The sequence below is a fragment of the Micromonospora globispora genome (assembly GCF_003857015.1).
Classification (GTDB): domain Bacteria; phylum Actinomycetota; class Actinomycetes; order Mycobacteriales; family Micromonosporaceae; genus Micromonospora; species Micromonospora globispora.
Genome location: NZ_QGGF01000076.1, coordinates 1 through 56,684 on the forward strand (window position 1 = coordinate 1; position 56,684 = coordinate 56,684).

Sequence of the window (56,684 nt, forward strand, 5' to 3'; positions counted from 1 at the left end):
GCCGACGCCGTGCTCGACCACGCCCACCTGAAGCTGGCAGCCGCTTCGGCGGTACCGCCGACCGCCGTCCCAACACTCCGAAGGGAAGCAGATGAGTCACGGCCTGACCTACCCGGAGGCGATCGTCATCGGCGCCCTGCAGGGGGTGACTGAGCTGTTCCCGGTGTCCAGTCTCGGGCACAGCGTGATCCTGCCGGCGCTGATCGGCGGCCGCTGGGCCCGCGACCTGGACGTATCGGCGCCGGAGTCGCCGTACCTGGCGTTCGTCGTCGGGCTGCACGTGGCCACGGCGCTGGCCCTGCTGGTCTTCTTCTGGCGGGACTGGGTACGCATCATCCGCGGTTTCGTCTCGTCGGTGCGGCACCGCCGGGTCGCCGGCCCGGACGAGCGGCTGGCCTGGATGGTCATCCTGGCGACGATCCCGGTGGGGCTGGCCGGGCTGTTGCTGGAGCACACGTTCCGTACCGTCCTCGGCCGGCCGGCGCCGGCCGCGGTGTTCCTGATGCTCAACGGGTTGCTGCTGTTCGGCGCCGAACGGCTGCGCCGACGGGCCGCGACGGCGGAGCCGATCGGCGCGCGGGCCGGGGACCCGGTGCCGGTGCTGGTCGGCCCGGACGGTAAGGGGACGGTGTTCGCCTCGTCGGCCGCGGGCGGACCCGCCGGTACGCAGTCCGCCGTCGACCTGGCCTCCGATCGCCGCCTGGCGGCCGGCAGCATGGGCGGGGCCGTGCTTATCGGCAGCGCCCAGATCCTCGCCCTGCTGCCCGGGATCAGCCGCTCCGGCGCCACCATGGCGGCCGGCCTGCTACGCGGGTTCACCCACGAGGACGCCGCCCGGTTCTCCTTCCTGCTGGCCACCCCGGTGATCCTGGCCGCCGGGGTGCTCAAGCTGCCCGACCTGTTCGGGGACCTCGGTGCCGGCATCCGCGGCCAGGTGCTCATCGGCAGCCTCGCGGCGGGGCTGTCCGCCTACGCCGCGGTGAAGTTCCTGACCCGGTACTTCGAGACCCGCACGCTCACCCCGTTCGCCATCTACTGCCTGGTCGCGGGGTTCGTCAGTCTGATCTGGCTGGCCGTGGCCTGACGACGACCCTCCCCAGCGAAGCCAACCCGGAGTTCCCAGCCGCCCTCGGCATCGACGAGAACGACAGACTCTGCGCCAACTCCCAACGACCGCCGCCACCCGCGTTCCACGAACATTCAAAAGCCCATTACGCCGAGGCCATTCGGCGGGCCGGCCGGGCGGGCTAGCTTCGCGCCGTCATGCAAACCGGACGGAGCTGAGGTGTTTCATGTTCGTACGTCGCGTCCTGGCGAGCCTGGCGGTGGTGCCCGCACTCGTCACGCTTTCCGCACCAACTGCCGCTTCCGCGGCGACGGCCGACAATCCCGGTGTCGTGCTGCCGCAGAAGACCCACTTCGACCTGCAGGCCCACCGAGGTGGCATCGGCATGACGACCGAGGAATCGCTGGAGGGGTTCGCCAAGGCGATGCGCCTCGGGGTCAGCACGCTGGAGCTGGACACGCACGTCACCAAGGATGAGAAGGTCGTGGTCAACCACGACCGGCAGATCAGCGCCCAGAAGTGCCGCGACACCGGATCGGTCACGCCCGGGGATCCGATGTACCCGTACGTCGGCAAGTACATCAAGGACCTCACCCTGGCCCAGATCAAGACCCTGGACTGCGGATATCAGCAGCTGCCTGGTTTCCCCGAGCAGGAGCAGATCAAGGGCTTCCGGATGGTCGAACTCAAGGATGTGCTGGACCTCGTCAAGAGCTACCACGCCAACCAGATCAAGCTGAACATCGAGACCAAGGTCGAGGCGGGCGCGCCGGACCAGACCGCGCCGCGTGAGCTGTTTGTCCGCCGGGTCTACGAGGAGATTCACGCGTCCGGGATCGAGGAGCAGGTCACCATCCAGTCCTTCGACTGGGGCGCGCTGAAGGAGATGCACCGGCTCGCGCCGACCTGGCCGCTGGTCGCGCTGACCAACTACGACTTCCTCCAGGTCGGCAAGCCCGGCGCCTCGCCATGGCTCGGCGGCCTCGACGCCGACGACTTCGGCGGCGACTTCGTGAAGGCCGCCGCCACCATCCCCGGCGTCACGGCCCTGTCTCCCGTCTACGGCTTCCCGCAGAACGGAAAGTTCGGCGACCCCGGATTCCACTTCTACGTCGACGAGACGATGGTGACGGAGGCGCACGCCCGCGGCATGAAGGTCATCCCCTGGACCTGCGACGACCCCGCGACCGTCCAGGCACTGATGGACATGGACATCGACGGCATCATCACCAACTACCCCAACCGCGTCCGGCAGATCATGTCCGACCGCGGCATGCGCCTGCCCAAGCCATACGAGCCGCGCTGACCACTCGCGATGGCCTCCGGGCGCGGTGGGTCTCCGCCGTCACCGGAGGCCTCGCTACGTGCTCAGGAATGATCTGGGCACCGCTGCGCGACTGACTTCTGGTGCTATCGGAGGGAGCTCCCGTCACATCACCGGAGTGATCCTCCCCGCCGATCCGAGTAGCCGGGCGGCGCGGACCCTGCGGGTGAGTAGCGACCGGGGCGCAACCTGGCGCCCGGCCCTGGCGCTGTCCGGTCTTCCGGCCGCCTACTCGGATCTGGTTCAGCTCGACGCCAACACGGTCGGCGTGCTCTGCGAGACGGGCAACTTCGGGACGTACGAGACGATCACGTTCCGGGGACTCCACCAGGCTCGGGGCGGTTCACAGCGACCCGCCACCTTCCCCCATCGTGCTGACGCTGGCCGGTTGCCTGACCGCCCTGACGCCCGCCTGGGCGTCGTTCACGGCGCCTCGGGGAAGAGGCGCCGGGCGTTGGCTGTGGCCACGGAACGCCAGGTGGTCCCTGCTACGGGAGACTCGGCCGCGTCGACCGCCGCGATGTGGGCATCGGCTACCAGGGGCGGGGTCCAGTGACGTAGTACAGGCCACGCAGTTGCTGCACCGCGTCAGGGCCGGGTGACGTGTCCGAAGGCAGGAACAGCCGCATGAACTCGTTGAGACGGTCGGCCAGGACGGGACCGCGCCACTCCGCGGATCATTTCACCGAGCGCCTGATCGGCGGCCGGCCGGGCCGAAACCGGCCGACTCCGCCAGTCGTGGTAACCCGAGGTCGACACTCCGAACACCCGGCACGCCACCGCCACCGCGATCCCGCCGGCGGCGAGATCAGCGACGACCGGGTAGATCCTTTTGGGAGGACGTTCTCCCGCGCGCGAAATACGCCGCGGCCGGAACCAGGATCTCGTTCTCCACCTCCAGCCGCCGCTTCTCCCTACGCAGCGCCGCGAGCTCTTTGCGTTCCTCGCTGGTCAAGCCCTCGCGCTTACCGTCGTCGGTATCGGCCTGGGCCAGCCAGTTCCGCAGGCACGACTCGGCGATTCCCAAATCCTTCGCGATCTCCCGGATGGGCTTGTCCCTCAGCCGCCGGGCCAACTCGACTGCGCGCTGACGAACTCCGGCGGGTGTGGTGCGGGCATCCGAACTCCTCCCTCGGCGACCAGTGTCGCCTCAGCTCAGGTGTCCGGGAAAGCGGGGAAAGCTCACCAGGTCGACGTGGTCACCCTCGCCGCCCGCGAGATCGGTGTGGCGAATCGATGCCGGTCGCCTCCCGTTCCATGAACGTTCAGCCAGCTGCCCCTCCCTGCGTTGTGTGCCGTCCCTAAGTTGCTTGAGGCGACGAAAGGAGGGCTCATGGACGCACCTCTCGCAATCCGGGCTCGCGGGATCACCAAGTGTTTTGGCGATGTGGTCGCACTCGACGACATCGATCTGGATGTGGCGCAGGGGCAGATCCACGGCTTGGTCGGGCCCAACGGCGCCGGCAAGACCACATTGCTCGGCCTCCTGCTGGGCCTGGCCGTCGCCGACAGCGGCCGCCTCGAGATCCTGGGTACGCCGGTCGGGCGGGCGCTCGCCGCCCCCGACGGTGTCGCCGGCTTCGTGGACGGGCCCGGCCTCTACCCCTCGCTCACCGCCAGGCAGAACCTCGCCGCGCTGGCCGCTCTCCGCGGCTGCGACGCGCGGACAACGGGGATCGGCGACGTGCTCGACCAGGTCGGGCTCACCGATGTCGCTGACGACCGGGCGAGCGGCTTCTCCCTCGGCATGCGTCAGCGGCTCGGGCTCGCCGCCGCCCTGCTCACCAAGCCCCGGCTGCTCGTGCTCGACGAACCTTCCAACGGCCTCGACCCGGCCGGCAAAAAACACGTACACAGTGTCCTCACCCGGCTCGCGACCGATGGGGCCAGCGTCGTGCTCTCAAGCCACCGCATGGACGACCTCGAGGCACTGTGCTCCGAGGTCACCATCGTCGCCACCGGACGGGTCGTCTTCTCCGGCCCGCTGACCAAGCTGGCCGCCGAGAACCGTGAACTCGACTACCGGCTGCTCACCTCCGACCCGCAGGCCGCCCGCCGGTTGGCTGGCGACACGGCCGGCATCCGCGTCGTCGACGGCGCCGGGGCACGGCACGACGCTGAGGTGCTCGTCCTGCGCGCGTTGGTGCCCGCCCTGGACGAGCTGGTGGTGCGGCTCGTGCACGCGGGCGTTGCGGTGCGCGAGCTCGCACCCGTGGTGTCGCCGCTCGAGGCCGCGTTCCTAGCCCTGACGGAGCAGCAGGAGGCCAGCCGATGACCGCGACCATCGCCCACGCTGCCGGTGCCCGCCGGGCCTCGGTGGCGCGCGGCTACCGCTTCGAGCTGGTCAAGCTGGTCTCGCAATGGCGGATCCGCTTGCTGGTCCTCGCCTGCTGGATCGCGCCGGCGCTCTTCGTCGCCGCGGTGAGCCAGCAGAGCTCGCTGCCCGTCGACACCCTCTTCGGTCGCTGGATGCACGCCACGGGGTGGGCCGGACCGCTGGTGGTGCTCGGTTTCGCGGGCACCTGGGCGCTGCCGCTGCTGACCTCAGTGGTCGCCGGCGACGTGTTCGCCTCCGAGGACCGGCTCGGCACATGGCGCCACCTGCTCGTGGCGGTTCGGTCGCCTCGACGGATCTTCGCAGCGAAGGCACTGGCCAGCCTCACCGTCATCCTGCTGCTCGTGGTCGGGCTGGCCTGTTCCAGCGCGGCCGGCGGGGTCGTGGCGGTCGGCAACCACCCGCTGGTCGGCCTCGACGGCCACCTGCTGACCCCGGCGGACGCCGCCGGGAAGGTCCTGCTCGCCTGGGTCTGCGTACTCGCCCCGACCCTGGCCCTCGCCGCGATCGGACTACTCGGGTCCGTCGCGCTGGGGCGGTCCCCGATGGGACTGCTGCTGCCCGCGCTCGTCGCGCTCGCGATGCAGCTCGCCCAGATGCTGCCGCTCCCCGTCGCCGTCCGCCTGGCCCTGCCCAGCTACGCCTTCATCGCCTGGAACGGTCTGTTCACCAGCCCGGCACAGCTCGGCCCGCTCCTGATCGGCATCGTGGTCAGCCTGGTGTGGGCCGTGACCGCGACGGCGCTGGCTTACCTGCTTTTCCTGCGACGCGACTTTACCAACCCAACCCACGATGGCTCGGGGCGCCGCGCGGTCACCGCTGCGGTCCTGCCGCTCGTCGGGCTGGTCGCCGTGACGGCCGCGGTCGTCGCCGCGGCGACCCCGGCCTCGGGCTCCGGGATCGAGCAGGACAAGGTGCAGCGCGCGGTGGCCACGGCATTCGCCCACCTCTACCGCATCCAGACCAGGCAGCTCAACCGCCCCGACGTCACCGAAGCGCAGCTGAAGGCCACGGCGACGTGCAACAAGGGCGGTGGCAAGGTCGCCGCCGAGGGGCCGGGCAACGACTGGCGTTGCATCGTCTCCTGGCATCTCCCCGACGTCGAGGCCGCAGGGACGGCCATCTATCAGCTGGACGTCACCGCAGATGGGCGGTTCGTGGCCGACGGCGACGGACCGAAGGAAGTGAACGGCTACTTCCTGGTGCGGACCCCGGCCGGGGACGCACCGAACCCGCTATGGCAGTTCGACGGCATCGTCGAACTGCTCCCCACCACGAAGGGATAAGTCAATGCAGGTAACACGCCGCCGTCGGCGTGTCGGGAAGGACCCCTCCGGCCTTCTCGGTCGACGCATCGGCCGCCGGATGCCCCTCGTAACGGCAGGCGCCACCGCTGTCGTCGTCGCCGCCGGCACCGGCATCGCTTTCGCCCAGACGCACCAGTTCGGCACCGACCAGGTCGGCCAGACCACCGACCAGGGCCTGGTCGTGTCCGACGACCAGTACATCAACCCGATCGGCGAGCGCCTCGTCATCAACAACGGCAAGATCATGTCGTCTTCGGTCAGCCCGGACGGCACTCACGTCGCGGCGGCGGTCGCCGACGGTGGGATGGCGCTGGCCATCGTCGACCTGAAGACCTGGAAGGTGCAGCAGCTCGTCGGCAACAACGCGGCGGCGAACCTGCGAATCAGCGGCAACGACGTGGGCCAGGAAGGCCCCACGTACTCGCCCGACGGTTCGCAGCTGTGGCTGGGCCAGGCCGACGGCTACCGTAGGTTCACCGTGAACCCGGACGGCACCCTCGCCAACCCGACGTTCATCCGCATCCCGCAGGACGGGCCGAAGCGCGCGCTGGCGGATGAGGCAGTGTTCTCGCCCGACGGCTCCACCGTGTACTCCGCCGTCAACGGCCAGAACCGGGTGATCGCCATCGACGCGGCGACCGGGGCCATCCAGCAGAGCTGGGCCGTGGGCAACGGCCCGCGTGACATGATCAAGGTCGGCAGCAAGCTCTACGTCAGCAACGAGGGCGGGCGGAAGGCGTTGCCCGGCGACACCACGATCAACTCCTACAACACTCAGGTACCGGCCGACCCGGTGACCGCTGCCACCACCACCGGCACGGTCAGCGTCATCGACCTAGCGAACCCGGCCGCTGCCATCGCGAGCATCGACGTCGGTCTGCACCCGACCGCCCTGTACGCCAAGAACGGGGCGCTGTTCGTCACCAACACCGCCACCAACGACGTGTCGGTCATCGACACCGCGAGCGACAAGGTGGTCCAGACCATCGCCACTCAGCCGTGGCCGGAGGCGACGGTGGGCTACGAGCCCGACGCGGTGACGCTCACCGACGACGGTCGCCTACTGGTGACGCTCGGCCGCGCCAACGCGGTCGCCGTCTACCGGTACACGACCCCGCTGGAGCCGGTCAGCTACGTCGGCCTGCTCCCGACGGACTACTTCCCCGCGGAGATCACCACCGTCGGCAACGACGTGCTGGTCTCCAACACCCGGGGTATCGACGCCCGCCGCCCCACCAACAGCGCCGCGCACGGCACCCACGACACGACGTCGAGCCTGCAGCGGTTCACGCTGCCCAGCGACGATGTCATCAAGTCCGAGACCGGCAAGATCTTCAGCCAGAACGGCTGGCACGGCGGCTCGGTCACGCTGACTGAGGGCGACGGCGACGCGAAGCCGGTGCCGGTCCCGCTGCGGCTCGGCGACCCCTCGACGATCAACCACGTCTTCCTGATCGTCAAGGAGAACCGGACCTACGACCAGGTCTTCGGGGACGTCCCGCGTGGCAACGGCGACCCGTCGCTGGCGCAGTTCGGCGAGAACGTGACGCCGAACCAGCACGCGATGGCTCAGCAGTTCGGGCTGTACGACAACACCTACGACGTCGGCACGAACTCGGCCGAGGGTCACAACTGGCTGATGCAGGCCGACAACCCGGAGTACACCGAGTCCTCGGCCGGTGAGTACATCCGCAGCTACGACACGGAGGACGACGCTCTCGGCCACCAGCGGACCGGCTTCCTCTGGACCGGTGCGCAGGCGGCCGGGAAGACCGTGCGGAACTTCGGCGAGTTCCACCAGTTCCTGACCAAGCCGGCCGGCGCGAGCTGGCAGAACCTGTACTGCGACACCAAGAACATGACGGCGACCGGGCAGGACACCGCCTACCCCATGGTCTCCTCCTCGCCGATCCCGTCGCTCAACAACGTGTCGGTGCCCGGCTTCCCGAAGTTCGACACCGGTGTCCCGGACGTCTACCGGTCCGAGATCTGGAAGCGTGACTTCGAGAAGAACGGGCCGGCGAACCTGAACATGTTCTGGCTCTCCAGCGACCACACCGGTGGTCCGCCGAACGGGGCCGCTCAGGTCGCGGACAACGACCTCGCGGCCGGCAAGATCGTCGACACGATCTCGCACAGCCCCTACTGGAAGGACTCGGCGATCTTCATTGTCGAGGACGACTCCCAGGCCGGCCTCGACCACGTCGACGGCCACCGTGCCCCGATCCAGATCATCAGCCCCTGGGCCCGGCACGGCGTCGTCGACAGCCACTACTACACGCAGATCACGATGATCCGGACCATCGAGCAGATCCTCGGGATCCACCCGATGAACCAGAAGGACAGCGCGGCCAGCCCGATGCGTGGGGCGTTCACCCAGAGCGCGGACTTCACGCCGTTCACCGCGCTGCCCAACCGGACCTCGCTGACCATGGGCCTGAAGACCCCGCCTGTCTGCGGCCTGGACACCCCCGCGCCGCAGAACCCGAACGCCACGGCCGCACCGTCGGGGAAGGTGCCGGCGGACAAGCAGCAGGTGGCGGCGCAGTGGGACGAGTGGAAGTCGCACCAGCGGCTGACCGGGCCTGACGCCAAACCCGACTTCGCGAACCCCGCGCAGATGAACCACTTCACGTGGTACGAGACGCACGAGTGGACGAAGCCGTACCCGGGCGAGGACAAGATCTTCGCGCCAGAGGACGTGCCGGGCGCCTACATCCCGTCCTCGGAGTCCGACGGCTGACGTAGGCTGATCGCGTCAAGGGACCCCTGGCCGGCGTCACCGCCGGCCAGGGGTCCCTTCTGTCCCCTGTGTTGAGGATGGGCAGCGCCTGCTCGTAACCTCGCCGCCCCGACCCCCAGCATCCTTCGCACCCGGCCTCGCGGTCGCCATCGGGGTACTGGTCCCGGTTCCACCGGCCTATCGATGGTGTTGATGGAAGGATGGAAGACGTGGGAACTGCGAAAACTGCTACGCCTGCCATCTCGCCGCTTGCCGGCGAGCCGATCAAGCGTGCCGATGCCGAGCGGCTCGCGGGAGTGCTGAAGGCATTCGCCGACCCGGCCCGGCTGCGACTGCTCAGTCTGATCCAGTCCGCTCCGGAGGGCGAGGCGTCCGTCAGTGACCTCACCGCGCCGCTCGGGCTCTCCCAGCCCACCGTGAGCCATCACCTTCGGATCCTCACCGAGGCCGGCCTGCTCGAACGCGAGAAGCGCGGCGTCTGGGCGTACTACCGCCTGGTGCCGTCCGCGATCGCGGCGATCGCCGACCTGTTGACGCCGCCCCGCAAGCGGGCCACGAAGAGGGCCCGCTGAACGGCACCGTCGAGGAAGGCGCCGTCGCAGAGGGCTAGCAGGATGATCCGATGCGCATCACCCCTCGCCTCGTGGCGTCCTTCCGCGTGCCGGCGAACGCTCCGCGCGTACCCGGTGACGCCAGCGAAGGTACGCGCTGGGCCACCCCCCGGAGACGGCTCTGGCGCTGGCCAGCGCCGCGGGGCACCCTGGCCCTCGTGGGAGTGGGCGCGGCCGAAGGGGGCCGACCGGCAGCCGTGGCTTCCGCTCCTGACGGCCGGCAGAGTGGCCGGCGACGCGGCGGCCGATGGGTGGCTATTCGCCGAGCAGGTGACCAAACATCGCCGCCTGTGCGGCGGGTGCACCCTCGCCGCCGCGGTCACCGTGGCGGCCGTGCCGTTCACCCTGCCCGAGGCACGCCGGGCCATCCGAGCGCTACGCAGGCGCGGCTGAGCCCTCGCCTACCGCAGCACACGTGGCCGCCGCCCGGCCCAAGCGGTCCCGGCCGCGACCCCCATCGGCGCGAAGCGTCTCGACGGTCGCAACAGCGGCGATCCGCAGCCGTGGCGGACCGGTTACCCGGCGACCGGGTACGGCGACGCTGGGGGCTTGGCGGCGTCCACCGGGGATGTGAGGCAGCACGCGGGATGGTCATTCCATCTCGCCGGTGGTGGGGTCTTTGGTGGCCGTGCCCGAGCGGTCCCGAGGAACCGTTGTGCGCCACAGTGCGTGCCGGCGTTCGGCCTCGGACTTCGCCGTGGCGAGCGAGTCGGCGACGGTAGCCTCCCATCGCCGTGCGACAACCGCCGCCCAGCCGACACCCAGCACCCAGCCGTCGCTGCCCATCTCGCCGGTGTACTCCAGCCGGGTGTGGCCGTCGTCGACGGCGGTGAGGGAGAAGCGTTCACGAACGTGCGGCACGGGGCCGCGCACGAGGCGGAAGTCGACGGTGTCGGGGCGGGTGAAGGTAACCGTCTCGACCGTCTGGGTGACCAGACCACGTCCAACCGGCGTATGGTGGGCGGCCAGGACCATCCCGTCACCGCGTTCCAGCACCTGAATCTTCTCCCGCTGCGCCCTCGTGGGCCGGCCGAGGTAGGGCTGGGCGATCACGTCGAAGACCAGCTCACGGGGCGCGGCGATGTCGAGCACCTTCGGCCCGAGCGCGCGTGTCCGCCGGCCGATGCCCAGATCCAGGGTGAGCCGGCCGGTGACCAGCCCCAGGTACCCCACCACGCCCACTGCCGCCGATGTCACGGCCGCGATGGTCAAGCCGAGCCGTGCTGCCATGATCGTCTCCAATCTCCTGTCCGGTGTCCGGATTCGCCGTTCGGGGTCAACGCGGCTTCGTGGCTGTTAGCAGCGCGTAGCCGAGGACACGATCGGCGACGGCGGCGCGGGCGGTGGCCAGCACCGCCGGGGCGCGGTCGAAGTCGACGCCGAGGGCCTCGGCCCGTGCTCGTGCGGTCATCCGCATGACGGTGAGGCGGGCCTCGATCTGGTCGATCATGGCCGCGATCGTGGTGTCGTGGCGTTCGATGCGGGTGACCCGCAGCCCGGCGGTCGTCAGCAGGGCGTGGTACTCGTCGACGGGGCGGGCGTCACCGATACAGGCGATCGACGCGCCCAGCCCGGTCAACTCGGGCGGGAGCCGGTCGGCCTCGACGGTGACGTCGGTGATGCCGAGCCGGCCGCCGGGGCGCAACACCCGGGCGAGCTCGGCGGCGGCGGTGGGCTTGTCGGGGAAGGTGCAGAATGCGCACTCGCACACGACCACGTCGAAGGATCCGGCGTCGACGGGTAGCCGCTCGGCGTCACCCACCTGGAACCGGATGCGGTCGGCGAGGCCGGCGGCCTGTGCCGCGCCGGTGGCGAGGGCGACGTTGGCGTCGGACAGTTCCACGCCGGTGACGTCAACCTCGTACTCGGTCGCGAGCGTCAGAGCGGTGGTCCCCCGGCCACTGGCCACATCCAGCACCCGCGCGCCGGCACGCAGGTCCAGCCGGTCGGCCAGCCGGCGGGTGAGGGCGAGGCCACCGGGGTGGTAGGAGTCGCCGAGCAGCAGGGCCACCACGTCAGAACCGTACGTCGCGGCGCAGCACGCCTTGGCCCGGGCGGCCGAGGACGGCTGGATCGGCACGCTCATCGGATCCCTCGGCCGACGTTGGTGCGGTCCGGCGCGATGGGGCGCCCGCCGTCCGGGCGCTGCCCCGCCCCGCTCCCGGCGATCTTCGAACCGTAGGGCGAATCGGTGAGGATCGGCTGCAGCGGCCGGGCGTTGGGCACGACGTCGGCGACCGGTATGCCGGACATCTGTTCGCGGACCTGTTCGCGGTAGCCGACGGAGTTGTAGGCGCAGAACGGAATCAACCTGCCGTCCGGGGTGATCTCCTCGACGCAGCACTTCATCAACTGTTTGACGTTGAGGGTGTACGGGTCCTGAAAGTCCTGGATGACGATCATGAAGGCGCGGTCCGTGAGGTTCGCGATCGCCTCGGGCAGGTTGATGCCGCAGGCGTCGGCGCAGTCCAGCGCCGCGGCGGTCTGGGCGAGGCGGTCGCGCGTGGTGTCGGTGCCCATGAACGCCGACGCCGACCACAGCTTTTCGAGGGCCTCCCGTACGGCGTAGTCCGGCACGACGCGGTTGGAGACGTAGTCGAGGTAGTCCTCGACGTTGAGCAACCTGGGGATCGGCACCACCGCGAAGTCCGGGGTGCCGGGGACGCCTTCGGTGAGCAGGTAGGTGATCGACCGGCAGGTCGGGAAGCAGCACGGCACCGGGAAGAAGTCCTTGGCCTGGAACCAGTCGGGCAGCTGCTGCGCGATGAGGTGGATGATGTCGGAGTTGGTCAGCCGGTTCAGCGGGTCGAAGGCGACGTGCCGGCCGGAGTGGGTGACCGGCTGGAACGACACGCTGCGCACCGCCGGGTGGGCCAGGCCGTGGCTGATGATGGCGCCGAGTTCGTGTTCGTTGAGGCCACGTTCGACCGCAGCGACGAGGGTGACGGTCAGGCCGACCTCGGCGCAGTTGTCGAGGGCCTTCTGCCTGATGGCGCGCAGGTCCCGGCCGCGGATTTCGCGGTGGGTGCGTTCGTCGAACCCGTCGAACTGGAGGTAGATGTTCACCGCCCGGCCGGGCCGGTTGCGCTCACCCAACGCGGCGACGAACCGCTTGTCGCCGGCCAGTCGGATACCGTTGGAGTTGAGGTTGACTGCCCTGATCGGGCGGGCCTGGGCGGCGTCGATGAACTGCAGGATCTGCTTGTGGATGGTGGGTTCCCCGCCGGAGAACATCACCACCTCGGCCTCGCCTTCGCTTTCCACGAACACGTCGAGCATGCGTTCGCACTGCTCCAGTGTGATGGAGTAGCCGTCGGGTTGGTGGCCGGAGTCGGCGAAGCAGATGGGGCAGTCCAGGTTGCAGCCGGTGTTGACCTCGATGATGCCCAGGCAGGCGTGCTGTTTGTGTTCCGGGCACAGCCCGCAGTCCGACGGGCAGCCGTCGATCACCTCGGTCTGAAAGGTCAAGGGGATCGTGCCGGGCTTGTTGAACCGGGCCGAGTCCAGGTACATCTGCGCGTCGCCGTACACCAGCGCCTCGAACTGGCCGTGCTCCCGGCAGCGTTTACGCAGGTATACCTTGTCGTCGCGGATGTTGACCTGGCCGTCGACGACGACCTTGCATACCGGGCAGATCGACTTGGTGTACTCGACGAACACCTCGTCACGGTCCCGCTTCACCGGCGGTGATACGGCGGGAACGGGGGCAGGTTCGACAGCGGTCATGAGTGCTCCTCGCGGCAGCGTTGTTCTGCTTGCCCTGATCAGCCTCGCTCGGGCTAACCACATCCTTCCGTGAACACGCTTACGTAACCGGGACTCCGCGGAGCCGGTCGCGTCCGGCATTGCGAAAAGCGACGCGCCGACGCGCGAAAGCGCCCATCCGCCTCCAAGCCACGGCGTGGTTCCCGTTTCGGCCTTCCCGCCATCCCTGGACGCTGGACGGGTGATCACGACTCCCGCCCCGCGTCGCATGGCTCATGGCAGGGTGCGCAGGACATCTTCGATCGCCCGGTGGATGGCCCGGGTAGGCGTAGATCATGTGGCGGAACCGGTCCACCCGGCCCTGGCCGTGCACCGCGACGGCCGCCGGCAAGAACCTCTCGGCCGGCCGGGCCGGCGAGGTGGCGTCGACGAGCAGGTCGCCTGGGCGGTGGGATCCACGCCGACGGTGTCCACGCCCCCGACCGCGCACAAGGCGGCCGCCCTTGCCGACGAACCGGTCCACCGCGACCTGGTCGTTCCAGTCGTCGGTGGCCGCGTCCCGGATCCGCGCCGCGACCACCGGCCACTCAGAGCACACTTCGGCGTGCTCACCATCCCGGCGGCCCGCCAGGCCTCGGCCAGCAAATCCCCGGCACGGATCATCATCTTGGTCGCACACAGGCCACAGGCCGCCCACCAGCTCACCAGCTCACCAGCGACCCGGCCAGCCTGGGCAGGATCACGACGCCTGCACGGCGGGGCGGACCCGGTGAGGAGCGGACGGGACTGGGGAGTGACACGGCCGTCGCCGGCATGGGAGGCTACCGGCGAGTAACGTCGTCGACGAAAGGCAGCGACATGACGGACGTGGCGGATCCCAGCTGGCAGAAGCCGTCGGCGCTCGACCCGGCCGTCGTGCGCCGCGCCTGGCGGGTGACCGAGCCCCTGCATGCGATGATCTACTTCGTGCCCGAGGCGCACGAGCGGTACGCCGCCCTCGGCCTCGCGGAGCCGGCCGGCTACTTCGCCTCCCGGGCGGCTGCCCTGGGGCCGGTCGGCCCCGGCCCGGTCGTCGCCAGCTTCTTCAACTTCAACCCGGACCTCGTCGCCCGGGTGCTGCCGGCCGCCTGGGAGCGGGCGACGCCGGCGGCCGTGCTGGCCGCCCGGCTGGAGGCCGCCGGTACGGCCCTGACCCGCGCGCTCGGCGACGCGGTGCACGGCCCGGAGATGGTCGAGGCCGCTGAGCTGGCCCGTCGCGCCGCCGAGTCCGCCACCGCCTACCCTGAGGGGCGGCCACTGTTCGCCGCCCACGCCGCGCTGCCCTGGCCGGAGCAGCCGCACCTGATCCTCTGGCAGGCCCAGACGGTCCTGCGGGAGTTCCGCGGCGACGGGCACATGGCCGCTCTGGTGCTCGCCGGCCTGACCGGGTTGGAGGCACTGGTGCTGCACGCCGCGTCCGGCGAGGTGCCGGTCCGCTTCCTGCGCCGCACCCGCGGCTGGAACGGCGAGCAGTGGGCTGACGCGGTCGAGCGGCTGCGCGGGCGCGGGTTGATCGAGGGCGACGAGCCGGCCCTGAGCGACAGCGGACGGGCGCAGCGCGCGTGGATCGAGGCGGCCACCGACCGGCTCGCCACGCCCGCGTACGCGGTGCTCGGCGCCGACGGGTGCGCCCGCCTCGCCGAGCTGACCCGGCCGATGAGCCGGGCAGTGGTCGACGCCGGACTGCTCAACGTCGACAACGCCGTGCCGTCGCGTGCCGACCGGGTGGCGTCCCGCTCGACGTGAGCCCGGCTCAGTTCTTCTCTGCTCCGCGCTGCTCGCCCGGGTCTTTCCGAGTGGCGATGCGCCGCTGCATGGTTGGCCGCGGAACGGTTAGGCGACGGCAAGGTTTCAGGGCCCGCAGTCGGGCACTGTCTATTGTCGGCCGGTCTCGTCAGCCGTTCCGCGGTCAGTGTCCGCGGACACGAACGGGCTGCGCATGCGGGCCATCGTGGCTGCGCTTACGTCTACGGCCCGCCCGCAGTCGCGGTCGGTATCCCCGTCCCCCTCTGAACCGAAGGGATTCAGAGCGGGCGGCATCATATCTGGCAAAACGGCTCCAAGATGTACAGAGCAGCGCACAACGGATTCGCTAGCAGCTGCAAGCCGGGAAGGAGGAGGGCGGTTGGGACGGACCACTGGCCATCGCTCACCCGCTTCGACAGCCTACCGCTCTCCCGCCCAATTGCACGCGGTGAGGCGTGACCGGGGCAATAGGCCCTCGCGCCAACCCGGGACTGCCGCCGTTGCCGGCCAGGCGGCGAACAACGTTGCGGCGTTTTGATCGGCTGACTCGATCGCAAGCCCCCTGGGCGTGAGGTGGACTGCCTTGAGCGTCGACCATGCCCGCTGCAACGCGCTGGTTACCGATGCGACGCTGGTTTCCAGAAGGTGCGCGACGCCGGACAGGAGGCACGAAATGACCGAAGACGACCTTCGGGTCGCGGTGGTGGCGAACGTCGCGAACAGGCGGACCTGCTCGCCACGCTGCGCCCCGATCAGTGGGATGCGCTCACGTTGGGTGACGGCTGGAGGACTGGGGTCAGACGTGACCGACGGGCACAATGCGACGGTGTCAGATCTTGCTGAGCCGATCGGCTACGCCCATCCCGGTGACGCCGGCGCGGACCTGGTGGCCGCCGGCGCTGACCTTCAACGGTGAACGCGTCATCGCCGCTCAAGCATTGGTGCTGCCGCGCTCCGGCGGCCCCGAAACATCCGGGGCAGCGCCGGATAGTGACGTACGGTCAAGCGGCCACGCGTCGGGGCGTCAGCGGACGATGACAAGGTTGGCCATGTCGACCACCGGCCGGTAGCCGAGGGCGGCGTAGATCTTGTTCGAGGTCGGGTTCGCCTGGTCGGTGAACAGGCACACCCGGGCACCCTCGGCCTGGATCCGCCGGGAAACCTCGGCGACCGCGTTGCTGGCCCAACCGCGCCCGCGCTGGGCCGGCGGCGTGTACACCGGGCCCACGCGCACGACCCCGAACGACGGCGGGTTGGCAGCGGTGAGGTGCACCCGCTCCCCTGCCTCGTCGACCCAGAACCACACCCGTCCGGTCTGGAGTCGGCGCACCACGTCCGCGCGGTCGGGCACTTCGTGCGCACTGGCACCGCGCTGGCGGCCGGCCTGTTCGTCGGCGTCGCCCATGAACGCCCCGAACCACTCCGTCACCAGGCCCACGTCGTCCTCGGTCGCGACCTGCAACCCGCCGGGCACCGGCGCCGGCCACACCAGCTCGCCGAGCTCATGCAGGCGCGTGTGCTGGGCGACCTCGACCTGGCCCCCGCCGAGCCGGGCCAGCTCAGCGGCGCACGTTTCAACGGCAGGAAGGGCACCGTTGACCGCCGGCACATCCTCCCCGCGCTCGTGCAACGCGGACGCCAAGGCCATGGCCGCCTCGTCGGGCATCGGCAGCAGGAACGGCGGGTACGGCGCGAACGGCGCCAGTCCGCATACCGGCGCCGACCAGAGCACCGGATGCGTCCCTCACCACCAACCACCAGTTACGGTCGGGCTGCGCGATCCCATCGGCCTGCTGCAACGACAACCGGTGCGCGACCGTGGTCACGACGGTGCAGACGACCGGATCGGCGGCCAGGTAGACACCGGCTGCGGCAAGGAACTCGCCCGGATCGGTGCAGAACTGCAGCCGCGGTCCGGCCGGCGGGCTTGCGCTCATCCGCACAAGCTAGCGCGGTGTCCATTAACGTTCGCCGGGTTGGTTTGCGTTAGGGAAGTGTCGTACGGGTGGTGTTGGCTACGATTCGTGCCTCGCCGTCGGGATCCTGCCGCGCCGCGGGTCGTGCACCGCACGGCTCGTCTCGGGTTGCGGGTGACGCCGGGGCAGCGGCGCCGGTGTTTCGGGTTGCTGCGCTCGGCTGGTGACGTGTGGGCGTGTGTGGTGGAGGTCAACGCGTGGCGGCGGCGCCGCCACGACCCACCGCTGGCCGGCTATCAGCAGTTGTGCCGGGAGTTGGCGGCGTCTGGGCCGGGCACCGCATGCACCTCGCCGACAGCAAAGCCCGCCGCCGCGCCGTCGCCCGCCGCGCACCGAAACCTGGTCAGCGGGGTTCCCGGCGGTGGCGGCAGTACCGCCGCCGGGCGCGGCTGGTGGAGGGCCGGCATCGGCGCAGAGTCCGTCAGGCCCAGCATGAAGCCGCCCGCCAGGTCGTGTCCTGGGCGGTAGAGCAGCGGGTCGGTGTGCTGCACGTCGGTGACCCGCGAGGGGTGCTGGACAGTGATGCGGGGCGGCGGCACAACCTGCGTCTACGGCAGTGGCAGATCGGCCGGCTCCTGCAGGTCCTCACCGACAAGGCCACCCTGGCCGGCATCACCGTCCATCTGGTCGACGAGCGCGGCACCTCGTCCACCTGCCCCGCCTGCCGCGCACGCGTTCCGAAACCTCGTGGCCGGACCTTGTCCTGCCCGCGCTGTCGATTCTCCGGGCACCGTGACCTGGTCGCGGCCGCCAGCATCGCCACCCGTGTTCCGGGCGGCGGACCCACCACCCCGACAGCCGTCGTGCTGCCGCAGGTGGTCACGCACCGTCGAGCCGGTCGACACCTCCCCGGTGCCGGCCAGTCCCGACGTGACCCCCGCCGCCCACAACAGGCGGCGCGAGGATCAGTTGGCCCGCGGAGGCCCGCCCCACCACCTGGTGGGGAGTCGCTCGCCCACCCGGCGAGGATCCACAACGCGCACCGGGAACCCGGTGAACGTTAGTGGACACCGCGCTACCCACCGCGCCCCCACAGCGGCAGCTGATATTTCCACCGTCGCGGACCTGCAGGGGCCGCGCAGCAGCCGGAATGCTGGGCGAAACCACGAGACGCACATGCACGTCCGCGGCGTACCGCCCCGCCGACCGGCGCGAGTATCGATAACATCCCCGGATGCTTGATCAACGGTGCGACGAGCTGGAAGCCGCAGCGCGAAGTTCCGACCCTGTCGCGTTCCAGATGGGCATCCCCCTGGTGTGGGAGGCGGCACAGGGCGCTGATCCGGGCGAGTTGGACCGGGCTCTGGGGCGGATCCTGGCCCTATTCGAGGATGCGCCGCTGGGCATCGGTGGCCAGTGGCCGTGCTGGCAGGGGCCTTCGTGGAGGATGGCGCCGATCCGGACGGCCTGGTTGCCCCGGTCGTCGCCGGCCTCGGGCGGTCGCTGGACGTATCGGCGCAGTTCGCGGCGGCATGGCGGTCGATCGTCGGTGATCGTGCGGAATTGCCGGAGCCGGTCAACGAGCAGACGGCATTCGACGCCGCCATCACCGCGTTGACCAATCGGCGGCGTCGCCTCCCCTGGCGGCGGCGACCGACAGGGCTGTCGGAGTACGACGCCTTTGTCCTGGCCGAAGGCTGGTTCTCGTCGGCCCAGTGGGCATTGGCGGCCACGACTCTGCTGCAGATCGCCCAGGTCCGGACAGGGTTTCCGTCGCGCGGGCAACTGGCCGAGGCGGTTGGCCGGGTGGCACCGCTTCGGCCCGATCTGCAGTGCCTCGATGGACTGTTGGAAGTGCTTGACGACGAGCAACTGGTGGTGCTGCACCGGCCCAGCGGGCGAGGGTTCGAGGTGACGATCAGCGGGGTCGGGGACAACTTCCAGTTGCACACCCTGCTGGCCGCCACCCTCAGCGGTGACCCGGCCGCCGGGTTACTGGAAGGTGTTGCGCCGGATCCGTCCTGGGTCGCGGCGGCCACCGACGGACCGCTCCAATCGGACGGGGGCCGGATCAGGGGTCAGTTCAACCTGGTCGACGCCTATGGCGAGTGGATCTGGAACGAGGGCAGGCCGGCGGACATCCCGGTGCTGGACGGGCGTCGCGTGGTGGTGCTCGATCCGCCGCCGTACCTGTGGACGTGGAACATCGGCCGGACGTATCCGATGCTGCACCCTGAGGTGCGGTTGGATCGGGTGCTGCCGGTCGATGAGGCGGCCGGGTGGCTGTCCCGCGTCGCCGCCCCGTCGAAGATGAAGAATCGGCCTGGGCACGTGCACATCCAGCGGGGGGCAGGCGACGAGCGGTAGCAGTAGCCGAGGTGATCCTCCGAGGTGGCAAGGCCGCCACACGGGGACAATGGCTGGTCAGGCCCTTGCCGTCAACCCTTCGCGAGCGTAGGAAGAACAGCACGCCGCCCAGCGCTCCTTTCACCACCGTCGGTTTCGTGCATCGTGAACCGTCCACCCCGTCCCCCGGCAAGGAGATGCGTGTGACCATCCCCAAACGGCTCCGTCTCGCCCTGTCCGTGCTGGTGACCATGGGTGCCGTACTGCTCGGTCCGGCCGCCGCGGCGGAACCGCCCTCGGTGCCGCCGCAGCCGTCCGCGTACGGCGCCTGCGACCCGATCGACCCGACGGCGTGCCTGTTGCCGTTCCCGAACGACTACTTCACCGTGCCCGATCCGGCCAGCCCGACGGGCAGACGGGTGCAGTTCGAGGCCTCCTCGATGCCGACCAACGTGCGCGGCGTTCCGATCGACCAGACGGAATGGAACCGGCAGGACGGGTTCAGCCCGGGCGAGCCGATCCTGGTGCACGTTCCGGGATTGGATGCCAGGGCCACGGGCATCGCGCCGGTGACCGACATCGGCCGCTCGCTGGCGCCGGACGCGCCGATCGTGCTGGTCAACACCGCCACCGGCGAGCGCACACCGTACTGGGCCGAGCTGGACGCGCACGCCACCGGTCAGCCCGACCGGCAGCTGCTCATCATCCGGCCGGCGGTGGCGCTGAACGAGGGCACCCGGTACGTCGTCGGCCTGCGCGGCATGCGGAACAGCAACGGGGCGGTCATCCCGGCGCCGGCCGCGTTCACGGCGTACGTCACCGGCGCGGGCGTCGACGCCTTCGACCCCCGCGTCCCGCAGATGAAGCGGATCCTCGCCGACCTCACCACCGCCGGGGTCAAGCGCGGCGACCTCTACCTGGCCTGGGACTTCACGGTGGCCAGCCGGCAGGGTCTGACCGGCCGGATGCTGGCGGTCCGGGACGACGCGTTCGCCGGCCTCGGCGCGGCGGCACCGTCGTTCACCGTCACCCAGGTCACCAACTACACTCCGGAGCAGGACTCGCGGATCGCCCGGCAGGTGAGCGGCACCATCGGCGTACCGTCCTATCTCACCGGCAGCGGCGGGCCCGGTTCGCGGCTGCACTACGGCCCGGCCGACGGCGACGGGAGAGCGGGCACGTCGTACGCCATGCCCACGCCGTCCGGGGCGACGCTGCAGGCCGACTTCGTGTGCAACATCCCGCGCAGCGCCTCCGCCACCAGCCCGGCACACCTCTCGCTCTACGGCCACGGCCTGCTCGGCAGGCCGACCGAGATCAACGCCGGCAACGTCAAGACCATGTCGGCCACCCACGACTTCACCTTCTGCGCCACCAGCTGGATCGGCATGGCCAACGCCGACGTCCCGTACGTGGCCGGCGCCTTCACCAACCTCAGCGCCTTCCCCGCGGTGGTGGACCGGCTGCAGCAGAGCTTCCTGAACTTCCTCTTCCTCGGCCGAACGATGATCCACCCGGACGGGTTCGTCGCCGACCCGGCGTTCCAGGACGCCACCGGGCAGCCGTTGATCAACGTGCCGGGTGGGCTGCACTACGACGGCAACAGCCAGGGCGGCATCAACGGTGGTGCGCTCACCGCCGTCGCCCAGGACTGGACCCGGTCGGTGCTCGGCGTGCCGGCGATGAACTACTCCACGCTGCTGCAGCGCAGCGTCGACTTCGCGCCGTTCCAGTCGATCATGGACGGGTACTACCCGGACAAGGTCGACCAGCAGCTGATCCTCGCTCTGCTCCAGATGCTGTGGGACCGGTCCGAGGCCAACGGGTACGCCCAGCACATGACCGACAACCCGTTGCCGGGCACCCCGTCGCACCAGGTGCTGATGCACGTGGCCTTCGGCGACCACCAGGTCTCCCCCGCCGCCGCCGAGGTCGAAGCGCGCACCATCGGCGCCCGCCTGCACACCCCGGCCCTCGCCGATGGGTGGTCACTCGACGTGGAGCCGTACTGGGGCATCGCACCGATCCCGGCGTACCCGTATGCCGGTTCCGCGATCGTGATCTGGAACAGCGGTCAGGCGTACGCGCCACCGCCCACGAACCTCGCCCCGGCCGGCCCCGAGTACGGCGCCGACCCGCACGAGTTCCCGCGCGCCCAGCTCGGCGCGCAGGAGCAGAAGGCGAGGTTCCTGCTCACCGGCGAGATCATCGACGTCTGCGCGGGAGGGCCCTGCCCGTGATGCCGTGACCGGTCGTGCGATCCACGCAGACAGCCGCGGGGCCGTCGAGCCACGCCCGACGGCCCCGACGGATGTCTCAGTGGATCGCGACCGGCGTCGGAGGCTGCTGCTCCTGCTGGTTGTCGGCCAGGTGCGACGGCTGGCGCCGCCGCGGCAGCAACGCGGCCGGGATGAACGTGGCCAGCACGAGCGCGAACGCGACCCAGAAGGTGGTGGCGAAGGAGCTGGCCGCGAAGTCGAGGCCGCGTTCGATGAGCGACGGGGGCACCGGGAACTGCTGGGTGAGCGCCGGCTGCTGCTGCACGGCGATGGCCAGCCCAGCCTCGGTGACCGGCTCGCCGCTGGGAGCCGTCACACCGGGGATCGGCTGGGAACCGTTGAGCTCGTTGGTGAGGATCACCGACATCACCGCCGCACCGATGGAGCCACCGATCTGCTGGAGGATGTTGACCAGCGTGGAACCGCGGGCCACGTCCTGGGCGTGCAGGGTCCTCAGCGCCGAGGTCATCATCGGCATCATCGTCCCGCCCATGCCGAGGCCCATGACGAACAGGGAGCCGCAGAGCAGCCAGTACGAGGTGTGCGGGTCGACCTGGGTGAACGTGAAGAACCCGGCCGCGATGAGCACCAGCGCGAACGGCACCGTACGGCCCACCGGCACCCGGTCGGCCAGCATGCCGGCGATCGGCATGGTCATCATCGCGCCGATGCCCTGTGGCGCCATGAGCAGGCCGGCGGTCAGCGTCGACTCGCCGCGGATCTGCAGGAAGTAGCTCGGGAACAGCAGGCCGGCACCCATGAAGGCGATGATGAACACGAACAGGGTCACCGCCGCGATGGTGAGGTTGCGGTTCGCGAACAGCCGCAGATCGAGCAGGGGGTGCCGGGGCTTGAACGAGTAGGCGACGAAGGCGACCACGAGCGCCGCGCCGATCAGCATCGGCAGCCACACCTCGGTGTCGGCGAACGTGCCGGCTTCGGGCAGCGAGGATACGCCGTAGAGGAACAGCGCGAGCCCCGGCGAGAGCATCAGCATGCCGAGGAAGTCGAACGACTCCGACGGCTCGGGGTTGTCCTTCGGCAGTGCGAGCAGCGCGTAGACCAGCGCGATGGCGCCGATCGGCAGGTTGATCAGGAAGATCCAGTGCCAGCTCGCCGTGTCGATCAGCCAGCCGCCGAGGATCGGGCCGCCGATCGGACCGAGCAGCATCGGGATACCGAGGACGGCCATCAACCGGCCGATCCGGTGCGGCCCGGCCGCCCGGGTCATGATCGTCATGCCCAACGGCATGAGCATGCCGCCACCGAGGCCCTGAAGCACGCGGTAGCCGATCAGCTCGGTGATCGTGTCGGCGGTGGCGCACAGCCCGGATCCGATCGTGAACAGCGCCAGCGCGATCATGTAGAGGCGCTTCGTGCCGAACCGGTCGGCGGCCCACCCGCTGAGCGGGATCACCGTGGCCAGCGCGAGGGTGTAGCCGGTCATCGTCCACGCCACTCGGGCGTACGACGCGTCGAACTCGCTCTGGAACGTCGGGATCGCGACGCTGACGACCGTCACGTCGAGGATCGACATGATGGCACCGAGAACGACAACTCCCGCCACCTTGAGGACCGCGGCGTCGAGCTTGTCCGATGCCGCGGCAGGTTGGTTGATCACAAACGGTCTCCCTGTGCTCGATCGGGTTTGAGGGGGTGGCGGCAGCGCGCCTGCCGGCGCGTGGGGTCGCGTGCGGGGCGGACGTCCGGAGGCAGACTAACCAGCAGCACCGACAGTTGGCGCTCGGATTACCGACACCGGCCGCGGCGGGCGGCACCGACCGTTGGCAGCCCGCCGTCAGCATGACGTGCCTTCCGGGGCGGCGGGCGTGCTGGGTCGGCCGGCCGCACCCGTTCGAGGAGGCGTCCGCCACTGGTCCCGGAACGGCGATCAGCCGGGCCGGGGGCGGATGGTTGGTGGCCGACGTCGCGGAAGGCAAGGTCGGGGACAGCGCCGTGGCGGATCAACCAGCCACCATGCTGAGCCTTGTACGCAGCGTCAGATACGGACTGTACGGGAGGCGGGACGTACCTGATGATGGCCTGATGACGAGCGTGAATGTTGACGATGGGCGCGGTCCGTCCCTACGGCTGGCGGCGACCGGCGCGTTGGTGTTCGCCCTGCTGTTCGTGGTTCATCACGTGCTGCAGGGAACCGGGCCGGCCAGTTCGTCGGCGGCCAATGTCGCCTCGTACAACGTCGCCCACCGCGGTGCCCTGCTGGCCAGTGAGGTCGCGCTCGGGCTCGGTCTGCTGGCGTTCATCGCCTTCCTCGCCCCGTTCGTGGTGGTCATCTGGCGGGCCGGGCAGGAGACAGTGGCGGTCGCCGTGCTGGTCGCTGGCACCATCTTTCTCGTCCTGGGGTTCATGTCGACCGCGGCGGAGACGGCGCTGGTCGCCGTCGCCGACAGCAACGAGCCCGGCGCGGTCGAGGCGCTGAATCAGCTGCAGGGCCGCACGCCGGTCGTATGGTCCGTGGCCGCCCTGGCCGCGGCGGTCTCCGTAGCGGTTCTGCGCAGCGGGCTGTTGTGGCGGTGGCTGCGGATCAGCGGGCTGGTCCTTGCGGGAGTCTTCCTGTTGGCGTCGATCTCCAACCTTGTCGGACGCGACGTCGAGGGCGGCTACTCGCTCATCGGGGTGGGCCTGTTCGTCGCCTGGATGCTGGCCCTGTCGGCCGGCCTGTGGCGCGCCGGGTCCAACCCCACACCGAGCCGTGTGTAGCCCGCCGGGGCGTCCCCCCCGGCCACCCGCACGCGTCCGCTCCTGCCGCTTGCCGCTCGGCAGAGCACGACGGGGCGTAACCGCGACTGCTCAGCTCCGGCGTGGCCGGGCGGGCACAATGCAACGATGTCGGATCTTTCTCAGCCGCTCCGCTACCGCCTCGTCACCGGACCCGATGACGCTGCATTCTGCGCCCGCGTCAGCGGCCTTCTCGACCAGGGCTATCAGCTGTATGGATCGCCGGCACTGACCTTCAACGGCGAGCGCGTCATCGCCGCCCAAGCGCTGGTGCTGGCCGGCTCCGCCGGAACCGAGGCGCCCGAGAGCAGCACACGCTAGACGGCCCTTGGCTGTTGCGGCCTGTCGCCCGCTGCCGGTCCGGCCTCAGAGGTTGAGCGGCCCTGGGCTGGTGGCCAACTCCTGGAACCGCTCGCGCGGGTTGGGCACCAGCCGCCGGGCCGACAGGTCGAGCAGCCCGCCCACCCCGGTCAGCGTCGCGACCTGGGTGCCGTCGGCGCGGGTGTAGTCCTGGACGATCTGGAAGGTCTTGCCCTCGCCCCAGCGGAACTCGCAGGACACGTCCACCTCGTCCCCACCCCGCAGCTCGCGCAGGTATTTCAGGGTGACCTCCAAGGCGACAGGTCCCACCCCGCTGGCGATGAGCCGGTCCTGCGAGATGCCGGCGGCGCGCAGGCACTCCCACCGGGCGTGCTCGCCGTATTGCAGGTAGACGGCCTGGTTCAGGTGGCCCTGGGTGTCGAGCTCGTAGCCGCGGACGGCGACGCGCACCCGGAACGGATCTCCCATGTGGTGGAGCCTAACGGTGGGTACGACACCGGCCGGCGGGTGGTGGACCGGCCCCTGACGGCACATGCCGCAGGTCAGGCGGGGGGTCGGGCGGGCCGGACGACCGGTGGCGTGTGAAGATGCGGCGCATGCGTGCGGTGATCTACGACGAGTTCGGTGCCCGACCCGAGGTGCGAGAGGTGCCGGATCCGGTGCCGCCGTCCGGGGGCGCGGTCATCCGGGTCGAGGCGACCGGCTTGTGCCGCAGCGACTGGCACGGTTGGCAGGGACACGATCCGGACATCCGCCCGCCACACGTCCCCGGCCACGAGTTCGCCGGCGTGGTCACGGCGGTCGGTGCCGGCGTAACCGGCTGGCGACCCGGCGACCGGGTCACCGCCCCGTTCGTCTGCGCCTGTGGGCGGTGCCCAGCCTGCCTGTCCGGCGACCAGCAGGTCTGCGAGCGGCAGACGCAGCCCGGCTTCACCCACTGGGGCTCGTTCGCCGAGTACGTGGCGGTGCAGAACGCCGACGTCAACCTGGTCCGGCTCCCCGATCACCTGGACTATCCCGCCGCGGCGGCACTCGGATGCCGCTTCGCCACGGCCTTCCGGGCCGTGGTCAGCCAGGGTCGGGTCGCCGCCGGCGAGTGGGTGGCGGTGCACGGCTGCGGCGGAGTGGGGCTGTCCGCGGTGATGATCGCGGCGGCGTGCGGCGCCCAGGTGGTGGCGGTCGACGTGGCCCCCGGGGCGCTGGAGCTGGCCAGAAGCTGCGGGGCCACGGTCTGTCTGGACGGCAGTAGGCTCACCGGACCCGGCGCGGTGGCCGCGGCGGTTCGGGAGGCGACCGGCGGCGGTGCCCACCTGTCGCTCGACGCGCTGGGCAGTCACGCCACCTGCACCGCCTCCATCGAGAGCCTGCGCCGGCGCGGACGGCACGTGCAGGTCGGACTCCTCCCCGCCGCCCAGGGCCGCCCGGCCCTGCCGATGGAGCTCGTGATCGCGTACGAGCTGGAACTCCTGGGCAGTCACGGCATGCCGGCGCACGCGTATCCCGAGCTGCTCCGGCTGGTCACCGCCGGTGTACTGCGCCCCGCCGATTTGATCACCCGCACGATCGGCCTCGACGAAGTACCCGACGCGTTGGCCGCGATGGATCAGCCTGCTCGCGGCGGGATGTGCCTCATCCGCGCCAGGTGAGCTCGCGAGTACAGACCCGGTGACGTTCAGGTGACGGAGGGGCCGCAGGGCGAGACCTTGCGCAAGCTTGGACACCAACTTTCGTCGGTCTGTAGAAAAGTCTGGTCGCCAGCGGCAGAAGCTATGGACACATGAACATATGTTTTGTAGCGTCAGCCGCATGACGACAGGGTTTCGTCGATGTGACGCGGCAGGCATACGCGGGTTCGGTGGCCTGACCGCAATCGAGACGCCAGCGCACAACAACGGCTGACAGCCGGTCGACACCTGACCTGACCCGACCCACCCTGACTCCCCGACCCTTCGCCCGTCACCGGGCGACGGGCGGGTCACGACTGCCCAGAAACCGGACCGTCCACACAGGAGGAACAAGCCAGTACGTCCCCGACCTGCCCCGGTCAGTCCTCAGTAGAAGGAGAGGCAGATGAAGAGACGATTCGCGCTCGCCGTAGCGGGCCTCACGATCACCGGCCTTGTCGCCACGCCCACCGTCTCGATGGCCGAGCCCGGCACGACCGCCGCGCCGCCCGATACGAACTTCCAGAAGGTCACCCTCAACGACAACCCGGGCGAGCCGATGGACCTCGCCGTGCTGCCGGACAGCCGGGTGCTGCACGTGACCCGCGCCGGTGAGGTCTGGCTGCACGACCCCGCCACCGGCCGTAACACGATCGCCGCCACCCTGGACGTCTACCGGCACGACGAAGAGGGCCTGCAGAACGTCGCGATCGATCCCAACTTCGGCAAGGCCGGCAACAACTGGGTCTACCTGTACTACTCGCCGCCGATGAACACCCCGGTCGACGACCCGTCGACCCCGAACGTCAACGAGGGCGACGCGCCGGGCTGGGGCACCGCTGACGACTTCGCGCCGTTCAAGGGGGTCATCCGGCTCTCCCGGTTCCGGCTCGTCAAGGACAAGCTGGACCTCGCCACCGAACAGCAGATCCTCGACGTACCGGTCGACCGGGGCATCTGCTGCCACGTCGGAGGTGACATCGCCTTCGACGCCAAGGGCAACCTGTACCTGTCCACAGGCGACGACACCAACCCGTTCGAATCCGGCGGATACACGCCCCTCGACGAGCGTCCCGGCCGCAACCCGGCCTACGACGCGCAGCGCAGCTCGGCCAACACCAACGACCTGCGCGGCAAGATCCTGCGCATCAAGGTCCGCGATGACGGGTCGTACACCATCCCGGCCGGCAACCTCTTCCCGAAGGACACGCCGCAGACCCGGCCCGAGATCTACCTGATGGGGCTGCGTAACCCGTTCCGGATCGAGTTCAACCGCCCGGCCGACGAGCTGTACATCGCCGACTACTCGCCGGACGCGGGCCAGGCGGATCCGCTGCGCGGGCCGGCCGGACACGGCAAGTGGGCCGCGGTCCGGAAGGCCGGCAACTACGGATGGCCCTACTGCGCCACCGCCCAGCTGCCGTACGTGGACTACGACTTCGCCACCGGCCAGTCCGGCGCACCGTTCAACTGCGCCGCGCCGGTCAACGAGTCGCCGCACAACACGGGGCTGCGGGAGCTGCCACCGGTGCAGCAGCCGGACGTGTGGTACACGTACGGCCCCTCGGCGCAGTTCCCCGAGCTGGGCACCGGCGGGATCGGACCGATGGCCGGGCCGGCGTACCAGTTCGCCTCCCCGACGACCCGGGGGCGTACCCCGGTGGCGTGGCCCGCGTACTACGACGGGATGCCGCTGTTCTACGAGTGGACCCGGGACTACGTGAAGGGCTTCCACCTCGACTCCAGCGGCGACCTGGCCGGGATCGAGCCCGTGCTCCCCTCGGTCACCTTCGACAACCCGATGGACCTGGAGTTCGGCCCGGACGGCGCGCTCTACGTCCTCGAGTACGGCGACGGCTTCTTCAGCGAGAACCCGGACGCGCAGCTCGCCCGGATCGACTACACCGGCTGGACCGGCAACCACACCCCGGTTCCGCAGGCCTCGGCCACGCCCACCAACGGCATCGCGCCGCTGACCGTCACGTTCTCCAGCGACGGCACCACGGACTACGACGGCGACCGGCTGTCGTACGCGTGGGACTTCGACAACGACGGCAAGGTCGACTCGCGCACGGCGAACCCGACCTTCACCTACCGGGAGAACGGCCTCTATTACGCCACGCTCAAGGTGAGCGACCCGGGCGGCCTGTCGGCGTCCGCGTCGGTCCGGATCGTGGTCGGCAACGCCGCGCCGGTGGTGGAGCTGGTCAAGCCGGTCGACGGCCAGCCCTTCGCCTTCGGCGACACCGTGCAGTTCGAGGTGAAGGTGACCGACGACCAGCCGGTGGACTGCTCCCGGGTCAGCGTCACGTACGTCCTCGGCCACGACACGCACGGGCACCCGCAGACCACGGCCAACGGCTGCACCGGCTCGATCCAGACGACGGTGCCGTCCGGCCACGACCCGGCGACCGACGACCTGAGCGCCGTGTTCGTCGCGTCCTACACCGATCCCGGTGGTGACGGGCTGCCCTCCCTGACCGGAACGGACCAGGTCGTCCTGGTCCCCAGCGCGTAGACCCCAGAGAAGGAGTCATCATGTGTTACGGATTCGACGGAGAGGCCGCGCTGCGGCGGTCCGTCCTTGACCGACGGAGCCTGCTGCGCGGTTCGGTGGCGGCGCTCGCCGGCGTCGGGCTCGCCTCGGCGGGGATCGGCGCCACGGCGGCGTCGGCCACCACCCGGACCACCGGGCTGCAGCACGTACCCCCGGGCCTGATCAGCATCCAGCTCTGGACGGTACGCGACGCGCTGTGGGGCGCGCCGGGGTACGACGCCACCCTCACCCGCCTCGCCCAGATCGGCTACCCGCGCGTGGAGTTGGCGCTCGGCTACTTCGGGCGTACCGCTGCCCAGCTGCGCCAGTTCCTGGACGGCATCGGCATCAGGGCCAGCTCCAGCCACGACGGGATCAGCGCGGACGCGACCGCCCTGGAACAGAAGATCCAGAACGCGCTCACCCTGGGCCAGTCCTTCATGGTGGTGCCGTACCTGTACTCAGAGCGCGAGGACGACTGGAAGCGCTGGGCGGAACAGATGAACGTCGAGGCCGCGGCGGCGGCCGCCGCCGGCCTGCGGTATGGCTACCACAACCACGCCCACGAGTTCACCATCGACCTCGGCGGTGGCAAGCGCCCCTGGGACGTGCTGACCGCGGAGCTCGACCCGAAGCTCGTACACCTGGAGGTCGACCTCTACTGGGCCGTCACCGGCGGCATCAACTCCGGCGACGGCGTGGCCGACCCCGAGGGCTTCGCGCTGGACGTCATCCGCACCGCGCCGCAGCGGGTCCTGCAGTACCACGTCAAGGACCGGCACGAGTCCAACGGCGACATGGCCGACCTGGGCACGGGGATGATCGACTTCGCTCGGATCTTCCAGGAGCACTCGGCCCTCGAGTACATCGTCGAGAACGACACCCCCGATGTGACACCGCAGCAGACCGCCGAGGTCGGCTACCGCTACCTGCGCAAGCTGCGGTTCTGAACGACCCCGGAAAGAGTTTACGGCCGCCAGGGCCGGCGTCTGGCTCATGGGAGATGTGCCAGAATCACCGGCCCTGGTGGCCGTCACCCACCAGGTCGAGGCCGACTCACCCGGACCGAAAAACGGCCGGCTACAGGAGCCGGCCGAGCGGAGTGCGCTCGATGATCAGCCAGCCGAGCCAGAAGCAGGCCGGAACGGCCAGCGCCCCCACCAGCGGGGCTTTGGCCTCGGCCGGCAGGGGTAGCGGGCGGGCCGCGATCGCCAAGGTCAGCAGGACGGGTCCCTGCACGACGAATGCGGCGTACGCGGCGCGGCCGCAGGCCGCCGACAGCGGCCCCCCGTCCACCAGGCGGCGCTGTGCCGTGCCGAGCGCCCACACCGATCCGGCGACCACCAGGCATGCCTCCACGGAGGCCAGCAGCAGCGCCTGCCAGTGCCAGCCGCCGAGGAACGGGGTGGCGGCCTCGGCGAGACTCGACACACCCAGCGCGACAGCCAGCACCGGTACCGCGCCCAGCGTGCCCGCCACCGCGAGCCCGCAGGCGTGCCGCACGCTCTCCGGCACGTTGCCGATCCACCCGTGCCGGGCCCCGACGACGCCCAACCCGAACATCCCCAGGCATTGCGGCCACTGCCACAGGTGCAGGTCGAGGATCTGGGTGCTCCGGGCGGGGTACCACAGCCGGACCACGAACGAGGCGACCGCAACGGCGACGGCGAGCGCGACCAGCTGACGACCGCCGAACGGTCCGGGGTGGGGTCGAGGGTGCCGACCCAGCCGGGTGGCGACCCAGCGCCAGGTCGCGTACGCGAGGGAGAAGTACAGCAGCACCTCGGCGAACCACAGCGGGCCGGAATCCAGGAAGGGCTTCCGGTGCGTGAAGGCCCACCAGTACGAGACGCGGAAGCCGGCCGAGCGGTAGGCGGCCCACATGAACAGGGGCCAGAGCAGTCCCAGGAAAACCAGGAACGGCACACCGAGCCGCAGGATCCGCTCGCCCGCAAACCGTGCCGGCCCCTTGCGGGTGATGGCGGCGGGCGAGAACAGTCCGGCCAGGAAGAAGAAGGTGCCGACGACGAAGAGCGCCGACGGGCCGATCAGGACGGCCAGCACCAACTCTGATCGGCGGTCGAACGTGACCTCGTTGACCTCGTCGTAGGGCCAGCCGCCGATCGCCGAATAGCCGACCAGGGCATGACCGGCGATGATCCACGCCACCATGGCGGCCTTGAGGTTGTCTATCGCAGGCAGGCGTTGCAATCGCCGGCCCTGGACGACCGTGGACATATGCAAATTCTCTCCGGCACGGGCCCGCACATCGATGGGGTCCACGGCCCAAAAGACTGCCCGTATGACCGCTGCACAAGCGGGGACGTCGCGGCGCGGTCCTGCGAAGGGTGCTCAGCGAGTTCCTCCAGCGGGATGAACCCGGCGAGCACGGCCACCACGACACCCACGATGATGGTGATGCGGTGCGGGGTACCGAACCGCGGATGCACCCGGCTCAACCAGCGCGGCAGCAGCCCGTCACGACTCATGGCGAATGCGGGTTCGATGCTCTCGGCAGGCGCCGCAGGTCAGGCGGGCTCCACGCCCACCGGGATGCCGTTGAGCACGACGTTGCCGGAGAGCGGGTCGACGGCCGTCTCGTCGGTGAGCACGTTGCTGTTGACGCCGGCGTGCGCGCGCGCCACCGACTGCCGGGTGCCCGGCACGTCGTGACCCCACCCGTGCGGCAGGCTGACCACGCCCGGCATGGTGTCGGCGGTCAGCTCCACGGCGACGACGACCGACCCGACCCGCGAGGAGACGCGCGCGGTGTCCCCGGCGGCCAGCCCGAGCTTCGCCGCGTCGTCCGGATGCACCTGCAGGGTGCAGCGGTCCCGGCCCTTCACCAGCGCCGGCACGTTGTGCATCCAACTGTTGTTCGACCGCAGGTGCCGGCGGCCGACGAGGACGAAGCCCTCCGGCGGCGCGTCGCGGGCCTCGTGCAGCCGGACCACGTCGGCCGCGATCGGCGGCGGGCACAGCTCGATCGTCCCGCTCGGCGTGTGCAGCACCTCGGGCAGCCGCGGCCGCAGCGGCCCCAGGTCGATGCCGTGCGGATGGTCGAGCAGCCGGGTCAGGGACAGCCCGTCCGGTCGCTGTCCGAACAGGTCGCCGTACGCGCCGAGCCGCAGCCGCGCGTCGAGGAGACGTTCAGCCGGCCGGTGCCCGGCGAGCAGCGCCCTCAACTCGGCCGCCGGCCGGCCCAGTCCCTCAGCCGCCTCGGCGAGGACCTGGCCGAGCAGGCGCTCGTGCAGCACCGCCGGGTCGGCGCCGGCGCTCTGCCCGGCGGCGATCAGCGTGAGCCGGGCGAGGATGTCGCACTCGTCGAGACCGTCGGGATCCAGCGGGAGCGCGGGCGGCGAGTAGCTCGCCACGTTGCGCACGGCCAGGGTGAGGAACGCGAAGTCGTAGTGTCCGGTGCGGGCGGGGTCGGGCGGCGGCAGCACCACGTCGGCGTGCCGGGTGGTCTCGTTCAGGTACGGGTCGACGCTGACCATGAAGTCGAGCGAGGCGAGCGCCCGATCCAGCCGCTCGCTGTTCGCGGTGGACAAGACCGGGTTTCCGGCGACGGTGATCAGCGCCCGGACCTGGCCCTCCCCCGGCGTGGAGATCTCGTCGGCCAGCGTGGCGACCGGCAGCTCGCCCTTGACCTCCGGCAGGCCGCGCACCCGGCTGGCCCAGCGTCCGGTGCGGAACCCCTTGCCGGGGCCGGCGGCACGCGCTCGCTGGTGGGCGGCGAGGGGGAACATCGCCCCGCCCGGGCGGTCGAGGTTGCCGGTCAGCACGTTGACCACGTCGACCAGCCAGCTCGTCAGCGTGCCGAACGCGACCGTACTGGTGCCGATGCGCCCGTACACCGCGGCCGTGGGGGCGGCCGCCAGCTCGCGGGCGAGCTGGCGGATGCGCGGCGCGGGCACCGCGCACCGCTCGGCGACCCGCTCGGGAGCGAACGCCACGGCCAGCTCCCGGACGCCGTCGAGGCCGGTGACGTGCTCCGCCAGCCGGCCGAGCCGGACGAGGTCCTCGTCGAAGAGGGTGTGCACGACGGCGAAGAGCAGCAGCGCGTCGGTGCCGGGCCGGATGGGCAGGTGCTCGTCGGCGGCGGCGGCCGTGCGGGTGCGCCGGGGGTCGACGACCAGGAACCGGCCGCCGCGCGCCTGCAGAGCCCGCAGCCGGCCCGGGAAGTCGGGCGCGGTGCAGAGGCTGCCGTTGGACTCGAAGGGGTTGGCGCCGAGCAGCACGAGCAGGTCGGTGCGGTCGAGGTCGGGCACCGGGATGGCGTTCGGGTCGCCGTAGAGGTAGCCCGAGGAGACGTGCTTGGGCATCTGGTCGACGGTGCTGGCGGAGAAGACGTTGCGGGTGCCGAGCGCCCGCACCAGGGGACCCACGTGGAGTCCGCCGGCCATCGTGTGCACGTTGGGGTTGCCGAGGTAGACGGCGACCGCGTCGCGGCCGCCGACCCGGGCGGCCGCCAGCCCGGCCTCGACGGCGGCGAACGCCTCGTCCCAGCCGACCTCGCGCAGCGTGCCGTCGACGCGCAGCAGCGGCCGGCGCAGGCGATCCGGGTCGGCGAGAAGCTGCGGGAACGCGGCCCCCTTTGGGCAGACGAAACCGTGGCTGAAGACGTGCTCGCCGTCGCCGCGGGCGTGCGTCACCCGGTCGTCGGCGATGGTCAGTGTCAGTCCACAGGTCGCCTCGCACAGTGGACAGGTGCGGTACGCCGTGCGCGTTGCGGTCGTCCCCGGCATCGCGGGCCCCTTCCCATGGGATACCGACTGGTCGGTATGTTGGCACGCCGCCGAGCGGCTGTCACCCCCTGGCGAACGGCTCCGGCGGTGTGCGGGCACACCGCCGGTGCCGGCTCAGGCCGCCACGACCGCCGCCGGCACCTCGTCGGGCGCGCCCAGCCGGACGGCGTCGGCCGCCACGTCGTCGGGCTGCTCGTGCGCGGCCCGCTCGGCCCGGACCCGCGCCACGTAGTGCGCCACCTCCCGGTCGACCCGCGCGTCGTCCCAGCCAAGGACCGGTGCCATCAGCGTCGCCGCCGGCCGGGCGGCCGTCAGGCCCCCGTCGAAGCTCTCGATCGAGATGTGGGTGCGCCGGGTCAGCACGTCCTCCAGGTGCAGCGCTCCCTCGGCGGACGCGGCGTAGACGACCTCCACCCGCAGGTAGTCCTCCGCACCGTCGAGCGGCTCGCCGAGCGTGGGGTCCTCCCGCAGCAGCGCCAGCACCTCGTCGACGGCGGCACCGTAGCGGCGCAGCAGGTGCGCCACGCGCGCGACGTGCAGGCCGTACTGCTGCGCCAGCCGCCGGCGCTGGTTCCACCGGGCGACGGAGCCCTCCGCGCCCAGCAGTGGCACGACGTCGGTGCACGAGGCGGGAACTGCGCCGCCGAGGCCGCGCACGGCCTCGTCGACGGCGTCGCGCGCCATCACCCGGTACGTCGTGTACTTGCCGCCGGCCACCATCACGAGTCCGGGCACCGGGCTGACCACGGTGTGCTCGCGCGACAGCTTGGCGGTCGCATTGGGCTCCCCGGACAGCAGCGGGCGCAGGCCGGCGTACACACCCTCGACGTCGTCGCGGCTCAGCGGGGTGGCCAGCACCTGGTTGACGTGCTCCAGCAGGTAGTCGATGTCCCGGCTGGTCGCCGCGGGATGCGCCTTGTCCAGGTCCCAGTCGGTGTCGGTGGTGCCGATCAGCCAGTGTCGGCCCCACGGGATCACGAACAGCACGCTGGTCTCGGTACGCAGGATCAGGCCGGTGCGCGACCGGATCCGGTCGCGCGGCACCACCAGGTGGATGCCCTTCGAGGCGCGCACCTGGACCTGGCCACGCTCGCCCACGAGAGCCTGGGTGTCGGCGGTCCACACCCCCGTGGCGTTGATGACCTGCCGGGCGCGCACCTCGAACACCCGGTCGGTCTCCAGGTCGTGCACCCGTGCTCCGGTGACCCGGGAACCCTCGCGCAGGAAACCCACCACGCGGGCCCGCGACAGCGGGTGCGCCCCGTGCGCGGCGGCGGTGCGGACGAGGAAGGTCACCAGCCGGGCGTCGTCGACCTGAGCGTCGTAGTACTGCAGGGCGCCCACCAGCGCCTCGGGTCGCAACGACGGGCATGCGCGCAACGCCCCGCGGCGGCTCAGGTGCCGGTGGGCCGGCACCCCGCGCCCGTGGCCGCCGGACAGGCTCATCGTGTCGTAGAGCAGCACGCCGGCGCCGGCGTACAGCCGTTCCCAGCCCCGGTGGCGCAGCGGGTAGAGGAACGGCACCGGCCGCACCAGGTGCGGGGCGAGCCGCTGCAGCAGCAGGCCCCGCTCGCGCAGAGCCTCGCGGACCAGCCCGAAGTCGAGCATCTCCAGGTAGCGCAGGCCGCCGTGGATCAATTTGCTGGACCGGCTCGACGTGCCGCTGGCCCAGTCGCGGGCCTCGATGAGCCCGACGGACAGGCCGCGGGTGACCGCGTCGAGGGCGCAGCCGGCGCCGGTGACGCCACCGCCGATCACCAGGACGTCCAGTTCCTGGCCGCTGCCGAGGGCGGCCAGGGACCGCTCGCGGGCGGCCGGTGACAGTGTCGCGGAATGCATCCGTCTTCTCTCTCCTGCATCGGGGTGGAGGGTGATCGGCGGCGGGCGCCGGCCGCCCGGATCCTTGCGGGGGGCGGCGTCAGCCGACGTCGACCCAGTCGAGGGTGCGCTGGACCGCCTTCTTCCACCGGGCGTAGCCGTTCTCGCGCTGCTCCGGCGACCAGGCCGGCTGCCAGCGCCGGCTCTCCTTCCAGTTCTCGCGCAGCTCATCGGTGTTCTTCCAGAACCCGACGGCGAGGCCGGCGGCGTACGCGGCACCGAGCGCGGTGGTCTCCGCGACCACCGGTCGGCTGACCGGCACGCCGAGGATGTCCGCCTGCAGCTGCATGCACAGGTCGTTGACGGTGACGCCGCCGTCGACCTTGAGGCACTCCAGGTGCACCCCGGAGTCCTGCTCCATGGCCTCGGCCACGTCGCGGCTCTGGTAGCAGATGGACTCGAGGGTGGCCCGGGCGAGGTGGGCGTCGGTGATGAACCGGGAGAGACCGACGATCGCGCCGCGGGCGTCGGAGCGCCAGTACGGGGCGAACAGGCCGGAGAACGCGGGCACGAAATAGACCCCGCCGTTGTCCTCCACCTGACGGGCCAGGATCTCGCTCTGCGCCGCGCTACTGATGACCTTGAACTGATCGCGCAGCCACTGCACGGCCGAACCGGTGACCGCGATCGAGCCTTCGAGCGCGTATACCGGCGCCTCGTCGCCGAACTGGTAGCCCACCGTGGTGAGCAGCCCGGCCCTCGACCGTACGATCTCCGTGCCGGTGTTGAGGAGCATGAAGTTGCCCGTGCCGTAGGTGTTCTTCGCCTCGCCCGGGGCGAAGCAGACCTGCCCCACCGTGGCGGCCTGCTGGTCGCCCAGGTCGCCGGTCAACGGGACCGGGCCGGTGAAGGGGCCGTGCGGCACGGTGCTGCCGTACGAGCGCGGGTCCGACGACGGCCGGATCCGCGGCAGCATGGCCCGGGGGATGGTGAAGAACGACAGCAGCTCGTCGTCCCAGTCCAGCGTCTCCAGGTTCATGAGCATGGTGCGGCTGGCGTTGGTGGGGTCGGTGACGTGCACCCCGCCCTCGGTGGCGCCGGTGAGGTTCCACAGCAGCCAGGTGTCGGTGTTGCCGAAGACGGCCTCGCCCCGCTCGGCGGCCTCCCGGACCCCGTCGACGTTCTCGAGGATCCACTGGATCTTCCCCGCGGAGAAGTACGTCGCCGGCGGCAGGCCGGCCTTGCACCGGATGACGTCGCCCCTGCCGTCGCGTTGCAGGGATGAGGCAATGCGGTCCGTGCGGGTGTCCTGCCAGACGACGGCGTTGTAGTAGGGCCGGCCGGTCCGGCGGTTCCACACCACGGTGGTCTCGCGCTGGTTGGTGATGCCGAGCGCGGCCAGATCGGAGGCGACCAGGCCACGGGCGTTCATCGCGGTCTGGATGACCGTCTGGGTCCGTTCCCAGATCTCGAGGGGGTTGTGCTCCACCCAGCCGGCCTGCGGCAGGATCTGCTGGTGTTCGAGCTGGTGACGCCCCACCTCGTTGCCGCCGTGGTCGAAGATCATGAAGCGGGTGCTGGTGGTGCCCTGGTCTACCGCGCCGACGAAGTCAGCCATGCCGGGTGTCTCCTTCTGTGTCCGTCGCGAGGATGCGGGTCGGCGGATGCCGGAGGCGCGGGCGAGCTCGGTCGATAACTGGCGGTAGGGAACGCCGCCGTGCGGTGAACGTAGGAAACCCTCGCGGCCGGGTCAACGAACCGCGGTCGACAATGTCGAACACTGTTGCGGCAGCCGGAACGGGGCTAGCATTCGGCCCCATGCCCGGTCAGGTGCAGTCCATCGCGCGGGCAGCGGCGATCCTCAGGCTGCTGGCCAGCAGCTCCGGCCGGCTCGGCATCGGGGAGATCGCCCGGTCCCTCGACCTGGCCAAAGGCACCGCGCACGGCATCGTCCGCACCCTGCAGGACGTCGGCTTCGTCGAGCAGGACAAGACCTCCGGCAAGTACCAGCTCGGGGCGGCCCTGCTGCACCTGGGCACCAGCTACCTCGACGTCAACGAACTGCGCTCACGCGCCATCAACTGGGCCGACCCGCTGGCTGCGCGCAGTGGCGAGGCCGTCCGCGTCAGCACCCTGTTGGACGGCAAGGTGCTGGTGGTCCACCACGTCTTCCGGCCCGACGACACCCTGCAGACCCTCGACGTCGGGTCCCTGCTACCCCCGCACGCCACCGCGCTCGGCAAGGTCCTGCTCGCCTACGACGTCGGCGCGGCCAACGCGGTCATGCGGGGCGAACCCGAGCCGTACACCCGGCGCACGCTGGTCACCGCTCGGGCCCTCACCCGGGCGCTCACCGAGATCCGGGACAACGGCTGGGCCGCCGAGATCGAGGAGATGACCCTCGGCGAGGCGGGTATCGCCGCGCCCATCCGAGGCTACGGCGGCCTCGTCGTCGGCGCGATCGGGCTCTCCGGTCCGGTCGACCGCGTCTGCGACGGGCAGGGCCGCCCCCGCCCGACGCTCGTCGCGTACGTCCGCGACGCCGCACGCGCGGTGTCCCGGGATCTCGGCGCGGCGCGCTGGTGATCCGTCCACCCTGCCCCGCCGTCCGCGCCAGAGAGGACGAGGAATGACTGACAGCTACGTCGTCTCCATCGACCAGGGCACCACCTCGACCCGCTGCATCGTGTTCGACCGGCGGGGCAACCTGGTCTCGGTGGCGCAGCGGGAGCACCAGCAGCACTTCCCCCGGCCCGGCTGGGTGGAACACGACGCGCTGGAGATCTGGCGCAACGTCGGGAAGGTGGTGCCCCGGGCCCTCGCCGAGGCCGGCATCGTCGCGGGCCAGGTCGCCGCGATCGGCATCGCCAACCAGCGGGAGAGCACCGTGGTGTGGGACCGACACACCGGCGTACCAGTGGCGCCGGCGATCATCTGGCAGGACACCCGGACCGACGAGCTGGTGGAGACGCTGGCCCGGGCGCCCGGCGCCGAGGACCTCCGGCAGCGCTGCGGGTTGCCACTTGCCACGTACTTCTCCGGCCCGAAGCTGCGCTGGCTGCTCGACCAGACGCCCGGGCTGTACGAGCGGGCTGAGCGTGGCGAGGTGCTCTTCGGGACGATGGAGAGCTGGCTGATCTGGAACCTCACCGGCGGCCCGGACGGCGGTCTGCACTTGACCGACGTGACCAACGCCAGCCGAACCATGCTGATGGACCTGCGTACGCTCGGCTGGCACCCGGACTCGCTGGCCTTCTTCGGGATCCCGGTCGCCATGCTGCCCGGGATCCGCTCCTCGTCGGAGGTGTACGGCACCGCCACCGCCGTCCTGCCCGGCGTGCGGATCGCCGCGGCACTCGGCGACCAGCAGGCCGCCCTGTTCGGCCAGACCTGCTTCGCGCCGGGCGACGCCAAGTGCACCTACGGCACGGGCAGCTTCCTGCTGCTCAACACCGGCGCGGAGCCGGTGCACTCCCGCCACGGGCTGCTCACCACCGTCGGCTACCAGATCGGCGGCGAGCCGGCCGTCTACGCCCTGGAAGGCTCCATCGCGATCACCGGCTCCCTGGTGCAGTGGTTCCGCGACCAGCTGGAGCTGATCAGCACCGCGCCGGAGATCGAAACCCTCGCCCGCACGGTGGACGACAACGGCGGCTGCTACATCGTGCCGGCCTTCTCCGGGCTGTTCGCGCCGCACTGGCGCAGCGAGGCGCGCGGGGTGATCGTCGGCCTCACCTCGTACATCACCAAGGGGCACCTGGCCCGCGCGGTGCTGGAGGCCACCGGCTGGCAGACCCGCGAGGTGGTGGACGCGATGAACGCCGACTCCGGCCTGGAGCTGACCTCCCTGCGGGTGGACGGCGGGATGACCGCGAACAACCTGCTGATGCAGTTCGTGGCCGACGTGCTGGCGGTGCCGGTGGTGCGCCCGATGGCCGCCGAGACGGTCTCCCTCGGCGCGGCGTACGCCGCCGGGCTGGCGGTCGGCTACTGGCCCGACCTGGAGGGGCTGCGCAGCAACTGGCACCTCGCCGCCCGCTGGGTGCCGAAGATGGACGACGCCATCCGCGCCGAGGAACGGGAGAACTGGCAGCGCGCGGTGGAGCGCACCTTCGGCTGGATCAAGCCCGAGGCCCGGGCCGCCAACGCATGACCGACCCGCTGGACGCGCGCCGCCCGGTCAGCACCTTGTCGTCCGCCTCCGGAACTACGGGGCCGAAGCGAGGTCCAACCGGTCGCCGCAGCCAACTTACCGGCCGGTAACATGTGTCCATGCCCGTCTACGCCCTCGCGCAGATCTCCATCCACGATCGACCGCGGTACGACCGTTACGTCGCCGCGTTCATGCCCGTCCTGCTCCGCTACCGCGGACGGCTCCTGGCCACCGACGAGTCGCCGCGGGTGGTGGAAGGGACCTGGCCGTACGACAAGGTGATCCTCATGGCGTTCGACAGCCGGGAGGACTTCGAACGTTGGTCCACCTCCCCGGAGTACCGCGAGATTTCCCGCGACCGGGAGGCCGCCACCGAGGGTGTCGTCCTGCTGGTCGACGGGATCCCCGCGCGCCGCTGAGCCGCGACCTGTCCCAGCGTCACGACGGCTTCCCGCCTGGCGGCGAGCGTCAGTGCGGATACGACGTGCACGTGGTGTGGTCAGGCAGGGCTGTTCCGCCTCGCGGCGGCCTGGCGACGCAGTTCGTGGCGCGCCAAGGCGTTCTTGTGCACCTCGTCGGGTCCATCGGCGAATCGCAGGGTGCGGATGCGCGCATAGGCGCCGGCCAGCGGAAAGTCCTGGGAGAGGCCAGCGGCGCCGTGCACCTGGATCGCCTTGTCGAGGATCCACTGGACGGCCGCGGGGGTGGCGATCTTGATCGCCTGGATCTCGGTGTGCGCGCCCTTGTTGCCGACGGTGTCCATCAACCAGGCCGCCTTGAGCACCAGCAGGCGCAGCTGCTCGATCCGCACCCGGGACTCGGCGATCCAGTCCCGGATCACCCCCTGCTCGGCCAGCGGCTTGCCGAAGGCGGTCCGCTGCTCGGCGCGGGCGCACATCAGCTCGACGGCCTGCTCGGCGACCCCGATCGAGCGCATGCAGTGGTGGATGCGGCCGGGACCGAGACGGGCCTGGGCGATCGCGAAGCCATCGCCTTCGCCCCCGATCAGGTTCTCGACCGGCACGCGTACGTCGTGGAACTCCAGCTCGGCGTGCCCGCCGTGGTCGTGGTCGTCGTACCCCAGCACCTCCATGCCCCGCTTGATCTCCAGGCCCGGGGTGTCCCGCGGGACCAGCACCATGGACTGCTGGCGATGCCGCTCGGCGTTCGGGTCGGTCTTGCCCATGACGATGAAGATCCGGGCGTTCGGGTTCATCGCACCGGTGATCCACCACTTGCGGCCGTTGACGACGTACTCGTCGCCGTCCCGCTCGATCCGGGTGGAAATGTTCGTCGCATCCGAGGACGCCACGTCCGGCTCGGTCATGGCGAACGACGACCGGATCTCACCTTCCAGCAGCGGTTCCAGCCACAGCTTCCGCTGCTGCTCGGTGCCGAACATCGCCAGCACCTCCATGTTGCCGGTGTCCGGGGCGGCGCAGTTCAGGGCGGCGGGCGCCAGGTGGCTGCGCCCGGTGATCTCCGCGAGCGGGGCGTACTGCAGGTTGGTGAGGCCGGCCCCGTGCTCGCCCGGCAGGAAGAGGTTCCACAGCCCTCGCTTCCGCGCCGCGGCGCGCAGCTCCGCGAGCACGGGCACCGAGTCCCAGGCCCAGCGGTTGCCGAGCTGCCCGAGCTGCTCGTGGAAGGCGTGCCCGGCCGGGTAGATGTGGGTGTCCATGAAGTCCAGGAGGTTGTCGCGCAGCCCCTCGGTCCTCGGGTCCAGGGCGAAGTCCATCAGTGCTCCTTCAGGTAGGTCAGGCCCGCGTCGAGCAGCAGCTCGGTGACCTCGCCGAGGCGCTCGAAGCCGGAGCCGACGGTCTGGCCACGCAGGTGGCGGTAGTGAATGCCCTCGAGGATCGCGGCCAGCTTGAAGGCCGCCAGGCCGAGGTAGAAGCCCAGTCGCGGGAGGTCGCGGGTGCTGCGTGCGGCGTACCGCTCGAGGATCTCGTCCTCGGTCATAAAGCCGGGCGCGGAGGACGCGTCGGCCACCGCTGTGCCGACGAGCCGGCCGAGACGCTGGTAGAGCACCAGCAGCGCCAGGTCGGTCAGCGGGTCGCCGAGGGTGGCCATCTCCCAGTCGATGACGGCGGCGAGGCGGTCACGGTCGTCGGTGAGGACGTTGTCGAGGCGGTAGTCGCCGTGCACGATGCCCGGCGCGGACCCGGTCGGCACGCCGGACGCCAGGCGGGCGTGCAGCTCGTCGGCGGCCGGCAGATCCCGGCAGTACGAGGCGTCGAGCTGCTTCTTCCAGCGACGCACCTGCCGGGCCAGGAAGCCCTCGGGCCGGCCGAAGTCCGCCAGCCCCACGGCCGCCGGGTCGACCGCGTGCAGGGCGGCCAGGGTGTCGACGAGCCTGGTCGAGATGACCCGGGTACGGTCCGGGCCGAGCCGATCGAGTTCGGCCGCGTGCCGGTACGCCGTACCGTCGACCCGCTCCATCACGTAGAACGGTGCACCCAGCACCTGGACGTCGGAACAGAGCGCGTAGGTCGCCGGCACCGGCACGTCGGTGGCCTGCAGCGCCGACATGACGCGGTACTCCCGGGTCATGTCGTGCGCGGTCGCCAGCACATGCCCCAGTGGCGGCCGCCGGACGATCCAGCTCTTCCGTCCGTCACTGACCTCGTAGGTGAGGTTGGACTTTCCGCCGGCGATCAGCCGGGCGGTCAGACCCCCGGCCGCCCCGGGCACCGAGGCGGCGAACCAGTCGGAGAGCCGGGCCAGGTCGAGGCCCAGTGGGTTCTGCCGTGCGGGGGCGATCACGGCACCAGGATGCTGACGGTCTCGACCACGCAGGCCGGTTTCTCGGCACCGGCCCGCTCGATCGTCACCTTCGCCGTCAGCTGGTAGCCATCGCGGGCGGGCACCAGCGACAGCAGCTCCACTCCGGCACGCACCCTGGAGTCGACGGGGACCGGAGATGGGAAGCGGAGCTTGTTGGCGCCGTAGTTCACACCCATGGTCAGCCCCTCGACCTGGTACACCTGCCAGACCAGCATCGGCACCAGCGACAGGGTGAGGTACCCGTGCGCGATGGTGCTGCCGAACGGGCCGTGCGCCGCCTTCTCGGGATCGACGTGGATCCACTGGCGGTCACCGGTCGCCTCAGCGAAGGCGTCGATCTGCTGCTGCGTGACGGTGTGCCAGTCGGAGTAGCCGAGGTGGGTGCCGACAGCCTGCTCCAGCTCCTCGACGCCGTGGAAGACCTTCATCATCTTTCCTTTCCGCTCAGGCCTTCGGCCCGCCGGCGACGTACAGCACCTGGCCGGACACGAAGCCGGCACCCTCGCTGACGAAGAACGACACCGCATGCGCGATGTCCTCCGGCTTGCCGGTGCGGGCGACCGGGATCTGCGCCGCGGCGGCGTTCTTGAAATCGTCGAACGACATGCCGATCCGCGCTGCGGTGGTGGCCGTCATGTCGGTCTCGATGAAGCCCGGGGCGATGGCGTTCGCGGTGACACCGAACTTCCCGAGTTCCAACGCGAGCGTCTTGGTGAAGCCCTGCAGCCCGGCCTTGGCCGCCGCGTAGTTGGCCTGTCCGCGGTTGCCCAGGGCCGAGGTGCTGGACAGGTTGACGATCCGGCCCCAACCGGCCTTGGTCATGTAGCCCTGCACGGCGCGGGTCATCAGGAACGAGCCACGCAGGTGCACGTTCATGACCGCGTCCCAGTCGTCGGCGGTCATCTTGAACAGCAGGTTGTCCCGGGTGATGCCGGCGTTGTTGACCAGCACGGTGGGCTCGCCCAGTTCCTCGGCGATCCGGGCCACGGCGGCCTGCACCGCCTGCTCGTCCGCGACGTTGGCGCCGACGGCCAGGGCTCGGCCGCCGCCGGCTTCGATCTCTTCGACGACCGGCTTGCACGCCGTTTCGTCCAGGTCGACCACGGCGACGGCGAAGCCGTCCCGGGCGAGCCGCTTCGCGACGCCGGCGCCGATGCCTCGGGCCGCTCCGGTGACGACGGCGGTGCGGGTGGTGGTCATAGGGGTCGACTCCTCGGTGGGTGCGGGATGTGACAGGTCAGCACGGGGCTGCGGCCGTGGTCGGCCGTTGGGACAGGCCGGGGGTGCTCACGAGACGTACGCCACGCGGCCGACGGTGCGGCCGTCGGCAAGCCCCTGCATCCCGCCGGCCACCTCGTCGAGCGCGAGGCGATTGCTGACCAGGGGTCGTACGGTGCCCTGCGCGGCCAATGCGGTGAGGGCACGATGGCACTCGGCGACGGCTGGCGGGTCGTAGCGGTGGTAGAGGCCCCAGTGCAGGCCGACGATCGAGTAGTTCTTCACCAGGGCGTGGTTGAGCGCGGCGGACTGGATGTGACCACCGGCGAAGCCGACCACGAGGATCCGACCCTCGAAGGCGATGCACCTGGTCGAACGCTGATAGGTCTCGCCGCCGACCGGGTCGTAGACGACGTCGGCGCCCCGGCCGCCCGTCTCGGCCTTGACCACCTCGACGAAGTCCTCGTCGCGGCGATCCACGACCACGTCGGCGCCCAGTGCGCGGGCCACCGCCGCCTTCTCCGGACCACCCACGACGCCGATCACCCGAGCGCCGGCCGCCTTGCCCAACTGGACCGCGGCGCTGCCGACGCCGCCGGCCGCGGCGTGCACCAGCAGCGTCTCGCCCGCGCGCAGCCCGGCCCGACGGTGCAGGCCGAACCAGCCGGTCTGGTACCCAATGTAGAGAGACGCCGCCTCGGCGTCGTCGAGCTCCGCGGGCGCGGGGAACGTGGTCGCCGCATTCAGCAGCGCGAGCTCACCGAATCCGCCGAACGGCAGCACCGCGCCGCCGAGCACGCGGTCGCCGAGGGCGAACCCGTCAACGCTCTCCCCGAGCGCGACCACCTCGCCACACAGCTCGACACCCGGGGTGAACGGAAGCTCCGGTTTGACCTGGTATTCGCCACGGCACATCAGAACGTCGGGGAAGTTGGCCGGACAGGCAAGCACCTTCACCACCACCTGCCCGGGGCCCGGCTCCGGGTCGGCCACGTCGACGAGCCGCAGCACGTCGCGGGGCTCACCGAGCTCGGCGACCCGCCATGCTCTCATCGGACTGCCCCCTGGTCCTCGAGTCGTCGCTGGAGCTTGTTCATGCCGTTCAGCCAGCGGTCGGTGTCGGCGGCGCGGTGCGCGTAGTAGCTGGCCACCTGGGGATGCGGCAGGACCAGGAACCGGTCGTCGTGGAGGGCCTGCCACGTGGCCTCGGCGACGTCCTCGGGTGCGAGCGCCGCGTCGTGGCTGAGCAACTCCTGCAGCGGCCCGGCGTTGTCGAGCATTCGGGTGTGGACGCCCTGCGGGCAGATCGCCTGCACCACGACTCCCCGGTGCCGGTAGGTCATCGACAGCCACTCCGCGAAGGCGACGCAGGCGTGCTTGCTGACCGAGTAGGTGGCACTGCCGATCATGGTGAGCAGCCCGGCCGCGGACGCGGTCATGACGAACCGACCCGAGCCGCGCTCGACCCATGCGGGTACCAGCAGTCGCGCGGCCCGCACGTGCGCCATGACGTTCACCTCATGGATGGCTGCCCAGTCCTCCTCGGTGGCACCCAGCCCGTGGCCACGATCGATTCCGGCGTTCCCGAACCAGATGTCGATGCTGCCCAGGTGGCCTCGGGCGGCGTCCACCAGCGCGGCGACACCCTGCTCGCCGGCGGCGTCGCCGGGAGCGGCGTAGCCGCCGATCTCCTCGGCCACCCGGACGGCTGCCTCGGCGTCGAGGTCGTTGACGACGACCCGCGCTCCCTCAGCAGCGAGTCGGGTGGCCAGAGCACGGCCGATGCCACGGCCGGCGCCGGTGACGACGACGCCCTTGTCCTGTACCGGCATCAGGCACCTCCGGTCAGCGTGACGCCGCCGTCGACCACCAGCAGCTGACCTGTCATCCAGGCAGCGTCCTCGGAGAGCAGGAACGCGACGACGCCGCCGATGTCCTCCGGGACGCCGAGCCGCTTGAGCGGGTACGCCGCTGCGACCTGCTCCTCCCGACCCTCGTAGAGGGCGGTGGCGAATTTCGTCTTCACCACAGCCGGCGCGACGCCGTTCACCCGGATGTCCGGCCCGAGCTCCACGGCGAGCTGCTGGGTGATGTGGGCGAGCATCGCCTTGCTGGCGCCGTAGAAGCCGATGCCGGGCGCGGGCCGGAGGCCGGCCACCGAGGAGACGTTGACCACGGCGCCACCGTGCGCCTTCATCCAGCCCCGATGGACCTGCTGCACCCACGACAGGGCGGCGAGGCAGTTCACGTCGAAGACCTTGCGGGCCACCGCCAGGTCCATCTCGACCATCGGGCCGTACGCCGGGTTGATACCGGTGTTGTTGACCAGCAGATCGACGCTGCCGAAGGTGTCGACTGCACGCCTGACGACCTCGGCCTGGTGGTCGACATCGTCGGCGTGGCCGGCGACGCCGAGCGCGTGCTCGGGGCCGAGCTGGGCGACCGCCTGGTCGAGCGCCTCCTGCTTACGGGCGGTGATGACGACCTTGGCACCCTCGGCGACCAGCCGCTCGGCAATGGCCAGGCCGATGCCCCGGCTGGCACCGGTGACGATCGCGGTCCGTCCGCTGAACCTCGTTGACGTGGCTGTTGGTTCGCCACCCCGTGTGGTCATGACAGACGCTCCGGCACGATGACCCCTACGAGGTTACTAAGCGCTTGCTTACGATACATTGGTGGAGTGTGCGACAGCTCGACGGCCGGCGTCAACAGGTCTGACCCGGCGGAAGTTGTCCGCCTCGTCCGTCGGCGGCCGTGATATCAATGCCGGGCGAGGCTGAGGGAGAAAGGATGGACGCGCGTTGACCGACACCGCCGAGCAATCCCGCGCCGACGCGACCCGCGCGCGGCTGCTGGAGGCGGCCGTCAGCGCGTTCGCCGAGCGAGGCTTCCACGCCACGACAACACGCGACATCGCCGCCGCGGCCGGGCTGAGCCCAGCCGCGCTCTACGTGCACCACAAATCGAAGGAGGAGCTGCTCTACCTGATCTCGCGGTCAGGACACGACCAGGTGCTCCGGCTGGTGCAGGACGCGATCGCGTCATCCGACGACCCGGCCACGGCGCTACGCCGGGTCGTCCACGACTTCGTCGTCTTCCACGCCCGCGACCACACCAGCACGCGCGTCGTGAACTACGAGCTGGCCGCACTCAGACCCGAGCATCTCGCCGAGATCCGCGAACTCCGCCACCGCATCGACCAGGCGATCCGTCAGCTCGTAGAGGCAGGCGTCGCCGCCGGGGTCTTCGACGCCCCGGACCCGAAAGTGGCGGCCGCGGCCCTGCTGTCACTCGGCATCGACCTCGGTCGGTGGTACCGCCACGACGGCGACTGGAGCCCCGAGTACCTCGCCACTCACTACGCCGAGATGGCGCTCCGCGTCGTCGGCGCTCGCTGAGCGGTACGCCCGGATCCGGGCGTTCGTGGCGCGGACGAGGAAGCCCTCGACCACCCGCTCGATGTGGACCAGACCGCGAAATTGACGTGCACCGCACCGCTCGGCGCTCTACGTTTCCGCCGTGACCCTGGACATCGTGACCCTGGCGGACCGCCCCGACCTCGCCCCGCTGCTCGACGAGGACTTCGACGGGGCGTGGCCGCAGTTCATGCTCTGGGATCCGATGGGCGCGGTGTACTACAACATCGCCCACGACCTGTATCCCGAGTTCGTGTTCGCCGCCGTCGACCCCGCCGACCCCGGACGCGCCGTCGCCCGGGCGTACGCGGTGCCGTTGCGCTGGACGGAGCCGGAGCTTCCGGACGGCGGCTGGGACCGGGTGATCCAGCGGGCCACCATCCAACGCCTCACCGGCGCCACCCCGAACATCGTCTCCGCCATCGAGATCTGCATCCGACCCGACCGGCGCGGGAGCGGGTTGTCCGGGTTGATGCTCACCGCCATGCGGGAGGCCGTCGGGAAACTGGGGTACGACACGCTGGTCGCGCCGGTCCGCCCGAGCGGCAAGCACACCCAGCCCGACCTGCCGATGACCGAGTACGTGACGCGGGTCCGCCCGGACGGCCTGCCGGTCGACCCGTGGCTGCGGGTACACGTCCGCGCCGGCGGACGGATCGAACGCGTCGCCCCGCGGTCGATGGCCATCACCGGGACGCTCGCCGACTGGCGCCGCTGGACCGGCCTGCCCTTCGACACCAGCGGACCGGTGCATGTGCCGGGGGCGCTCGTGCCGGTGCTCTGCGACGTGGCGCACGATCACGCCGTCTACGTCGAGCCCAACGTCTGGGTCCGGCACCGGCTGTAGCGACCACGACGGCACTCCACGCCGAGTCGCTCTTCCGCCATCTTCCTACGGCCGGATGTCCAGGGCGCCGATCAGGCCGTCCCGCATGGTGAAGCGGTGGCGCAGCCGGACGGGGCTGCCCGCAAAGGTGCCTGAGACGAGGGTGGTCACCACGAAGTTGCCGCCGGCCTCCTCCTCCACCGTTTCCGGTACGGCCTTGTAGTCGTACTCGGCGGCGGTCCGCTCGCGCCAGGCCCGGATCGCCGCCGGGCCGTCGTAGGTCCGCTCCTCGTCGGCGACGATCGCGTCGTCCGTGAAGCAGGAGACGAAGGCGTCGATGTCGTTTTCGCCGATCACCCGGTAGTAGCGGGCGACCACGTCGGGAAGGGTGACTGTCATATGGCTCTCCTCAGCGTCCCGCTGGATTCATCGGCCGCACGCTTACCCCGCCACGCCCGCCTCGCACCTCGGCCGCTCCGCGGGGCACCCGTCGCACGGAGCGCCGCCACGAGTCAGCAGCGCGAGAACAGCCGACCCGGCATCAGGTGGCCCGCATGGAGCGCGCCGCCGTGGGTAGCCGACAGGACATGGCTGGTTCTGTTGCGCATCTGCACGGCGGGCCACTCGATGGCACGACCCAGGAACTAGGCAATCCCGACGAAGTTGTGGAATTCACCCACCAGGGCCGGGACGGCACCTGGTACGTGGAGTACCGCAGGGATCGGCGCGCCGACAACGGCTGGCATTACGAAGCCACCGGCGGGATGGACAAGCAGGATGAAGAGTAAGCCGGTCACGATGGTCGCGTCGTGACCAGGTAGTCGTCCGCTTCGGGGCTCCACTGCAGATGCACGACGCCGCTGGTGGCGGCCGCCTTGCAGAACTGAAGGAAGCTGCGGTAGCCGAGCTTCTTCTCGCTGAAGTCCGGCCGCACCCGACGAAGCTGGTTCTTCAGGCCGGACAGCGGCACCTCGCCGTCGTCACCGGCCAGGTCCGTGACCACGCTGCGCAGGAGCCCGAACGCCACCTCCCGATCGCCATGCTCGGGCAGGGAGACCTCGGGGTCGCCCTTGGCGGGGCCCTCGGCCAGTTCGATGACGTTGTGCGCGGCGAGGTGGCGCAGGAGCTCACCGAAGGCGCGGAACCCGTAGTCCGACTCGCTGAAGGTCGGGTCCTTGCGGAGCAGGGTGCGCTTCAGCGTCGAGGCGGTCACCTCGCCGCTGGAGCTGCCTTGCAGGCCAGCCACGGTCTGGGCCACGAAGACGGCGAGCGTGTCGACGTCGCGTACCGGCTCCTCGACCTCCGGTTGGGGCTCCGGCTCCTGCTCCACCTGCTGCGGCTCGGGCGCCGGCTGCCGGGCCGGGCGGCCGCGCCGGCCGCGCGTCGGAGCGAGGTCGAGTCCCTCCAACCGGTCGTAGTAGAGGAACTCGTCGCAGGCGGGCGGGAGCAGTGCGGACGTGGACTTCTCGACTCCGACGCCGATGACGCGCTTGTTGAGCTCGCGAAGCTTGTGGACCAGCGGGGTGAAGTCGCTGTCGCCGGTGCAGATCACGAACGTCGAGATGTACTCGCGCTCGAAGGCCAGTTCCACCGCGTCGACGGCCATCTTGATGTCGGCCGCGTTCTTGCGCGACGCGCCCATGCGCTGCGGTATCTCGATGAGTTCGACGTGGGACCGGGTGAGCATCCGGCGGTCCTCGTCGAAGTAGGACCAGTCGGCGTACGCGCGACGCACCACCACCCGCCCCCGCTCGGCGAGGGCGTCGGCGACGGGGCGGAAGTCGAAGGCCATGCCGCCGAGGTGATCGCGTGCCCCCAACGCGAGGTTCTCGTAGTCGAGGAACAGGGCGATCCGGTCTTCGTGATCCACGCGAGCCACCCTACGCCCGGTCCGCCTCAGCCACCGAGGACTTCGCCCGCCCTGCGCGCCGTCAGGTGTGGTCCTCGGCGATCGAGTTGCCACCGTCGACGATGATCAGCTGCCCGGTGACGTAGCCGGCGTCCGGGGCGGCCAGGAACGCGACCACGGCCGCCACCTCCTCCGGCGTACCGGACCTGCCGACCGGCGTCCGCCGACCGGCCGCCAGCTCATGCTCGGTGGCGGAGCCGGTGGCGATCCATCCCGGCGCCACCGCATTGACGGTGACACCCCGCGACGCCGTCTCGACCGCCAGGGCCCGGGTGAGCCCGAGCATCGCCGCCTTGGCCGCGTGGTAGGCCGCGTCGTTCGGGTACGCCGACACCGGGCCGGAGGTGGAGGCGACGTTCACGATGCGCCCGTACCCGGCGTCGCGCATCGCCGGGAGGGCGGCGCGGCTGACGTAGAAGGCGGTGGAGACGTTGCGGTGCAGGCCGCGCTCCCACTGCTCGTCGCTCATCTCGGTGGTGGCGACCGGGCCCTCCGGGCTGGCGAGGGAGGTCATTCCGGCGTTGTTGACCAGGATGGTCACCGGGCCGTGGTCGGCGACCGCCGCCGCGACCAGGCCCGCGGCCTGGTCGGGGTCGGTGAGGTCGGCGACGCGGCCGGTGGCGGGAATGCCTTCGGCCTCGAGCTCGGCAGCCCGCAGGTGCACCCGCTCGGTGGTGGACGTCAGCGCGACGCGGGCGCCCAGCATCCCGAGCCGCCGCGCGCAGGCGAAGCCGATGCCGCTGCTGCTGCCGCTGCCGGTGACCAGCGCGACGTGTCCCGCCAGGGGCTGCGCGCCGCTCACGCCAGGAGTTCCGCGACGGCCGCCTCGAACACCTGGGAGTGGTGGTCCACGTCCGCGGCGGTCGTCGCGGGCGACATCAACGCCATGTTGTGGAACGGCGTGAGCAGCACCCCCCGGTTGGCCAGGTACAGGTGCAGGTAGTCCTCCAGGTCGGCGTCGGCCGCCCGCGCCGAGGAGGTCCCGTCGCGCGGCGCCGGGCGGACGAACCGGTACTCCGCACGAGCACCCAGCTGGCTGATCGACCACGGCAGGTCGTGCGCTTCGATGACCGTGGTGACCGCATCGGTGAAGCTCGTCGCGAGCTCCGTCATCTGCGCGAACGCGGAGTCGGTGAGCACGTGTTCGAGGGTGGCTCGCGCGGCGGCGACCGACAGCGCGTTGCCGGCCAGCGTCCCGCCCACGCCGCCCATGTCGACCAGGTCCAGGTCGTCGCGGCCGAGGATCGCGTCGGCCAGCTCGGCGGAGAGGCCGTACGCGCCGATGGGTACGCCGCCGCCGATGGCCTTGCCGATGGTGACGATGTCCGGCGCCAGCTCCCACGCGCTCGTGCAGCCACCCGGGCCGGCGGAGAAAGTGTGCGTCTCGTCGTTGATCAACAGGGTGCCGTGCTGACGGGTCAGCCGACGCACGGCCTCCAGGTAGCCCGGCTCGGGCAGCACGATGCCGATGTTGGTCAGCGCCGGCTCCATGAGGACGGCGGCGACGTCGCCGTGGGCGAGTTGCCGCTCCAGCCCCTCGACGTCGTTGAACTCCGCCACCCGGCTGGTCAGCGTCACGTCGCACGGTGCGCCGACGTTGCCCGGCCGGCTGGCCCCCTCGCCGTCCTCCCCCACCACGATGAGCGACTCGTCCACGCTGCCGTGGTAGCAGTAGCTGTTGACGAGGATCTTCGGCCGGCCGGTGACCGCGCGCGCCAACCGGATCGCCCACCGGTTGGCGTCGGTGGCGGTCAGCGAAAAGCTCCACCTGGGCAGACCGAACCGGCGGGTCAGCTCGGCGCCCACCCACTCGGCGTCCTCGGTCGGCATCATCGCCGTCGCTCCGCCGAGGGTGGCCAGCCGCCGGGTCACCGCCTCCGTCACCGCGGCCGGGCTGTGTCCCGCCATGGCGCCGGTGTCGCCCAGGCACAGGTCGACGTAGCCGTGGCCGTCGAGGTCCACCACGTGGCTGCCGCGTGCGGAGTCCAGGTACAGCGGGAAGCCGGCGGCCTGCTTGTTCATCCAGGTCATCGGCACCCGACCGAACAGGTGCTCGGCCCGCGCGTACGCCGCCGCCGACCGCGGATTCCGTCGGACATAGCTGTCGCGCTCGCGTACCAACAGGGAGGTGAGCCGGCGGCGGTCCATGGGTCCTCCAGGAGACGAGGTGGAGACGGCGAGCGGGGTCGCCGGAATCTAGCGCACTGTCAGCGGCGCTGACAATGGCATTGACATGAAGTCGCTGCCGCCGTGGCCAGGTATGGGTCGCGAGCGGCGGTGTGATCTGCTGACACCTGCAGGACCACGACGAGGAGGACGGTCTCCGATGGCGAAGCAGGCCAAGACCGAACCCGGGACCTCCCCGGAGCCAACGTCCGGGCCCACTCGCTCGTCAGGGGCGAGGAGACGGGCGACGCTCTCGCGCGAGGTCATCCTGAACGCGGCCATGCGACTGGCCGACAGCGAGGGGACGTCCGTCCTGACGCTCACCCGCCTCGGGCGTGCGCTCGGGGCCGACCCCACCGCGCTCTACCGGCATTTCCGCAACAAGGACGAGCTCCTGCTCGCCATGGGCGACCAGCTCATGGCCGACGCGGTCGCCGGGATCGAGCCGGGCACGAGCTGGTTGGACACCCTCCGCAGCGCCGCCTGGTCCATGCGGCGGGCCTACCTGGCGCGTCCTGCGCTCGGGGCCCAGTCGGCAGCACGCTTCACCGGCGGTGCGGCCGAGATGCGGCTCGTCGACACGATCACCGCCGAGTTGACGAAGGCGGGACTTGAACCGGACGCCGCCGCCCGTCACTGCCGGGCCTTCGCCGAGGTCGTCCTCGGGCACATCGGCATCACCGCGGCCCTGCTCAGCCTCTCCCCTGAGCAACAGGAGCTGGACGTCGCGATCGGCCTGCGAGTCTACGGCACCCGGCACCTCGGGAAGCAGTCGCCGGGTCTTCCCCAGGTGGCCACCGCCCTCGAGGACGAGAACGAGGTGTTCCGGACGGTCCTGGAGACCTACCTCGAAGGGTTACGTGCCACCGTTTCCGCGGCGCGGGGCCACTGAGGAGGTTCCGCCGAGACGTCCCGCCAGCCGTGCACCTCAGCCAGCAACGCGGCCATCACCTGGTCGTGGAGCCGTCCCTGGTCGGCCTCGGTGGTCGCGAAAGCGATATCAAAGAAGTCCGCGCCCGCCAGTTTCCTCGCCTGCTCGACGTCGGCGGTGCTCAGGTAGCCGTCGCGGGTGGGCGCTGCGATGTGGCGCATGCCGATGCGCGTCTCCTCGGGCAGCACGGTTCCCGCGTGCACGATCGCCCCGGCACCGATCCGGCTCCGGTCACCGACGGCCGCACCCTGCAGCACGATCGCACCGGTGGCCAGGTAACAGTGCCGCCCGACCGCACAGCCGGTGAGTGCGGAGAGTGGAGAGACCAGAGTGCGGGTGCCGATGCGGACGGGAAAGGCGGGCCGGCCGCGCCCACCCACCGCGCGGATCACGCTTCCCGCGAAGACGATCGCCTCGGCGGCGATCTCGACGGGAGGCCCGCCGCTCTCGATGACGACGCCGTGGTCGACATAGGCACCGCCGCCGATCGTCACGTCACCGATGACGGCCGCCGTCTCGGCGATCGTGGCGGTGGCGTGGATGTCGGGACTCACGCCGTTCCGGGTGATCAGCACGGATGGCGCCTCTCGTCGGCGCGGCTCAACGGCACCGCCGGCCCGGTCACGGTCCGTGAGGCACGGGCTGCGCCAGGGCTTGGACCTCCGTCGGCAGTTGCGCCATCGCGTCCTGGAACTCGTCGGGCCCGACCACGCGGTGCAGGGTCTGCAGGACGGCCCCGGCGCCCCGCTCGGCGACGGCTTCCTCCACCCCCGCGCGGTCCGCCACCCGCCGGAGGAATTCGTCGTACGCGAACACCTCCGGCTCCTCCGGCCGGGCCCTGGCCAGGAGGGGGCGTAGCTCGTGGGCGACGTGGTCCGCCAGGTCCGCCGCCTGGCCGCCGCTGATCCGCTCCGCGAGCGTGCGCAGGGTGGCCTCGGTCAGGGACTGCGCCGTCTGCGCCGAGACGCCGGCCCGTGCGGCCACCTTCTCGAAGAACCCAAGCTCAGCCATGCCTGCCCGTCCTTCCTGTCGCGGAGACAGCGTGGCTACCCGGAGCCACCGGCCACAAACGAGAACCGTTCGGGTAGGGGTGCGTTTGTCCGCGTTGGGCGCGGGGACTCGCGCGACGAAGCACCCACACGGGGAGGAGCAGCTGATGAAGATCCACGACCCGTCCAGCCAGGCGATGCAGAAGGACTACGAGGTTTCCGACATCGAGCGCCTGATGGGCAAGCGGGACTGGAAGAACTACGACGAAGTGATCAAGTGGCTGCAGAAGGAGGGTGACGAGGACCGACGGTTCACCCCCGGCGAGGTGCAGCACATGATCGACGACTTCTCCCGGGCCCGGGACAAGAAGATGGACTTCGTCCGTGATCCGGAGCAGCTCCACCAGAAGCTCAAGAGCAGCCGGTAGGGGCGTTGTCCGGTCCGCCGTCGAGAGGTCGGGTCGCGCTGGAGAATCCGGCGCGGCCCGGTACGCACATCCACGACCAGGACCATCGAATCGGTCGAGAGCCAGGGGGCGTAGGGCATGCGGCAAAGCGTCACGGTGGAGCCGGAGATCACCGGCCGCGAGTCGGTGGGACTGGCCGATGTGGTGTGGGAGAACGCGCAGCGGTACCCGGACACGGTGCAGTTCCTGCGGCCGGACCCGGACCGCCGGTCGTGGCCGACGCACCGGCCCGGGCCCGGTGACACGTCCGCGGTGACCTGCCGGGAGTTCCGTGACGACGTGCTGACGGTGGCGCGCGGCCTGATCGCGGCAGGGGTGGAGCCGGGAGCCCGGGTGGCGCTGATGAGCCGGACCCGGTACGAGTGGACGCTGGTCGACTACGCGCTCTGGTCGATCGGGGCGGTGACCGTGCCCGTGTACGACACGTCGAGCGCCGAGCAGCTGGCCTGGATCCTCGCCGACTCGGGCGCGGTGGCCTGCGTGGTGGAGACGGCCGATCACGCCGCGATGCTGGCCGGCTTACGGGACGGGCTGCCGGCACTGGGCCAGGTCTGGCAGATCGACTCCGGCGACCTGATCCGGCTGGCGGAGCAGGGCCGGACCGTCGATGACGAGCGGATGGACGCCCGACGTGGCGCGGTGTCGGAGCGGGACACGGCGACGATCGTCTACACCAGCGGGACGACGGGCCGACCGAAAGGCTGCGTGCTGACGCACCGCAACATCTTCCTCGACGTCGGCAATGCGACGGCGGCGTTGCCGGAGTTGTTCAATCCTGGCGCCCTGACGGTGCTGTTCCTGCCGTTGGCGCACGCGTTCGCCCGGATGATCCAGATAGGCGTGGTGCTGAAACGAGCGACGATGGTGCACAGCGCCAGCATGGGCGGCGTCCTGGACCAGCTGCGCCGGTACCGGCCGACGTTCATCCTCGCCGTGCCCCGGGTGTTCGAGCGGGTGTACAACCGGGCCCGGCAGAAGGCCGTCGACGAGCACCAGGGGTGGCTGTTCACCGCCGCGGACCGGGTGGCGGTGCGGTACAGCCGGGCGCTGGACACCCCGTCCGGCCCGGGACCGGTCCTCCGGCTGCTGCGGCGCGGCTTCGACCTGCTGGTCTACCGGAAGCTGCGGGCGGCGTTCGGCGGGCGATGCCGCATCGCGATCGTCGGCGGCGCCCCGCTCGGTGAGCGGCTCGGGCACTTTCTCCGCGGGGCCGGCCTGACTCCGCTCGAGGGGTACGGGCTGACCGAAACCTCTCCGGCGCTGGCGGCGAACCGGCCGTCCGCGATGCGGATCGGCACGGTCGGCCGGCCGCTACCCGGCGTGGAGATCGCCATCAGCGACGACGGGGAGGTCCTCGTCCGGAGCGACGTGGTGTTCCAGGGCTACTGGAACAACCCGGACGCCACCCGCGAGACGTTCACCGCCGACGGCTGGTTCCGCACCGGCGACCTCGGCAACCTCGACTCCGACGGTTATCTGACAATCACCGGACGCACCAAGGAGATCATGGTGACGGCGGCGGGCAAGAACGTCGCTCCCGAACCGATCGAGGATCGGGTGCGCGCGCACCCGCTGGTCAGCCAGTGCATGCTCGTCGGTGACCGCAGGCCGTACATCGCCGCGCTGATCACCATCGACCCGCAGGCCTGGTCCCGCTGGCGAACCGCGCACGGTCACCCGGACGCCTCGGTGGCCGAGCTGCGCGACGATCCCACCCTGCACGGCGACGTCCAAGCCGCGATCGGCGAGGCCAACAGGTCGGTTTCCAAGGCGGAGGCGATCAAGACGTTCCGCATCCTGCCCGACGACTTCACCGAGGCCGGCGGCGAACTCACCCCCACCTTGAAGATCAAACGCGAGGTCGTGCAGCGACGCCGCACCGCCGAGATCGACGCCCTCTACATCGGTCACTAGATCGAAAATCGCTGCCCGCAGGTCGGCCGTAAGACCGGCAAATACGGAGATATGCCGATCCATCTTTTGTTGCCCCAGGACAATTAACAGACGTGCGGGGGCCGTCCCCTACGGCCTGGGAGCGCTCCGCGCCTTCCAGTGGAGATCACCTCAAACCACCCACCCGGTTGCCCGGGGCAAATTGCACGCGAAGACCTATTCCGTCGGGACGTATCGAGCACTACCTTCTGATCAGCCCGAATACCGCGGGCCTCCCACCTCCCAGGAGGCATCCCCATGGCCTTGCTGCTCACCAAGCGCAGGCGGGTCGCGGCGGTGACCGCCACCGTGGTCGCCGCCGCAGCGGTTACAACCGCCGGCCTGCTCTACAACATGGACGACAACGAGCCGCACTACCGCGGCTATCTCGAAAGAATAGGTGGCGAGGAAGAGGAGGAGGGGCACGGCGTCGAAGGCATCGTCGGCGACCCCGAGTCCGAGTCCTCGGAAATCCTCAGCTCGATCACCTCCGTGGCCAACGCGCGCCTGGCGCCCTACGGTTCCGTCGCCGCCGGCCAGCTCTCCTCCAGCCTCGGCGACTTCCGGTCCCTCGCCTCGAACGGCAGCACCTGGTCCGAGGTGACGAACCTGCCGTACGACGCGGACGACCCGAACTACCGCGACCCGAA

52 protein-coding genes and 1 pseudogene (1 of these 53 running past the window's edge) are annotated in these 56,684 nt (G+C 70.7%); 27 read left to right on the forward strand and 26 right to left on the reverse strand.

Features of this window, described 5'->3' with window-relative positions; genetic code table 11:
* Nucleotides 1-91 precede the first annotated feature (91 nt).
* Nucleotides 92-1,084, forward strand: coding sequence for an undecaprenyl-diphosphate phosphatase (locus DKL51_RS02660; RefSeq protein ID WP_109943801.1), 993 nt, complete (start codon nt 92-94; stop codon nt 1,082-1,084).
* 208 nt (nt 1,085-1,292) lie between these two features.
* Complete coding sequence (locus tag DKL51_RS02665) at nt 1,293-2,372, forward strand: glycerophosphodiester phosphodiesterase family protein (RefSeq protein ID WP_109943800.1); 1,080 nt, start codon at nt 1,293-1,295, stop codon at nt 2,370-2,372.
* Nucleotides 2,373-3,198: 826 nt separating this feature from the next.
* Here DKL51_RS02665 and DKL51_RS02675 read toward each other — a convergent pair.
* Nucleotides 3,199-3,474 (reverse strand): annotated as a pseudogene (locus DKL51_RS02675) (transposase); the annotation flags it as partial.
* A 249-nt stretch (nt 3,475-3,723) separates the two neighbouring features.
* Between DKL51_RS02675 and DKL51_RS02680 the strand changes: the two are divergent.
* From DKL51_RS02680 to DKL51_RS34680, 5 genes are all read left to right on the forward strand, one after another.
* On the forward strand, nt 3,724-4,665 hold the full coding sequence (locus DKL51_RS02680; protein ID WP_109943798.1) for an ABC transporter ATP-binding protein: 942 nt from the start codon (nt 3,724-3,726) through the stop codon (nt 4,663-4,665).
* A complete protein-coding gene (locus DKL51_RS02685; protein ID WP_109943797.1) occupies nt 4,662-6,011 on the forward strand; it encodes an ABC-2 transporter permease family protein in 1,350 nt (449 codons plus the stop codon). The genes DKL51_RS02680 and DKL51_RS02685 overlap by 4 nt, the downstream gene beginning before the upstream one ends.
* 79 nt (nt 6,012-6,090) lie before the next feature.
* On the forward strand, nt 6,091-8,775 hold the full coding sequence (locus DKL51_RS02690) for a bifunctional YncE family protein/alkaline phosphatase family protein (RefSeq protein ID WP_260428350.1): 2,685 nt from the start codon (nt 6,091-6,093) through the stop codon (nt 8,773-8,775).
* 200 nt (nt 8,776-8,975) lie between these two features.
* A complete protein-coding gene (locus DKL51_RS02695; protein ID WP_109943795.1) occupies nt 8,976-9,347 on the forward strand; it encodes an ArsR/SmtB family transcription factor in 372 nt (123 codons plus the stop codon).
* 264 nt (nt 9,348-9,611) lie between these two features.
* On the forward strand, nt 9,612-9,779 hold the full coding sequence (locus tag DKL51_RS34680; protein WP_185734681.1) for a hypothetical protein: 168 nt from the start codon (nt 9,612-9,614) through the stop codon (nt 9,777-9,779).
* A gap of 198 nt (nt 9,780-9,977) precedes the next feature.
* On the opposite strand, the gene DKL51_RS02700 is transcribed toward DKL51_RS34680, so the two are convergent.
* The 3 genes from DKL51_RS02700 to DKL51_RS02710 are packed head-to-tail and all read right to left on the reverse strand — an operon-like array spanning nt 9,978 to nt 13,067.
* A complete protein-coding gene (locus tag DKL51_RS02700) occupies nt 9,978-10,616 on the reverse strand; it encodes an SRPBCC family protein (protein ID WP_185734682.1) in 639 nt (212 codons plus the stop codon).
* A 46-nt stretch (nt 10,617-10,662) separates the two neighbouring features.
* Nucleotides 10,663-11,472 carry a class I SAM-dependent methyltransferase gene (locus DKL51_RS02705; protein WP_109943794.1) on the reverse strand — a complete coding sequence of 270 codons (810 nt, stop codon included), beginning with the start codon at nt 11,470-11,472 and terminating at the stop codon, nt 10,663-10,665.
* On the reverse strand, nt 11,469-13,067 hold the full coding sequence (locus DKL51_RS02710) for a radical SAM protein (protein WP_109943793.1): 1,599 nt from the start codon (nt 13,065-13,067) through the stop codon (nt 11,469-11,471). The genes DKL51_RS02705 and DKL51_RS02710 overlap by 4 nt, the downstream gene beginning before the upstream one ends.
* A gap of 882 nt (nt 13,068-13,949) precedes the next feature.
* On the opposite strand from DKL51_RS02710, the gene DKL51_RS02720 reads away from it, so the two are divergent.
* Nucleotides 13,950-14,876: an SCO6745 family protein gene (locus DKL51_RS02720; protein WP_109943792.1), complete on the forward strand. Its 927-nt coding sequence runs from the start codon at nt 13,950-13,952 to the stop codon at nt 14,874-14,876.
* Nucleotides 14,877-15,459: 583 nt separating this feature from the next.
* Complete coding sequence (locus DKL51_RS02725) at nt 15,460-15,792, forward strand: hypothetical protein (protein ID WP_123809683.1); 333 nt, start codon at nt 15,460-15,462, stop codon at nt 15,790-15,792.
* A 108-nt stretch (nt 15,793-15,900) separates the two neighbouring features.
* On the opposite strand, the gene DKL51_RS02730 is transcribed toward DKL51_RS02725, so the two are convergent.
* The gene (locus DKL51_RS02730; RefSeq protein WP_260428351.1) at nt 15,901-16,608 is read right to left on the reverse strand and encodes a GNAT family N-acetyltransferase; all 708 of its coding nucleotides are present in this window, start codon (nt 16,606-16,608) and stop codon (nt 15,901-15,903) included.
* 480 nt (nt 16,609-17,088) lie between these two features.
* A complete protein-coding gene (locus DKL51_RS36085) occupies nt 17,089-17,391 on the reverse strand; it encodes a hypothetical protein (protein WP_243420456.1) in 303 nt (100 codons plus the stop codon).
* Between DKL51_RS36085 and DKL51_RS37045 the strand changes: the two genes are divergently transcribed.
* The 3 genes from DKL51_RS37045 (at nt 17,305) to DKL51_RS02745 (ending at nt 21,378) form a co-directional block, all read left to right on the forward strand.
* Nucleotides 17,305-17,856: a zinc ribbon domain-containing protein gene (locus tag DKL51_RS37045; RefSeq protein ID WP_369008540.1), complete on the forward strand. Its 552-nt coding sequence runs from the start codon at nt 17,305-17,307 to the stop codon at nt 17,854-17,856. The two genes, DKL51_RS36085 and DKL51_RS37045, sit on opposite strands and share 87 nt — an antisense overlap.
* Before the next feature lie 352 nt (nt 17,857-18,208).
* Complete coding sequence (locus tag DKL51_RS02740; protein WP_109943790.1) at nt 18,209-19,159, forward strand: hypothetical protein; 951 nt, start codon at nt 18,209-18,211, stop codon at nt 19,157-19,159.
* Nucleotides 19,160-19,335: 176 nt separating this feature from the next.
* Nucleotides 19,336-21,378: a hypothetical protein gene (locus DKL51_RS02745; RefSeq protein ID WP_260428353.1), complete on the forward strand. Its 2,043-nt coding sequence runs from the start codon at nt 19,336-19,338 to the stop codon at nt 21,376-21,378.
* Nucleotides 21,379-21,454: 76 nt separating this feature from the next.
* Here DKL51_RS02745 and DKL51_RS02750 read toward each other — a convergent pair whose 3' ends face one another.
* Complete coding sequence (locus DKL51_RS02750; protein WP_109943788.1) at nt 21,455-23,038, reverse strand: DHA2 family efflux MFS transporter permease subunit; 1,584 nt, start codon at nt 23,036-23,038, stop codon at nt 21,455-21,457.
* 296 nt (nt 23,039-23,334) lie between these two features.
* On the opposite strand from DKL51_RS02750, the gene DKL51_RS02755 reads away from it, so the two are divergent.
* A complete protein-coding gene (locus DKL51_RS02755) occupies nt 23,335-24,138 on the forward strand; it encodes a hypothetical protein (protein WP_124811689.1) in 804 nt (267 codons plus the stop codon).
* A gap of 126 nt (nt 24,139-24,264) precedes the next feature.
* Entirely contained in the window at nt 24,265-24,477 is a 213-nt protein-coding gene (locus tag DKL51_RS02760) for a DUF1737 domain-containing protein (protein ID WP_109943786.1), read from the forward strand.
* A gap of 45 nt (nt 24,478-24,522) precedes the next feature.
* On the opposite strand, the gene DKL51_RS02765 is transcribed toward DKL51_RS02760, so the two are convergent.
* Nucleotides 24,523-24,945 carry an acyl-CoA thioesterase gene (locus tag DKL51_RS02765; protein WP_109943785.1) on the reverse strand — a complete coding sequence of 141 codons (423 nt, stop codon included), beginning with the start codon at nt 24,943-24,945 and terminating at the stop codon, nt 24,523-24,525.
* A gap of 128 nt (nt 24,946-25,073) precedes the next feature.
* Here DKL51_RS02765 and DKL51_RS02770 point away from each other — a divergent pair, with 128 nt between their 5' ends.
* The 3 genes from DKL51_RS02770 to DKL51_RS02780 all read left to right on the forward strand — a co-directional run bounded on the left by DKL51_RS02770 (nt 25,074) and on the right by DKL51_RS02780 (nt 29,627).
* Nucleotides 25,074-26,123 carry a zinc-dependent alcohol dehydrogenase family protein gene (locus DKL51_RS02770; protein ID WP_109943808.1) on the forward strand — a complete coding sequence of 350 codons (1,050 nt, stop codon included), beginning with the start codon at nt 25,074-25,076 and terminating at the stop codon, nt 26,121-26,123.
* Between the two features lie 424 nt (nt 26,124-26,547).
* Nucleotides 26,548-28,659 carry a PQQ-dependent sugar dehydrogenase gene (locus DKL51_RS02775; RefSeq protein ID WP_109943784.1) on the forward strand — a complete coding sequence of 704 codons (2,112 nt, stop codon included), beginning with the start codon at nt 26,548-26,550 and terminating at the stop codon, nt 28,657-28,659.
* Between the two features lie 20 nt (nt 28,660-28,679).
* Nucleotides 28,680-29,627: a sugar phosphate isomerase/epimerase family protein gene (locus tag DKL51_RS02780; RefSeq protein ID WP_109943783.1), complete on the forward strand. Its 948-nt coding sequence runs from the start codon at nt 28,680-28,682 to the stop codon at nt 29,625-29,627.
* 130 nt (nt 29,628-29,757) lie between these two features.
* On the opposite strand, the gene DKL51_RS02785 is transcribed toward DKL51_RS02780, so the two are convergent.
* From DKL51_RS02785 to glpK (DKL51_RS02805), 5 genes are all read right to left on the reverse strand, one after another.
* A complete protein-coding gene (locus tag DKL51_RS02785; RefSeq protein ID WP_109943782.1) occupies nt 29,758-30,915 on the reverse strand; it encodes an acyltransferase family protein in 1,158 nt (385 codons plus the stop codon).
* Nucleotides 30,867-31,166, reverse strand: coding sequence for a hypothetical protein (locus tag DKL51_RS02790; protein WP_207783775.1), 300 nt, complete (start codon nt 31,164-31,166; stop codon nt 30,867-30,869). Before DKL51_RS02790 ends, DKL51_RS02785 begins: the two co-directional genes overlap by 49 nt.
* Before the next feature lie 39 nt (nt 31,167-31,205).
* Nucleotides 31,206-33,425: a molybdopterin-dependent oxidoreductase gene (locus DKL51_RS02795; RefSeq protein ID WP_109943781.1), complete on the reverse strand. Its 2,220-nt coding sequence runs from the start codon at nt 33,423-33,425 to the stop codon at nt 31,206-31,208.
* Nucleotides 33,426-33,539: 114 nt separating this feature from the next.
* Nucleotides 33,540-35,264, reverse strand: a complete 1,725-nt coding sequence (locus tag DKL51_RS02800; RefSeq protein ID WP_109943780.1) for a glycerol-3-phosphate dehydrogenase/oxidase — start codon at nt 35,262-35,264, stop codon at nt 33,540-33,542.
* A 79-nt stretch (nt 35,265-35,343) separates the two neighbouring features.
* Nucleotides 35,344-36,861 (reverse strand): glycerol kinase GlpK, encoded by a 1,518-nt coding sequence (glpK, locus tag DKL51_RS02805; RefSeq protein WP_109943779.1) that lies wholly within the window; start codon nt 36,859-36,861, stop codon nt 35,344-35,346.
* Between the two features lie 200 nt (nt 36,862-37,061).
* Between glpK (DKL51_RS02805) and DKL51_RS02810 the strand changes: the two genes are divergently transcribed.
* From DKL51_RS02810 to DKL51_RS02820, 3 genes are all read left to right on the forward strand, one after another.
* Nucleotides 37,062-37,829, forward strand: coding sequence for an IclR family transcriptional regulator (locus tag DKL51_RS02810; RefSeq protein ID WP_109943778.1), 768 nt, complete (start codon nt 37,062-37,064; stop codon nt 37,827-37,829).
* A 43-nt stretch (nt 37,830-37,872) separates the two neighbouring features.
* A complete protein-coding gene (glpK, locus tag DKL51_RS02815; RefSeq protein WP_109943777.1) occupies nt 37,873-39,396 on the forward strand; it encodes a glycerol kinase GlpK in 1,524 nt (507 codons plus the stop codon).
* Nucleotides 39,397-39,515: 119 nt separating this feature from the next.
* Entirely contained in the window at nt 39,516-39,815 is a 300-nt protein-coding gene (locus DKL51_RS02820; RefSeq protein WP_109943776.1) for a DUF1330 domain-containing protein, read from the forward strand.
* A gap of 80 nt (nt 39,816-39,895) precedes the next feature.
* On the opposite strand, the gene DKL51_RS02825 is transcribed toward DKL51_RS02820, so the two are convergent.
* The 7 genes from DKL51_RS02825 to DKL51_RS02855 all read right to left on the reverse strand — a co-directional run bounded on the left by DKL51_RS02825 (nt 39,896) and on the right by DKL51_RS02855 (nt 46,012).
* Entirely contained in the window at nt 39,896-41,131 is a 1,236-nt protein-coding gene (locus DKL51_RS02825) for an acyl-CoA dehydrogenase family protein (protein ID WP_109943775.1), read from the reverse strand.
* Nucleotides 41,131-42,159, reverse strand: coding sequence for a phosphotransferase family protein (locus DKL51_RS02830; protein ID WP_207783774.1), 1,029 nt, complete (start codon nt 42,157-42,159; stop codon nt 41,131-41,133). Before DKL51_RS02830 ends, DKL51_RS02825 begins: the two co-directional genes overlap by 1 nt.
* Entirely contained in the window at nt 42,156-42,608 is a 453-nt protein-coding gene (locus DKL51_RS02835) for a MaoC family dehydratase (RefSeq protein WP_124811690.1), read from the reverse strand. The genes DKL51_RS02830 and DKL51_RS02835 overlap by 4 nt, the downstream gene beginning before the upstream one ends.
* Before the next feature lie 16 nt (nt 42,609-42,624).
* Nucleotides 42,625-43,380, reverse strand: coding sequence for a 3-oxoacyl-ACP reductase FabG (fabG, locus tag DKL51_RS02840; protein ID WP_109943773.1), 756 nt, complete (start codon nt 43,378-43,380; stop codon nt 42,625-42,627).
* Nucleotides 43,381-43,467: 87 nt separating this feature from the next.
* A complete protein-coding gene (locus DKL51_RS02845) occupies nt 43,468-44,451 on the reverse strand; it encodes an NADPH:quinone oxidoreductase family protein (RefSeq protein WP_109943772.1) in 984 nt (327 codons plus the stop codon).
* Nucleotides 44,448-45,230 (reverse strand): SDR family oxidoreductase, encoded by a 783-nt coding sequence (locus DKL51_RS02850; RefSeq protein WP_109943771.1) that lies wholly within the window; start codon nt 45,228-45,230, stop codon nt 44,448-44,450. Before DKL51_RS02850 ends, DKL51_RS02845 begins: the two co-directional genes overlap by 4 nt.
* Nucleotides 45,230-46,012 (reverse strand): SDR family oxidoreductase, encoded by a 783-nt coding sequence (locus tag DKL51_RS02855; protein ID WP_109943770.1) that lies wholly within the window; start codon nt 46,010-46,012, stop codon nt 45,230-45,232. Before DKL51_RS02855 ends, DKL51_RS02850 begins: the two co-directional genes overlap by 1 nt.
* Before the next feature lie 187 nt (nt 46,013-46,199).
* Here DKL51_RS02855 and DKL51_RS02860 point away from each other — a divergent pair, with 187 nt between their 5' ends.
* Nucleotides 46,200-46,796, forward strand: coding sequence for a TetR-type transcription factor C-terminal domain-containing protein (locus DKL51_RS02860; RefSeq protein WP_109943769.1), 597 nt, complete (start codon nt 46,200-46,202; stop codon nt 46,794-46,796).
* 121 nt (nt 46,797-46,917) lie between these two features.
* Nucleotides 46,918-47,661 carry an N-acetyltransferase gene (locus DKL51_RS02865; protein ID WP_165823066.1) on the forward strand — a complete coding sequence of 248 codons (744 nt, stop codon included), beginning with the start codon at nt 46,918-46,920 and terminating at the stop codon, nt 47,659-47,661.
* A 45-nt stretch (nt 47,662-47,706) separates the two neighbouring features.
* On the opposite strand, the gene DKL51_RS02870 is transcribed toward DKL51_RS02865, so the two are convergent.
* The gene (locus tag DKL51_RS02870) at nt 47,707-48,039 is read right to left on the reverse strand and encodes a nuclear transport factor 2 family protein (RefSeq protein WP_109943768.1); all 333 of its coding nucleotides are present in this window, start codon (nt 48,037-48,039) and stop codon (nt 47,707-47,709) included.
* 155 nt (nt 48,040-48,194) lie between these two features.
* Here DKL51_RS02870 and DKL51_RS02875 point away from each other — a divergent pair, with 155 nt between their 5' ends.
* Entirely contained in the window at nt 48,195-48,428 is a 234-nt protein-coding gene (locus DKL51_RS02875; RefSeq protein ID WP_123827013.1) for a hypothetical protein, read from the forward strand.
* A gap of 5 nt (nt 48,429-48,433) precedes the next feature.
* Here the strand turns inward: DKL51_RS02875 and DKL51_RS02880 are convergent, their stop codons facing one another.
* The 3 genes from DKL51_RS02880 to DKL51_RS36090 form a co-directional block, all read right to left on the reverse strand.
* The gene (locus tag DKL51_RS02880) at nt 48,434-49,510 is read right to left on the reverse strand and encodes a PIN domain-containing protein (RefSeq protein WP_109943767.1); all 1,077 of its coding nucleotides are present in this window, start codon (nt 49,508-49,510) and stop codon (nt 48,434-48,436) included.
* Nucleotides 49,511-49,571: 61 nt separating this feature from the next.
* Entirely contained in the window at nt 49,572-50,351 is a 780-nt protein-coding gene (locus DKL51_RS02885; RefSeq protein ID WP_243422287.1) for an SDR family NAD(P)-dependent oxidoreductase, read from the reverse strand.
* On the reverse strand, nt 50,348-51,697 hold the full coding sequence (locus tag DKL51_RS36090; RefSeq protein ID WP_243422286.1) for a transaminase: 1,350 nt from the start codon (nt 51,695-51,697) through the stop codon (nt 50,348-50,350). The genes DKL51_RS02885 and DKL51_RS36090 overlap by 4 nt, the downstream gene beginning before the upstream one ends.
* Before the next feature lie 178 nt (nt 51,698-51,875).
* Here DKL51_RS36090 and DKL51_RS02890 point away from each other — a divergent pair, with 178 nt between their 5' ends.
* Nucleotides 51,876-52,607 (forward strand): TetR/AcrR family transcriptional regulator, encoded by a 732-nt coding sequence (locus tag DKL51_RS02890; RefSeq protein ID WP_260428352.1) that lies wholly within the window; start codon nt 51,876-51,878, stop codon nt 52,605-52,607.
* Here DKL51_RS02890 and DKL51_RS02895 read toward each other — a convergent pair.
* Complete coding sequence (locus tag DKL51_RS02895; protein WP_109943764.1) at nt 52,559-53,221, reverse strand: gamma carbonic anhydrase family protein; 663 nt, start codon at nt 53,219-53,221, stop codon at nt 52,559-52,561. The genes DKL51_RS02890 and DKL51_RS02895 overlap by 49 nt on opposite strands.
* Before the next feature lie 46 nt (nt 53,222-53,267).
* Nucleotides 53,268-53,657 carry a DUF2267 domain-containing protein gene (locus tag DKL51_RS02900; RefSeq protein WP_109943763.1) on the reverse strand — a complete coding sequence of 130 codons (390 nt, stop codon included), beginning with the start codon at nt 53,655-53,657 and terminating at the stop codon, nt 53,268-53,270.
* 145 nt (nt 53,658-53,802) lie between these two features.
* Here DKL51_RS02900 and DKL51_RS02905 point away from each other — a divergent pair, with 145 nt between their 5' ends.
* The 3 genes from DKL51_RS02905 to DKL51_RS02915 form a co-directional block, all read left to right on the forward strand.
* Nucleotides 53,803-54,063, forward strand: a complete 261-nt coding sequence (locus tag DKL51_RS02905; RefSeq protein ID WP_109943762.1) for a hypothetical protein — start codon at nt 53,803-53,805, stop codon at nt 54,061-54,063.
* Nucleotides 54,064-54,180: 117 nt separating this feature from the next.
* Nucleotides 54,181-56,016, forward strand: a complete 1,836-nt coding sequence (locus DKL51_RS02910; protein ID WP_109943761.1) for an AMP-dependent synthetase/ligase — start codon at nt 54,181-54,183, stop codon at nt 56,014-56,016.
* A 276-nt stretch (nt 56,017-56,292) separates the two neighbouring features.
* Nucleotides 56,293-56,684 carry the 5' portion of a glycosyl hydrolase gene (locus DKL51_RS02915; protein WP_109943760.1) on the forward strand. The gene runs 2,374 nt beyond the window's last position, so the window shows 392 of its 2,766 coding nt (coding positions 1-392); it begins with the start codon at nt 56,293-56,295; the stop codon falls past the right edge of the window.

Excerpts from the sequence above, each read along its gene's own strand:
- DKL51_RS02660 (WP_109943801.1), top strand. The coding sequence starts at position 92 with ATGAGTCACGGCCTGACCTACCCGGAGGCGATCGTCATCGGCGCCCTG.
- DKL51_RS02665 (WP_109943800.1), top strand. The coding sequence starts at position 1,293 with ATGTTCGTACGTCGCGTCCTGGCGAGCCTGGCGGTGGTGCCCGCACTC.
- DKL51_RS02680 (WP_109943798.1), top strand. The coding sequence starts at position 3,724 with ATGGACGCACCTCTCGCAATCCGGGCTCGCGGGATCACCAAGTGTTTT.
- DKL51_RS02685 (WP_109943797.1), top strand. The coding sequence starts at position 4,662 with ATGACCGCGACCATCGCCCACGCTGCCGGTGCCCGCCGGGCCTCGGTG.
- DKL51_RS02690 (WP_260428350.1), top strand. The coding sequence starts at position 6,091 with ATGCCCCTCGTAACGGCAGGCGCCACCGCTGTCGTCGTCGCCGCCGGC.
- DKL51_RS02695 (WP_109943795.1), top strand. The coding sequence starts at position 8,976 with ATGGAAGACGTGGGAACTGCGAAAACTGCTACGCCTGCCATCTCGCCG.
- DKL51_RS02700 (WP_185734682.1), bottom strand. The coding sequence starts at position 10,616 with ATGGCAGCACGGCTCGGCTTGACCATCGCGGCCGTGACATCGGCGGCA.
- DKL51_RS02705 (WP_109943794.1), bottom strand. The coding sequence starts at position 11,472 with ATGAGCGTGCCGATCCAGCCGTCCTCGGCCGCCCGGGCCAAGGCGTGC.
- DKL51_RS02720 (WP_109943792.1), top strand. The coding sequence starts at position 13,950 with ATGACGGACGTGGCGGATCCCAGCTGGCAGAAGCCGTCGGCGCTCGAC.
- DKL51_RS02745 (WP_260428353.1), top strand. The coding sequence starts at position 19,336 with ATGCGTGTGACCATCCCCAAACGGCTCCGTCTCGCCCTGTCCGTGCTG.
- DKL51_RS02760 (WP_109943786.1), top strand. The coding sequence starts at position 24,265 with ATGTCGGATCTTTCTCAGCCGCTCCGCTACCGCCTCGTCACCGGACCC.
- DKL51_RS02765 (WP_109943785.1), bottom strand. The coding sequence starts at position 24,945 with ATGGGAGATCCGTTCCGGGTGCGCGTCGCCGTCCGCGGCTACGAGCTC.
- DKL51_RS02770 (WP_109943808.1), top strand. The coding sequence starts at position 25,074 with ATGCGTGCGGTGATCTACGACGAGTTCGGTGCCCGACCCGAGGTGCGA.
- DKL51_RS02775 (WP_109943784.1), top strand. The coding sequence starts at position 26,548 with ATGAAGAGACGATTCGCGCTCGCCGTAGCGGGCCTCACGATCACCGGC.
- DKL51_RS02780 (WP_109943783.1), top strand. The coding sequence starts at position 28,680 with ATGTGTTACGGATTCGACGGAGAGGCCGCGCTGCGGCGGTCCGTCCTT.
- DKL51_RS02785 (WP_109943782.1), bottom strand. The coding sequence starts at position 30,915 with ATGTCCACGGTCGTCCAGGGCCGGCGATTGCAACGCCTGCCTGCGATA.
- DKL51_RS02790 (WP_207783775.1), bottom strand. The coding sequence starts at position 31,166 with ATGAGTCGTGACGGGCTGCTGCCGCGCTGGTTGAGCCGGGTGCATCCG.
- DKL51_RS02795 (WP_109943781.1), bottom strand. The coding sequence starts at position 33,425 with ATGCCGGGGACGACCGCAACGCGCACGGCGTACCGCACCTGTCCACTG.
- DKL51_RS02800 (WP_109943780.1), bottom strand. The coding sequence starts at position 35,264 with ATGCATTCCGCGACACTGTCACCGGCCGCCCGCGAGCGGTCCCTGGCC.
- glpK (WP_109943779.1), bottom strand. The coding sequence starts at position 36,861 with ATGGCTGACTTCGTCGGCGCGGTAGACCAGGGCACCACCAGCACCCGC.
- DKL51_RS02810 (WP_109943778.1), top strand. The coding sequence starts at position 37,062 with ATGCCCGGTCAGGTGCAGTCCATCGCGCGGGCAGCGGCGATCCTCAGG.
- glpK (WP_109943777.1), top strand. The coding sequence starts at position 37,873 with ATGACTGACAGCTACGTCGTCTCCATCGACCAGGGCACCACCTCGACC.
- DKL51_RS02820 (WP_109943776.1), top strand. The coding sequence starts at position 39,516 with ATGCCCGTCTACGCCCTCGCGCAGATCTCCATCCACGATCGACCGCGG.
- DKL51_RS02825 (WP_109943775.1), bottom strand. The coding sequence starts at position 41,131 with ATGGACTTCGCCCTGGACCCGAGGACCGAGGGGCTGCGCGACAACCTC.
- DKL51_RS02835 (WP_124811690.1), bottom strand. The coding sequence starts at position 42,608 with ATGAAGGTCTTCCACGGCGTCGAGGAGCTGGAGCAGGCTGTCGGCACC.
- fabG (WP_109943773.1), bottom strand. The coding sequence starts at position 43,380 with ATGACCACCACCCGCACCGCCGTCGTCACCGGAGCGGCCCGAGGCATC.
- DKL51_RS02845 (WP_109943772.1), bottom strand. The coding sequence starts at position 44,451 with ATGAGAGCATGGCGGGTCGCCGAGCTCGGTGAGCCCCGCGACGTGCTG.
- DKL51_RS02850 (WP_109943771.1), bottom strand. The coding sequence starts at position 45,230 with ATGCCGGTACAGGACAAGGGCGTCGTCGTCACCGGCGCCGGCCGTGGC.
- DKL51_RS02855 (WP_109943770.1), bottom strand. The coding sequence starts at position 46,012 with ATGACCACACGGGGTGGCGAACCAACAGCCACGTCAACGAGGTTCAGC.
- DKL51_RS02870 (WP_109943768.1), bottom strand. The coding sequence starts at position 48,039 with ATGACAGTCACCCTTCCCGACGTGGTCGCCCGCTACTACCGGGTGATC.
- DKL51_RS02875 (WP_123827013.1), top strand. The coding sequence starts at position 48,195 with ATGGAGCGCGCCGCCGTGGGTAGCCGACAGGACATGGCTGGTTCTGTT.
- DKL51_RS36090 (WP_243422286.1), bottom strand. The coding sequence starts at position 51,697 with ATGGACCGCCGCCGGCTCACCTCCCTGTTGGTACGCGAGCGCGACAGC.
- DKL51_RS02890 (WP_260428352.1), top strand. The coding sequence starts at position 51,876 with ATGGCGAAGCAGGCCAAGACCGAACCCGGGACCTCCCCGGAGCCAACG.
- DKL51_RS02900 (WP_109943763.1), bottom strand. The coding sequence starts at position 53,657 with ATGGCTGAGCTTGGGTTCTTCGAGAAGGTGGCCGCACGGGCCGGCGTC.
- DKL51_RS02905 (WP_109943762.1), top strand. The coding sequence starts at position 53,803 with ATGAAGATCCACGACCCGTCCAGCCAGGCGATGCAGAAGGACTACGAG.
- DKL51_RS02910 (WP_109943761.1), top strand. The coding sequence starts at position 54,181 with ATGCGGCAAAGCGTCACGGTGGAGCCGGAGATCACCGGCCGCGAGTCG.